This is a genomic window from Methylobacterium sp. D54C, assembly GCF_053345595.1.
In genome coordinates, this window is record NZ_JBKFAK010000015.1 from 54,482 (window position 1) to 109,085 (window position 54,604).

At 71.8% G+C, this 54,604-nt stretch carries 53 protein-coding genes (1 of these 53 only partly in view); 24 read left to right on the top strand and 29 right to left on the bottom strand.

Annotated elements, in window-relative coordinates; translation table 11 throughout:
- Positions 1-1,483: the 5' portion of a protein meaA gene (locus ACLBYB_RS23045; RefSeq protein WP_020092440.1), read on the bottom strand. 560 nt of this gene lie to the left of the window's left edge; 1,483 of the gene's 2,043 nt are visible here — the first part of the coding sequence; the start codon lies at positions 1,481-1,483; its stop codon lies off the left edge, out of view.
- Between the two features lie 612 nt (positions 1,484-2,095).
- Here ACLBYB_RS23045 and ccrA point away from each other — a divergent pair.
- Together ccrA and ACLBYB_RS23055 are read left to right on the top strand one after the other, a co-directional pair.
- Positions 2,096-3,382, top strand: a complete 1,287-nt coding sequence (gene ccrA, locus ACLBYB_RS23050) for a crotonyl-CoA carboxylase/reductase (protein ID WP_042672037.1) — start codon at positions 2,096-2,098, stop codon at positions 3,380-3,382.
- Positions 3,383-3,548: 166 nt separating this feature from the next.
- On the top strand, positions 3,549-3,848 hold the full coding sequence (locus ACLBYB_RS23055; RefSeq protein WP_100252845.1) for an alkylphosphonate utilization protein: 300 nt from the start codon (positions 3,549-3,551) through the stop codon (positions 3,846-3,848).
- Positions 3,849-3,881: 33 nt separating this feature from the next.
- Here the strand turns inward: ACLBYB_RS23055 and ACLBYB_RS23060 are convergent, their stop codons facing one another.
- Positions 3,882-4,058, bottom strand: coding sequence for a hypothetical protein (locus tag ACLBYB_RS23060; RefSeq protein ID WP_012318104.1), 177 nt, complete (start codon positions 4,056-4,058; stop codon positions 3,882-3,884).
- A 224-nt stretch (positions 4,059-4,282) separates the two neighbouring features.
- Between ACLBYB_RS23060 and ACLBYB_RS23065 the strand changes: the two genes are divergently transcribed.
- Positions 4,283-5,758 (top strand): serine protease, encoded by a 1,476-nt coding sequence (locus ACLBYB_RS23065; RefSeq protein WP_447700168.1) that lies wholly within the window; start codon positions 4,283-4,285, stop codon positions 5,756-5,758.
- 100 nt (positions 5,759-5,858) lie between these two features.
- Here the strand turns inward: ACLBYB_RS23065 and ACLBYB_RS23070 are convergent, their stop codons facing one another.
- The 7 genes from ACLBYB_RS23070 to ACLBYB_RS23100 form a co-directional block, all read right to left on the bottom strand.
- Positions 5,859-6,014 carry a hypothetical protein gene (locus tag ACLBYB_RS23070; protein ID WP_007563230.1) on the bottom strand — a complete coding sequence of 52 codons (156 nt, stop codon included), beginning with the start codon at positions 6,012-6,014 and terminating at the stop codon, positions 5,859-5,861.
- 121 nt (positions 6,015-6,135) lie between these two features.
- Positions 6,136-7,185 (bottom strand): cysteine synthase A, encoded by a 1,050-nt coding sequence (locus ACLBYB_RS23075; RefSeq protein WP_447700169.1) that lies wholly within the window; start codon positions 7,183-7,185, stop codon positions 6,136-6,138.
- Between the two features lie 39 nt (positions 7,186-7,224).
- Positions 7,225-8,295 carry a sulfate/molybdate ABC transporter ATP-binding protein gene (locus tag ACLBYB_RS23080; RefSeq protein WP_244491830.1) on the bottom strand — a complete coding sequence of 357 codons (1,071 nt, stop codon included), beginning with the start codon at positions 8,293-8,295 and terminating at the stop codon, positions 7,225-7,227.
- A complete protein-coding gene (cysW, locus tag ACLBYB_RS23085; protein WP_447695391.1) occupies positions 8,267-9,148 on the bottom strand; it encodes a sulfate ABC transporter permease subunit CysW in 882 nt (293 codons plus the stop codon). The genes ACLBYB_RS23080 and cysW overlap by 29 nt, the downstream gene beginning before the upstream one ends.
- The gene (gene cysT / locus ACLBYB_RS23090; RefSeq protein ID WP_012318099.1) at positions 9,141-9,995 is read right to left on the bottom strand and encodes a sulfate ABC transporter permease subunit CysT; all 855 of its coding nucleotides are present in this window, start codon (positions 9,993-9,995) and stop codon (positions 9,141-9,143) included. The genes cysW and cysT overlap by 8 nt, the downstream gene beginning before the upstream one ends.
- Positions 9,996-10,006: 11 nt before the next feature.
- A complete protein-coding gene (locus ACLBYB_RS23095; protein WP_020092431.1) occupies positions 10,007-11,017 on the bottom strand; it encodes a sulfate ABC transporter substrate-binding protein in 1,011 nt (336 codons plus the stop codon).
- A 412-nt stretch (positions 11,018-11,429) separates the two neighbouring features.
- Positions 11,430-11,615 carry a hypothetical protein gene (locus ACLBYB_RS23100; protein WP_042672044.1) on the bottom strand — a complete coding sequence of 62 codons (186 nt, stop codon included), beginning with the start codon at positions 11,613-11,615 and terminating at the stop codon, positions 11,430-11,432.
- Between the two features lie 223 nt (positions 11,616-11,838).
- On the opposite strand from ACLBYB_RS23100, the gene ACLBYB_RS23105 reads away from it, so the two are divergent.
- From ACLBYB_RS23105 to fdhE, 5 genes are all read left to right on the top strand, one after another.
- On the top strand, positions 11,839-12,180 hold the full coding sequence (locus ACLBYB_RS23105; RefSeq protein ID WP_091682271.1) for a hypothetical protein: 342 nt from the start codon (positions 11,839-11,841) through the stop codon (positions 12,178-12,180).
- Between the two features lie 153 nt (positions 12,181-12,333).
- Entirely contained in the window at positions 12,334-15,414 is a 3,081-nt protein-coding gene (gene fdnG, locus ACLBYB_RS23110; RefSeq protein WP_447700170.1) for a formate dehydrogenase-N subunit alpha, read from the top strand.
- A 15-nt stretch (positions 15,415-15,429) separates the two neighbouring features.
- A complete protein-coding gene (gene fdxH / locus ACLBYB_RS23115; protein ID WP_020092426.1) occupies positions 15,430-16,362 on the top strand; it encodes a formate dehydrogenase subunit beta in 933 nt (310 codons plus the stop codon).
- A 149-nt stretch (positions 16,363-16,511) separates the two neighbouring features.
- The gene (locus tag ACLBYB_RS23120; RefSeq protein ID WP_447700171.1) at positions 16,512-17,234 is read left to right on the top strand and encodes a formate dehydrogenase subunit gamma; all 723 of its coding nucleotides are present in this window, start codon (positions 16,512-16,514) and stop codon (positions 17,232-17,234) included.
- A gap of 4 nt (positions 17,235-17,238) precedes the next feature.
- Entirely contained in the window at positions 17,239-18,234 is a 996-nt protein-coding gene (fdhE, locus tag ACLBYB_RS23125; RefSeq protein ID WP_447700172.1) for a formate dehydrogenase accessory protein FdhE, read from the top strand.
- 211 nt (positions 18,235-18,445) lie between these two features.
- Here the strand turns inward: fdhE and ACLBYB_RS23130 are convergent, their stop codons facing one another.
- The 4 genes from ACLBYB_RS23130 to ACLBYB_RS23145 all read right to left on the bottom strand — a co-directional run bounded on the left by ACLBYB_RS23130 (position 18,446) and on the right by ACLBYB_RS23145 (position 21,455).
- Entirely contained in the window at positions 18,446-18,790 is a 345-nt protein-coding gene (locus ACLBYB_RS23130) for a hypothetical protein (RefSeq protein ID WP_020092423.1), read from the bottom strand.
- A gap of 199 nt (positions 18,791-18,989) precedes the next feature.
- The gene (locus ACLBYB_RS23135) at positions 18,990-19,475 is read right to left on the bottom strand and encodes an SRPBCC family protein (RefSeq protein ID WP_447700173.1); all 486 of its coding nucleotides are present in this window, start codon (positions 19,473-19,475) and stop codon (positions 18,990-18,992) included.
- A 211-nt stretch (positions 19,476-19,686) separates the two neighbouring features.
- Positions 19,687-20,337, bottom strand: a complete 651-nt coding sequence (locus ACLBYB_RS23140) for a L,D-transpeptidase (protein ID WP_447700174.1) — start codon at positions 20,335-20,337, stop codon at positions 19,687-19,689.
- A 134-nt stretch (positions 20,338-20,471) separates the two neighbouring features.
- Positions 20,472-21,455 (bottom strand): NAD(P)H-dependent flavin oxidoreductase, encoded by a 984-nt coding sequence (locus tag ACLBYB_RS23145; protein ID WP_447700175.1) that lies wholly within the window; start codon positions 21,453-21,455, stop codon positions 20,472-20,474.
- Positions 21,456-21,571: 116 nt separating this feature from the next.
- Between ACLBYB_RS23145 and ACLBYB_RS23150 the strand changes: the two genes are divergently transcribed.
- Both ACLBYB_RS23150 and ACLBYB_RS23155 read left to right on the top strand, forming a co-directional pair.
- Positions 21,572-22,462: a LysR family transcriptional regulator gene (locus ACLBYB_RS23150; RefSeq protein ID WP_447700176.1), complete on the top strand. Its 891-nt coding sequence runs from the start codon at positions 21,572-21,574 to the stop codon at positions 22,460-22,462.
- A gap of 99 nt (positions 22,463-22,561) precedes the next feature.
- A complete protein-coding gene (locus ACLBYB_RS23155; protein ID WP_447700177.1) occupies positions 22,562-23,854 on the top strand; it encodes an ArgE/DapE family deacylase in 1,293 nt (430 codons plus the stop codon).
- A 90-nt stretch (positions 23,855-23,944) separates the two neighbouring features.
- Here the strand turns inward: ACLBYB_RS23155 and ACLBYB_RS23160 are convergent, their stop codons facing one another.
- Positions 23,945-25,006: an SDR family oxidoreductase gene (locus tag ACLBYB_RS23160; RefSeq protein WP_447700178.1), complete on the bottom strand. Its 1,062-nt coding sequence runs from the start codon at positions 25,004-25,006 to the stop codon at positions 23,945-23,947.
- Positions 25,007-25,230: 224 nt separating this feature from the next.
- A complete protein-coding gene (locus tag ACLBYB_RS23165) occupies positions 25,231-26,565 on the bottom strand; it encodes an aminotransferase class III-fold pyridoxal phosphate-dependent enzyme (protein WP_447700179.1) in 1,335 nt (444 codons plus the stop codon).
- 166 nt (positions 26,566-26,731) lie between these two features.
- Between ACLBYB_RS23165 and ACLBYB_RS23170 the strand changes: the two genes are divergently transcribed.
- From ACLBYB_RS23170 to ACLBYB_RS23180, 3 genes are all read left to right on the top strand, one after another.
- Positions 26,732-27,292: a cupin domain-containing protein gene (locus tag ACLBYB_RS23170; protein ID WP_020092415.1), complete on the top strand. Its 561-nt coding sequence runs from the start codon at positions 26,732-26,734 to the stop codon at positions 27,290-27,292.
- A 118-nt stretch (positions 27,293-27,410) separates the two neighbouring features.
- Entirely contained in the window at positions 27,411-28,730 is a 1,320-nt protein-coding gene (locus ACLBYB_RS23175) for an MFS transporter (protein ID WP_091682248.1), read from the top strand.
- Between the two features lie 68 nt (positions 28,731-28,798).
- Entirely contained in the window at positions 28,799-28,996 is a 198-nt protein-coding gene (locus ACLBYB_RS23180) for a hypothetical protein (protein WP_091682246.1), read from the top strand.
- Between the two features lie 100 nt (positions 28,997-29,096).
- On the opposite strand, the gene ACLBYB_RS23185 is transcribed toward ACLBYB_RS23180, so the two are convergent.
- From ACLBYB_RS23185 to ACLBYB_RS23195, 3 genes are all read right to left on the bottom strand, one after another.
- Positions 29,097-29,966, bottom strand: coding sequence for an amidohydrolase family protein (locus tag ACLBYB_RS23185; RefSeq protein ID WP_447700180.1), 870 nt, complete (start codon positions 29,964-29,966; stop codon positions 29,097-29,099).
- A 2-nt stretch (positions 29,967-29,968) separates the two neighbouring features.
- Positions 29,969-31,273 carry an MFS transporter gene (locus tag ACLBYB_RS23190; protein WP_447700181.1) on the bottom strand — a complete coding sequence of 435 codons (1,305 nt, stop codon included), beginning with the start codon at positions 31,271-31,273 and terminating at the stop codon, positions 29,969-29,971.
- Positions 31,274-31,412: 139 nt separating this feature from the next.
- Positions 31,413-31,937: a hypothetical protein gene (locus ACLBYB_RS23195; protein WP_020092410.1), complete on the bottom strand. Its 525-nt coding sequence runs from the start codon at positions 31,935-31,937 to the stop codon at positions 31,413-31,415.
- 223 nt (positions 31,938-32,160) lie between these two features.
- Here ACLBYB_RS23195 and ACLBYB_RS23200 point away from each other — a divergent pair, with 223 nt between their 5' ends.
- Positions 32,161-32,910: a phosphodiester glycosidase family protein gene (locus ACLBYB_RS23200; RefSeq protein WP_091927307.1), complete on the top strand. Its 750-nt coding sequence runs from the start codon at positions 32,161-32,163 to the stop codon at positions 32,908-32,910.
- 9 nt (positions 32,911-32,919) lie between these two features.
- Here ACLBYB_RS23200 and ACLBYB_RS23205 read toward each other — a convergent pair whose 3' ends face one another.
- Positions 32,920-34,038, bottom strand: a complete 1,119-nt coding sequence (locus tag ACLBYB_RS23205) for an NADH:flavin oxidoreductase/NADH oxidase (protein ID WP_447700182.1) — start codon at positions 34,036-34,038, stop codon at positions 32,920-32,922.
- A 187-nt stretch (positions 34,039-34,225) separates the two neighbouring features.
- Here ACLBYB_RS23205 and ACLBYB_RS23210 point away from each other — a divergent pair, with 187 nt between their 5' ends.
- Positions 34,226-34,699: a hypothetical protein gene (locus ACLBYB_RS23210; RefSeq protein ID WP_447700183.1), complete on the top strand. Its 474-nt coding sequence runs from the start codon at positions 34,226-34,228 to the stop codon at positions 34,697-34,699.
- A gap of 48 nt (positions 34,700-34,747) precedes the next feature.
- On the opposite strand, the gene ACLBYB_RS23215 is transcribed toward ACLBYB_RS23210, so the two are convergent.
- Together ACLBYB_RS23215 and ACLBYB_RS23220 are read right to left on the bottom strand one after the other, a co-directional pair.
- Complete coding sequence (locus ACLBYB_RS23215; protein WP_447700184.1) at positions 34,748-36,676, bottom strand: propionyl-CoA synthetase; 1,929 nt, start codon at positions 36,674-36,676, stop codon at positions 34,748-34,750.
- 225 nt (positions 36,677-36,901) lie between these two features.
- On the bottom strand, positions 36,902-37,084 hold the full coding sequence (locus ACLBYB_RS23220; RefSeq protein WP_012318068.1) for a YdcH family protein: 183 nt from the start codon (positions 37,082-37,084) through the stop codon (positions 36,902-36,904).
- A 131-nt stretch (positions 37,085-37,215) separates the two neighbouring features.
- Here ACLBYB_RS23220 and ACLBYB_RS23225 point away from each other — a divergent pair, with 131 nt between their 5' ends.
- From ACLBYB_RS23225 to ACLBYB_RS23240, 4 genes are all read left to right on the top strand, one after another.
- A complete protein-coding gene (locus ACLBYB_RS23225) occupies positions 37,216-37,476 on the top strand; it encodes a YdcH family protein (RefSeq protein ID WP_081636461.1) in 261 nt (86 codons plus the stop codon).
- Between the two features lie 78 nt (positions 37,477-37,554).
- Positions 37,555-38,055, top strand: a complete 501-nt coding sequence (purE, locus tag ACLBYB_RS23230; protein WP_447700185.1) for a 5-(carboxyamino)imidazole ribonucleotide mutase — start codon at positions 37,555-37,557, stop codon at positions 38,053-38,055.
- Positions 38,052-39,164, top strand: a complete 1,113-nt coding sequence (locus ACLBYB_RS23235; RefSeq protein ID WP_447700186.1) for a 5-(carboxyamino)imidazole ribonucleotide synthase — start codon at positions 38,052-38,054, stop codon at positions 39,162-39,164. Before purE ends, ACLBYB_RS23235 begins: the two co-directional genes overlap by 4 nt.
- A 332-nt stretch (positions 39,165-39,496) precedes the next feature.
- Entirely contained in the window at positions 39,497-40,369 is an 873-nt protein-coding gene (locus ACLBYB_RS23240; protein WP_020092402.1) for a tetratricopeptide repeat protein, read from the top strand.
- 115 nt (positions 40,370-40,484) lie between these two features.
- Here ACLBYB_RS23240 and ACLBYB_RS23245 read toward each other — a convergent pair whose 3' ends face one another.
- The 4 genes from ACLBYB_RS23245 to ACLBYB_RS23260 all read right to left on the bottom strand — a co-directional run bounded on the left by ACLBYB_RS23245 (position 40,485) and on the right by ACLBYB_RS23260 (position 46,241).
- Positions 40,485-41,639 carry an acyl-CoA dehydrogenase family protein gene (locus ACLBYB_RS23245; protein WP_447700187.1) on the bottom strand — a complete coding sequence of 385 codons (1,155 nt, stop codon included), beginning with the start codon at positions 41,637-41,639 and terminating at the stop codon, positions 40,485-40,487.
- Positions 41,640-41,773: 134 nt separating this feature from the next.
- Positions 41,774-42,970, bottom strand: coding sequence for an acyl-CoA dehydrogenase family protein (locus ACLBYB_RS23250; protein ID WP_447700188.1), 1,197 nt, complete (start codon positions 42,968-42,970; stop codon positions 41,774-41,776).
- Positions 42,971-42,972: 2 nt separating this feature from the next.
- Complete coding sequence (locus ACLBYB_RS23255) at positions 42,973-44,157, bottom strand: acetyl-CoA C-acyltransferase (RefSeq protein ID WP_447700189.1); 1,185 nt, start codon at positions 44,155-44,157, stop codon at positions 42,973-42,975.
- Positions 44,158-44,171: 14 nt separating this feature from the next.
- Positions 44,172-46,241 carry a 3-hydroxyacyl-CoA dehydrogenase NAD-binding domain-containing protein gene (locus tag ACLBYB_RS23260; protein ID WP_447700190.1) on the bottom strand — a complete coding sequence of 690 codons (2,070 nt, stop codon included), beginning with the start codon at positions 46,239-46,241 and terminating at the stop codon, positions 44,172-44,174.
- A 336-nt stretch (positions 46,242-46,577) separates the two neighbouring features.
- Here ACLBYB_RS23260 and ACLBYB_RS23265 point away from each other — a divergent pair, with 336 nt between their 5' ends.
- The 4 genes from ACLBYB_RS23265 to ACLBYB_RS23280 are packed head-to-tail and all read left to right on the top strand — an operon-like array spanning position 46,578 to position 50,438.
- A complete protein-coding gene (locus ACLBYB_RS23265; protein WP_447700191.1) occupies positions 46,578-47,618 on the top strand; it encodes an NAD(P)H-dependent flavin oxidoreductase in 1,041 nt (346 codons plus the stop codon).
- Entirely contained in the window at positions 47,615-48,352 is a 738-nt protein-coding gene (locus ACLBYB_RS23270) for an enoyl-CoA hydratase-related protein (RefSeq protein WP_447700192.1), read from the top strand. The genes ACLBYB_RS23265 and ACLBYB_RS23270 overlap by 4 nt, the downstream gene beginning before the upstream one ends.
- Positions 48,349-49,218, top strand: a complete 870-nt coding sequence (locus ACLBYB_RS23275; RefSeq protein WP_244491829.1) for an IclR family transcriptional regulator — start codon at positions 48,349-48,351, stop codon at positions 49,216-49,218. Before ACLBYB_RS23270 ends, ACLBYB_RS23275 begins: the two co-directional genes overlap by 4 nt.
- 11 nt (positions 49,219-49,229) lie before the next feature.
- A complete protein-coding gene (locus ACLBYB_RS23280) occupies positions 49,230-50,438 on the top strand; it encodes a CaiB/BaiF CoA transferase family protein (protein ID WP_056523439.1) in 1,209 nt (402 codons plus the stop codon).
- Positions 50,439-50,469: 31 nt separating this feature from the next.
- On the opposite strand, the gene ACLBYB_RS23285 is transcribed toward ACLBYB_RS23280, so the two are convergent.
- Positions 50,470-50,847 carry a PH domain-containing protein gene (locus ACLBYB_RS23285; RefSeq protein WP_447700193.1) on the bottom strand — a complete coding sequence of 126 codons (378 nt, stop codon included), beginning with the start codon at positions 50,845-50,847 and terminating at the stop codon, positions 50,470-50,472.
- 74 nt (positions 50,848-50,921) lie between these two features.
- Entirely contained in the window at positions 50,922-51,377 is a 456-nt protein-coding gene (locus ACLBYB_RS23290; protein ID WP_447700194.1) for an Rrf2 family transcriptional regulator, read from the bottom strand.
- Between the two features lie 88 nt (positions 51,378-51,465).
- Between ACLBYB_RS23290 and ACLBYB_RS23295 the strand changes: the two genes are divergently transcribed.
- A complete protein-coding gene (locus ACLBYB_RS23295) occupies positions 51,466-52,245 on the top strand; it encodes a class I SAM-dependent methyltransferase (RefSeq protein ID WP_447700195.1) in 780 nt (259 codons plus the stop codon).
- Between the two features lie 27 nt (positions 52,246-52,272).
- Here the strand turns inward: ACLBYB_RS23295 and ACLBYB_RS23300 are convergent, their stop codons facing one another.
- Together ACLBYB_RS23300 and ACLBYB_RS23305 are read right to left on the bottom strand one after the other, a co-directional pair.
- Positions 52,273-53,301: an NAD-dependent epimerase/dehydratase family protein gene (locus ACLBYB_RS23300; RefSeq protein ID WP_447700196.1), complete on the bottom strand. Its 1,029-nt coding sequence runs from the start codon at positions 53,299-53,301 to the stop codon at positions 52,273-52,275.
- A gap of 26 nt (positions 53,302-53,327) precedes the next feature.
- The gene (locus ACLBYB_RS23305) at positions 53,328-54,566 is read right to left on the bottom strand and encodes a complex I NDUFA9 subunit family protein (protein ID WP_020092389.1); all 1,239 of its coding nucleotides are present in this window, start codon (positions 54,564-54,566) and stop codon (positions 53,328-53,330) included.
- Positions 54,567-54,604: the final 38 nt, after the last annotated feature.

Below are 54,604 nucleotides of genomic sequence, written 5' to 3' on the forward strand. Positions count from 1 at the left end.
CGCGCAGGCGCGCGCCCCACTCGCCGGTCGTGACGCCGGCCCTGGCCGCCTCGATCGAGGGCGGCATGATGTTGGCGCCGGAGCGCGCCGCCTGCTCCAGGGCGTCGAGGGCCTGGCCCACGGCGTTCTCGTCGCGGCGGCCGCGCCACTCGCGGATCCGGCTCTGCGCCTCCATCTCGACGGTCTCGGAGACGGAGAAGATCGCCCCCTCCCCGGCCGTGAGCGGCGACGGCTCGCCCTGCTGCCACTTGTTGACGCCGACCACGATCTGATCGCCGGCCTCGATGGCCGAGATCCGGCGCGCGTTCGATTCCACCAGCGCGCGCTTGAGCGCCCCGGTTTCCACCGCCGCCACCGCGCCGCCGATGCCGCCGATCCGCTCCAGCTCGGCCCGGGTCTGCGCCTTCAGCTCCTCGACCTTGGCCTCGATCACGTGGCTGCCGTCGAAGATGTCGTCGTACTCGAGGAGGTCGGTCTCGAAGGCCAGGATCTGCTGCATGCGCATGGACCATTGCTGGTCCCAGGGCCGCGGCAGGCCGAGCGCCTCGTTCCAGGCCGGGAGCTGCACCGCGCGGGCGCGGGCGCGCTTGGACAGCGTCACCGCCAGCATCTCGATCAGGATGCGGTGGACGTTGTTCTCGGGCTGCTGCTCGGTGAGCCCCAGGGAGTTCACCTGCACGCCGTACCGGAAGATGCGCTTCTTCGGATCGTCGATGCCGTAGCGCTCGCGGGCGATCTCGTCCCAGAGCTCCGAGAACGCCCGCATCTTGCAGATCTCGGTGACGAACCGCAGGCCCGCGTTCACGAAGAACGAGATCCGGCCGAACACCTCGGGGAAGCTCGCGGCGTCGAACTCGGGGTCCTCGCGCACGGTGTCGAGCACCGCGATGGCGATGGCGAGCGCGTAGGACAGCTCCTGGACCGGCGTCGCCCCCGCCTCCTGCAGGTGGTAGGAGCAGACGTTCATCGGGTTCCACTTCGGCACGTTCTTGGTCGTGAACAGGATCACGTCCTTGGTGAGCCGGAGGGACGGCGCGGGCGGGAACACGTAGGTGCCGCGCGACAGGTACTCCTTGATGATGTCGTTCTGGGTCGTGCCCTGGAGGGCGGCGATCGGCGCGCCCTGCTCCTCGGCCACCGCCAGGTAGAGCGCCAGCAGCCACGGGGCCGTGGCGTTGATCGTCATCGAGGTGTTCATCTGGGCGAGCGGGATGTCCTGGAACAGGGTCCGCATGTCGCCAAGATGCGCGATCGAGACGCCGACCTTGCCGACCTCGCCGCGGGACAACTCGTGGTCGGGGTCGTAGCCCGTCTGGGTCGGCAGGTCGAAGGCAACCGACAGGCCGGTCTGGCCCTTGGCGAGGTTGCCCCGATAGAGCTTGTTGGACTCCGCCGCGGTCGAGTGCCCCGCGTAGGTGCGGATGATCCAGGGCTTGTCGCGGCTCGACTTGTCGCTCCTGGTCTCGGCGACGCTCGCGCCCATTCCTCGCCTCCGTGTGATCTTTGTATCCGCGCGGGGCGCGGCCTTGCGGTCACCGTAGCGAAGGCTTGAGCACGCGTCATCCGGGACGGAAGTGCAAGACGCCCGCGCGGGCATCCGCGGCTCATGAAAAAACTTGCCCGCCGGAACAGCGGGATTTGAAGGCGCCGCGGCGCGCCGCCGCCCGCGCGCCGCCCGCACCCGCGGTCCGGATGGTGCCGCGCGACGGTCCCGATCCGCTTTATCAGTGCTGGTATAATGTCCACCTGAACTGTTCTTCGCGGGACTTGCCGCTGTTCAGGCGCGAGAGAGCAAGTCGAACCAATGACTTAGAGGTGCATGTGCTCGCCGGACGGCCTGGAGCAGCTCGGGCGCGCGGCGGTGGAGTCGGGCAAGGTCTCGGGGCCGGGGCGACCGAGGCCGGCGCCGAATAATACTTGGTCTGCCGGAAAGCCGATTTTGAATACGTGGTCGCGCGCCCTGTGCTCGCGCTTTTTTCATGTCGGAAACCGTCGGCTTTCGACTTTCGGCCCACTTGGACGCCTCCGGCATCGCCGGTATAGCGCGATGGAGAACCGCGGCCGTGAGAAACACGCGGGACGAGAGGAGAGCGAGATGGCGGCGAGCGCTGCGATCAGTCCGACGGGCGGGGAGGTCAAGGACCTCTACGAGATGGGTGAGATCCCGCCGCTGGGTCATGTGCCGGCCAAGATGTATGCCTGGGCGATCCGGCGCGAGCGGCACGGACCCCCGGAACAGTCCCACCAGCTCGAGGTGCTGCCGGTCTGGGAGATCGGCGACGACGAGGTGCTGGTCTACGTCATGGCGGCGGGCGTCAACTACAACGGCGTCTGGGCCGGCCTCGGCGAGCCGATCTCGCCCTTCGACGTCCACAAGGGCGAGTACCACATCGCCGGCTCCGACGCCTCCGGCATCGTCTGGAAGGTCGGCTCCAAGGTGAAGCGCTGGAAGGTCGGCGACGAGGTCATCGTCCACTGCAACCGCGATGACGGCGACGACGAGGAGTGCAACGGCGGCGACCCGATGTTCTCGCCCTCGCAGCGGATCTGGGGCTACGAGACCGGCGACGGTTCGTTCGCGCAGTTCTGCCGGGTGCAGTCCCGCCAGCTCATGGTCCGGCCGAAGCACCTCACCTGGGAGGAGGCCGCCTGCTACACGCTGACGCTCGCCACCGCCTACCGCATGCTGTTCGGCCACGCCCCGCACACGGTGAAGCCGGGCCAGAACGTGCTGATCTGGGGCGCCTCCGGCGGCCTCGGCGTGTTCGGCGTGCAGCTCTGCGCGGCCTCGGGCGCCAACGCCATCGCGGTGATCTCGGACGAGTCGAAGCGCGACTACGTGATGAGCCTCGGCGCCAAGGGCGTCATCAACCGCAAGGACTTCGACTGCTGGGGCCAGCTGCCCAAGGTCAACAGCCCCGAGTTCCACGCCTGGACCAAGGAAGCGCGGAAGTTCGGCAAGGCGATCTGGGACATCACCGGCAAGCAGGACGTCGACATCGTGTTCGAGCATCCGGGCGAGGCGACCTTCCCGGTCTCGGCGCTGGTGGTGAAGCGCGGCGGCATGGTGGTGTTCTGCGCCGGCACGACCGGCTTCAACATCACCTTCGACGCCCGCTACGTCTGGATGCGGCAGAAGCGCATCCAGGGCTCGCACTTCGCCCACCTCAAGCAGGCCTCGTCGGCGAACCAGTTCGTGCTCGACCGGCGGATCGACCCGTGCATGAGCGAGGTCTTCCCCTGGGACAAGATCCCCCAGGCCCACACCAAGATGTGGAAGAACCAGCACCCGCCGGGCAACATGGCCTGCCTCGTCAACTCCCCGCGCGCCGGCCTGCGCACGGTCGAGGACGTGATCGAGGCCGGTCCGCTGAAGCGGTAAGGCGCTCCGTCGGGCCGGTTCCCGCTCTCGCGCGGGGCCGGCCCGATCGGCTAGGCTCGCGGCGTCCCGCGCCGACTCGGCGACCGATTCGGTGTGCCGGGGCGCTGATGACGGGCCCACGCGATCCTCACAGGACCCGGCCCCGATCCGGACAGGGGGCACGGTTTTGAGCGGCGACGACGAGGCTTATGTCTACGACGAGGCGACGGGCGAGTGGCTCCCGCCCGGGTCCGCGGCCGCGCCCGCCGAGGCGCATGCCGTCCGCGACGCGGCCGGCAACGTCCTGGCCGACGGCGATTCGGTCACGCTGATCAAGGACCTCAAGGTCAAGGGTGCGAACCAGACCCTGAAGCAGGGCACGGTCATCCGGTCGATCCGGCTCACGGACGATCCGGAGGAGATCGACTGCCGCCACGACACCATCAAGGGCCTCGTGCTGCGCACCGAGTTCGTGCGCAAGCGCTGAGGCCGATGCGGGGCGGCGCTTCTCCCAACCGCGCTACCGCCGCCGCGTCTCGTCCTGCGGCAGGTGGCGGCCGTAGGCCTCCTGCTTCTCGGCGCGCTCCTGGATCAGGTCGGCGTAGGCCTGCCGCATCTCCGGCGAGACGCTGATGCTCTTGCCCTTGGCGGCCTTGCGCTTGGGCGCCTTCTTGAAGGTGTTGTTCGTGTCGCTCATGCCGGGCTCCGCGTCGAACCGTGGCGGCATCGCGTGGCCGGACGACCGATCCGGGATCCGGCCGCCGCCCAGGGCCGGACATCCGCCCTGTAGCGCATCGCGGCGCCGGACGCACGGCTGCCGGGACCGGGCCGACACCGGCCCGGCACCGGATTGATCTGGCCTGTCGCGGCGGCCTCTGCCAGGATCGGGACGACGCGGTGCAGAGAGGGTCGGGGGCGGGCATGGATTCGGGTGACGCGTCGCGGTGTCGGAACCCGGATACCCTGCGCGTCCGCGCCCGGCGCGCGACGGCCCTCGCGCTTCTGATCGCCCTCGGCACCGGGCCTGTCGGGGCCCTGGACCGGCCGGCGCCCGCCCGGGCCGCCCCCAGACCCGCGCCGGCGGCCGGCGCGCCGGCCGACCCCGTCTTCGAGGCGATGCGGGCGGGCTTCGAGGCCCTACCGGAGGCCGACCGCAAGGCCGTCCAGGACGCCCTGGTCTGGACCGGCGATTTCAACGCCGTCGTGTCGGGGGCCTTCGGGCGCCGGACCTTCGAGGCGCTCACCGCCTACGGCGCCCGGACCGTCCGGGCCGACCCCCTCGATCCGCGCGGCCGTGCGGCGCTCCTGGCCGCCGGCGCGGCGGCGCGGAACGCAGCGCGCTTCCGCGTCGCGGTCGATCCCGGGACCGGCGCCGTGATGGGCGTGCCCGAGAGACTCCTGGCGAGACGGACCGCCCTCCCCTCCGGAACCCGCTGGCAGAGCCAGGACGGTCGCGTCACCCTGGAATCCCGCGCCTTCCCGCCGGGGGCCGAGAGCCTCGACGCGCTGTTCGATAAGGCGACCGCGCCGCTCCCCGGCCGCAAGGTGACCTACAAGCTGCGGCGGCCGGACACCGTGGTGGTCACCGCCGAGACCGGGCCGGGACTGTCCTACATCCGCTACGCGTCCGGACCGGAAGGCGTGCGGGGGTTCCTGCTCGGCTACGATCGCGCCCTGGCGCCGGAGGTCGACCGGCTCGTCATCGCGGTGGCGAACGCCTTCGTGCCGTTTCCCGATCCCGCCGCGGCGCCGGCCGCGCAGCTACCCCCGAGCGCGGGTCCGGCGCCGGCGGCCCGCGCCGCCGCCCAACCGGCGTCCCAGCCGCAGGCCGCGCCGCTGAGGCCGGCGAGCCTCTCCCCCGTGCCGGCCTCGGGCGCGGGTCTCGCGGTGGCGCCGGGACGCGTGCTGACCGCCGCCGCCGTGCTGGAGGGCTGCGCCCAGCCCAGGATCGGCGCGGCATCGGCGCGGGTGCTCGCCACCGATCCCGCCGGCCTCGCCCTCCTCGATGTGCCCGGCGCCCCCGCCCCGCTCCGGCCCGCGCTCCGGACCGAGCCCGTCGGTGCCGAGGAGAGCGTGATCGCCCTGGCGCCGGGTGCGGACGGGGTCCAGGCCGCTCCCGGTGAGGCGCGGGACGGCGACGTGATCGCGGCGCTCCAGCCGGGTTCCGGCGGCGCGCCGGTGCTGGACCGGTCGGGGGCCCTCGTCGGTCTCGTCGCCCGCTATCCCGCGGCGCCGCGCCGGGTCGCCGGGGTGGTGCCGCCGGCGCGACTGCCGGTCGTGCCGGCGCGGGCGATCTCCGCCTTCCTCGCCGCCCAGGGCATCGCCGCGGCGGCGCCGCATTCGGGTGGCGGGCCCGGCGCGGTCGCGCCTGCCGTGGTGGGGATCACCTGCCGCTGAGATGCGGGTCGCGCGGCGGATCCCCTGTCGCTCGCGCGGGATCCGCCGGCGTTCACGAGCCTGGGCGGACGAGCCGTCCGCCCAGGCGACGGGCCGCCGCTCAGAGCCGCCCGGTGACCAGGAGCACGATCAGCACGATGAGCAGGATGCCGCCCAGGCCGAAGCCGGGGCCGCGATACGCGCCGCCGCCGAGGAAGCCGCCGCCGCCGAAGGCCAGGATGATCAAGATGATGAGCAGGATGGTGACGAGGGACATCGGTCGCGTTCTCCGGACGGTCGCGCTGGTGCGAGCGTGACCGTTCAAACGCTGCGACATTCCGTTCCGTTCAACACCAAGCCACGCTTTTGTGAGGAAAATTCCGGATGAGACCCCGGCCTCAGGCGTGCCAGTCCGGCAGAGCCCCCGCCGGCGCGTCGAGCCAGCCCGGAACCGGCAGGTCGCGCTCGGTGAGGAAGGCCGGATTGAACAGCTTCGAGGCGTAGCGGGCCGCCCCGTCGCAGAGGATCGTCACGATCGTGTGACCGGGCCCGAGGTCCCGGGCCAGCCGGATCGCCCCGGCGACGTTGATGCCCGACGAGCCGCCCAGCGACAGCCCCTCCTCCCGCATCAGCCCGAAGACGATGTCGAGAGCCTCGCGGTCCGGGATCCGGAAGGCGCGGTCGGGGGTGAAGCCCTCGAGGTTCCGGGTGATCCGCCCCTGGCCAATCCCCTCGGTGATCGAGGAGCCCTCGGCCTTCAGGGTGCCGGTCGTGTAGTGGGCGTAGAGGGCCGAGCCCTCCGGGTCCGAGAGCGCGATCCGCACCTGCGGATTGCGGGTGCGCAGGGCCTCGGCGGTGCCGGCCAGCGTGCCGCCGGTGCCGGCCGCGCAGACGAAGCCGTCGACCCGGCCGCCGGTCTGCGCCCAGATCTCCGGGCCGGTGCCGTCGACATGGGCCTGCCGATTGGCGACGTTGTCGAACTGGTCGGCGAAGAAGGCGCCCGCCGGCTCGGTGGCGGCGAGCTTCTCCGCGAGCCGCCGAGCCACGTGGACGTAGTTGTTCGGGTTGGCGAAGGGCACCGCCGGCACTTCCACCAGCCGGGCGCCCGCGAGCCGCAGGGTCTGCTTCTTCTCCTCGGACTGGGTGACCGGGATGACGATCAGCGTCCGGTAGCCGCGCACCGAGGCCACCAGGGCGAGGCCGATGCCGGTGTTGCCGGCAGTGCCCTCGACGATCGTGCCGCCCGGGCGGATCAGGCCCCGCGCCTCCGCGTCCCGCACGATCGAGAGCGCCGCCCGGTCCTTCACCGACAGGCCGGGATTCAGGAACTCCGCCTTGCCGTAGATGGTGCAGCCGGTCTCCTCGGAGGCGCGGCGCAGGCGGATCAGCGGCGTCTGGCCGATGGCGGCCAGGACGTCGGAGGCGGGTTCGCGACTCGGTACGGTCATGGTCGGGAGCCTAGGGTGCCGCGCGGCCGCTGGCGAGCCTCACCCGAACACGTGCCCGCCGTTGATCCGCAGGCCGACCGGGTGGCCGGCCGGGTAGCGCACGCCGTCGAAATCCTCCACGGCGAGGACGCGCCCCTCGGCGTCGGCCACCTCGATCCGCTGGCGCCCCTGCGTCCGGTACGAGCTGCGCACGGTGCCCGACAGGTGCGCGGCCTCGGGCTCGGCGAGCTGCAGCTGCCAGGGCCGGACGTAGAGCTTGACCGGGCCGAACAGGCTGGTGGGCGCGGCGACCGGCGTCTCCCGGCCCCGGACCAGCACCCGGCCGCCCTCGGCGATCGCCTCCACCTCGACGGAATCGCCCAGGAACTTCATCACGGTGGCGGAGGCCGGGTTCTCCTGCACCTCGTCGGGCGTGCCGACCTGCTCCAGGCGGCCGCGATCGAGCACGGCCACGCGGTCGGACAGCTCCAGCGCCTCGTCCTGGTCGTGGGTGACGAAGATCGTGGTCTGGCCAGTGCGGTCGTGGATCTCGCGCAGCCAGCGGCGCAGGTCCTTGCGGACCTGGGCGTCGAGCGCGCCGAAGGGCTCGTCCAGCAGGAGAACCCGCGGCTCGACCGCGAGGGCCCGGGCGAGCGCCACCCGCTGCCGCTGGCCGCCGGAGAGCTGCGACGGGTAGCGGTCGCCGAACCCGGAGAGGCGGATCAGGTCGAGCAGGTCGCCGACCCGGCGCTTGATCTCGGCCTTGGCCGGCCGGTCGGCGCGGCGCCGCGCGTTCAGCCCGTAGGCGATGTTGTCGGCCACGCTCATGTGCTTGAACAGGGCGTAGTGCTGGAACACGAAGCCCACGGCCCGCTCCTGCACGGGCAGGCCGGTGGCGTCGTCGCCGCCGAACAGGATCCGGCCCCGGTCCGGCGCGTCGAGCCCGGCGATGATCCGCAGCAGCGTCGTCTTGCCCGAGCCCGACGGGCCGAGGAGCCCGATCAGCTCGCCCGCCCGCACGTCCAGCGACAGGTCGTGCAGCACCGCCGCCGTGTCGAACGTCTTCGAGACGTTCTCGACCCGGATCGCCGTGGAGGGGCGATCAGTGTGCCCGGCCGTGCGCGAGCTCACCCGCGAAGCGCCATTCGAGGACGGATTTGAGGACGAGGGTGATGAGGGCAAGGACGGCGAGGAGCGAAGCGACGGCGAATGCGGCGACGAAGTTGTACTCATTGTAGAGGATCTCCACGTGGAGTGGGATGGTGTTGGTCAGGCCGCGGATGTGGCCCGACACCACCGACACCGCTCCGAATTCGCCCATCGCCCGGGCATTGCAGAGGAGCACGCTGTAGAGCAGGCCCCAGCGGATATTGGGCAGCGTCACCGTCCGGAACGCGTGCAGGCCCGAGGCGCCGAGCGTCAGTGCCGCCTCCTCCTCGGCGGTGCCCTGCTCCTGCATCAGCGGGATCAGCTCGCGGGCGACGAACGGGAAGGTCACGAACACCGTCGCCAGGACGATCCCCGGCAGGGCGAACAGGATCTGGACGCCGTGGTTGAGGAGCCAGGAGCCGAACAGGCCCTGGGACCCGAACAGCAGCACGTAGATCAGGCCGGAGACCACCGGAGAGACCGAGAACGGCAGGTCGATCAGGGTGATCAGCAGCGACTTGCCGGGAAACTCGAACTTGGCGATCGCCCAGGAGGCGGCCAGCCCGAACACGACGTTGAACGGCACCGCGATCGCCGCCACGGTCAGCGTCAGGCGGATCGCGCTCCAGGCGTCGGGCTCCCGGAACGCGTCCAGGAAGGCACCAAGCCCCTTGGAGAAGGCCTGGAGGAAGACCGCGAACAGCGGCAGCACCAGGAACAGCGCCAGGAACGCCACGGCGATCCCGATCAGGACCGCGCGGACGCCGACCCCTTCCGAGGCGACCGGGGCCGGCTTGGCGGCCGGCACGAAGGCGGGAGAGAAGATCTCAGACATAGCCGAACCGCCGCCGTGACCAGGCCTGGATGAGGTTGATGGCGAGCAGCGTCAGGAACGAGATCCCGAGCATGATCGTCGCGATGGCCGCCGCGCCGCCGTAGTCGAACTCGGAGAGCTTGATGACGATGAGCAGCGGCGCGATCTCCGACACGTAGGGCAGGTTGCCGGCGATGAAGATGATCGAGCCGTACTCGCCGACACCCCGGGCGAAGGCGAGCGCGAAGCCGGTGAGCACCGCCGGGATCAGGGGCGGCAGCACCACCCGGGTAAGGGTGACGAGGCGCGTCGCCCCGAGGGTGGCCGAGGCCTCCTCGATCTCCTTGTCGATCTCGGCGATCAGCGGCTGCACGGTCCGCACCGCGAAGGGCAGGCCGATGAACACCATGGCGATGAAGATGCCGACCGGCGTGTAGGCCGCCTGGATTCCGAGGCGCGCGAGCGGCGCGCCGAGCAGACCGTCCGGCGCGTAGAGCGAGGCGAGCGCGATGCCGGCGACCGCGGTGGGCAGGGCGAAGGGCAGGTCGACGGCGGCGTCGACCAGCTTGCGGCCCGGGAAGCGGTAGCGGGTCAGCACCCAGGCCACCAGGAAGCCGAAGGCCGAGGCGACGAGCGCCGCGATGGCCGAGACGCCGAAGCTGATCCGCAGGGCGCTGGCGACCCGCGGATCGGTGGCGACCTCCCAGATGCCCGACAGGCCGAGCCCCGAGGCCTTCACCACCAGTCCGGCCAGCGGCAGCAGGACGATCAGGCCGAGGCAGGTCAGCGTGTAGCCGAAGCTGATCCCGAAGCCCGGGATCACGCTCGGCCGTCGGAACGTCCGACGGGGACGGGGCGTCTGGACCATGATCTGAAGCCTCAGCGGCCGGCCCGGCTCAGACGGTCGAACAGGCCGCCGGCGTCGAAGTTCCGCTTCTGGATCTCGTCCCAGGATCCCTGGAGGTCCTCGATCTTGAACAGCTTGATCTCGGGCAGCTGGGCGAGGTCCGCCGGGGCGGCCGCCTCCCGCCGGATCGGCCGGTAATGGTGCTTGGCGAAGATCGCCTGGGCGCGGTCGCCGTAGAGGAAGTCGAGATAGGCCTGGGCCGCCTTGGTGGTGCCCTTCCGCTCGGCATTGACCGCCACCAGGGCCACAGGCGGCTCGGCGTAGATCGAGGTCGGCGGCGAGACGATGTCGAACTTGTCGGCGCCGAATTCCTGGAGCACGAGGTAGGCCTCGTTCTCCCAGGTCGGCAGGACGTCGCCGAGGCCGCGCTGCGCGAAGGTCACCGTCGAGCCGCGGGCGCCGGTATCGAGCACCGGCACGTTCTTGTAGACCTGCCCGACGAAGGCGTCGGCCTTCGCGGCGTCCTTGTCCTTCCCGTAGGCGTAGCCCCAGGCGGCGAGGAAGTTCCAGCGCCCGCCGGCCGAGGTCTTCGGATTCGGGGTGATCACCTTCACGTCGGGCTTGACCAGGTCGTCCCAGTCCTTGACGCCCTTCGGGTTGCCCTTCCGGACCAGGAACACCACCGTCGAGGTGTAGGGCGTCCCCTGGTTCGGCAGCTTGCTGCGCCAATCCTCCGGGATCTTGCGGGTGAGCTTGGCGATCGCGTCGATGTCGGACGGGATGCCGAGGGTGACCACGTCGGCGTCCACCCCGTCGATCACCGTGCGCGCCTGCGCGCCCGAGCCGCCGTGCGAGGCCCGCACCGTGATGGCCTCGCCGGTCTTCGCCTTCCACTCCTCCGCGAAGGCGGCGTTGATCTCGCGGTAGAGCTCGCGGGTCGGGTCGTACGAGACGTTGAGGAGCGCGGTCTCGGCCGCGGCCGGCAGCGCGCAGGTCAGCAGGCCGGCTCCGGCCAGAAGGGTCAGCCCGATCGCCCGAGCCATCCGGCCCAGACCTGAAGCGTTCGTCATCACGTCCGATCCCCCAGCCATCCGCGGTTGCGACGCAGGGGACAGGCGTCCCCGGGAGGCGCGAAATCGTTCTTTTTACCGAACGAAGTCAAGCCTCGGGTGTGGACCCGCGTGATGCCGTAACGTGATCAGGATCGACGATCGTGCCGGAAATGCAAGATAACTCAGGGTGGTAGACGATCAGAACGCATGGATCTTCTCTGCGACGCCGCCGATGGAGAAGATTTCGTGCGCGGAATCGGGTTTCTCAGAACGAACGATCTTAAGTGCTCTAGCGCACATCGGGCGGCATTCTGCGGGCCGGCGATAGCCGTCGGCGGTTCGCGCCGCACGCGGTTGCCCGCAAGACGGCGATCCTCCGCTCCCCTGTCGGCGGCGGTCCGGGTCAGCGCTTCGGCTTGTCGAGCCGGGCGATCAGGGCCTCCAGCCGCTTGTCGACCGGGGCCGCCAGCGTGTCGGTGAAGAGCGCGCGCAGGTTCTGGCCGAGATGGCGCCGGATGTCGGAGCTCAGCGGCGGCGCGTCGACCGACCGCTCGGTCTCGCAGGGGCGTTCGGGATGCGGCTTCGACATGACCGGGAAATCCTCGCACCTGTGGACACGTACGGTTGCAAGGTTTGGTTAAGGAGCCGTCACCGCCGCGGCCGCGCTGCCGCCACGCGACCCCGGTGCCCCGTGCCGGGTCGGTGTCGCAGGCCGGAACTGCCGCCGCGAAGGCTACGTTGCCCGGGCATTCCCCGCTGTTCATCCCCTGCTGCCATTCTCCCGCATTCCCCCTGCTGCCAGGAGGCGCCCCGTGTCCCGCTCGATTCCCCTGATGATGTCGCTGCTCCTCGGTCTCGCGACGGTGGCGTCGCCCTGTCTCGCGCAGACGAAACCGGGCGAGATCAAGGGCGTCGACGCGATGGGCGACAAGTCCCGCAGCGCGCAGGACGGCTGGAGCCAGGCCCCGGTGCCGCGGGAGCAGTCGGCCGCCAAGGACGCGCCGGACCCGGGCGGCAACTCGATCAAGGAGAATGCCGACCGTCCCGTGCCGCCGGCCCAGCCCGGCGGCACCTCCGCCACCGAGCCGCAGGCGCCCCTGGAGCACCGCACGGCCGGCCCGTCAGGCGCCAATCCGGCCAATCCCAGCAAGTAAAAAAACCGTTCTCATGCAGGATGATGCCGGTGCGACAAACGTGTTGCTTCGGCTGAGACACGGCAACTTGCTGTGTCACGCAACCGCACTTGCCTCGCGCACGCTTTTTTGGGACAGCTTGGAATTATACCAGATCGCTTTTACGGAGCGGAGATGACGGTCCAGGTCTCAAGGCGTGGCCTGCTCAAGGGGGCCGGCGCCGGCCTCGCTGGCGGCTCGCTGGGCGCGCTCGGATTCGGCGGACTCGAGCCCGCCATGGCCGCCGCGGTGCGGCCGTTCAAGCTCGCGCAGATGCGCGAGACCCGCAACACCTGCCCGTACTGCTCGGTCGCGTGCGGCGTGATCCTCTACAGCCTGGGGGACCGTTCGAAGAACGCGCGCTCCTCGGTCATGCACATCGAGGGCGATCCGGATCATCCGGTCAACCGCGGCACGCTCTGCCCGAAGGGCTCGGCGCTGCTCGACTTCGTGCACGCCGAGACCCGCACCAAGTACCCGCTCCACCGCGCCCCGGGTTCCTCCGAGTTCAAGCGCGTGTCCTGGGATTTCGCCCTCGACCGCATCGCGCAACTCATGAAGGAGGACCGGGACAAGAACTTCGTGGCCAAGAACGGCGACCTCACGGTCAACCGGTGGACCACGATGGGCTTCCTCGGGGCCTCGGCCACCACCAACGAGACGGCCTGGCTGACCTACAAGACAGTCCGAAGCATGGGGGCCCTGGTCTTCGATAATCAGGCCAGAGTTTGACACGGTCCGTCGGTCGCCAGTTTGGCGCCCTCCTTCGGACGCGGTGCGATGACCAACCTCTGGATGGACATCAAGCACGCGGACGTGATCACCGTGATGGGCGGCAATGCCGCCGAGGCTCACCCCTGCGGCTTCAAGTGGGTCGTGGAGGCGAAAGCCCATAACAATGCCAAGCTGATCGTCGTCGATCCGCGCTTCACCCGCACGGCGTCGGTGGCCGATCTCTACTGCCCGATCCGGCAGGGGACCGACATCGCGTTCCTGTCGGGGGTGGCCAAGTACCTGCTCGACAACGACAAGCTGCAGCACCGCTACGTCTCCGCCTACACCAACGCCGGGTACGTGGTCCGCGAGGGCTACGACTTCAGCGAGGGGCTGTTCACGGGCTACGACGCGGACAAGCGCGACTACGACAAGACCACCTGGGACTACGAGATCGGCCCCGACGGCTACGCTGTGGTCGACGAGACGATGCAGCACCCGCGCTGCGTGATGCAGCTGCTGAAGAAGCACGTCTCGCTCTACACGCCCGAGATGGTCGAGAAGATCTGCGGCTCGCCCAAGGAGACCTTCCTGAAGGTCTGCGAGCTGATGGCGACGACGGCTTCTCCCGAGAAGTCGATGGCCTCGCTCTACGCGCTCGGCTGGACCCATCATTCCAAGGGCTCGCAGAACATCCGCTCGATGTGCATCGTGCAGACGCTGCTCGGGAACATCGGCGTTCTCGGCGGCGGCATGCAGGCGCTGCGCGGTCACTCCAACATCCAGGGGCTGACCGATATCGGGCTGATGTCGAACCTCATCCCCGGGTACCTGAACATCCCGGTGGAGAAGGAGCCCGACTACGCGAGCTACATCGCCAAGCGGCAGTTCAAGCCGCTGCGTCCCGGACAGACGAGCTACTGGCAGAACTACAACAAGTTCTTCGTCTCGTTCCAGAAGGCGATGTGGGGCGACAAGGCCACCAAGGAGAACGACTGGGCGTACGATTACCTGCCCAAGCTCGACGTGCCGACCTACGACGTGATGCGCGGGTTCGAGCTCGCCAAGCAGGGCAAGATGACCGGCTACGTCATCCAGGGCTTCAACCCCCTGCTGTCGTTCCCGAATCGCGCCAAGATGACGGAAGCCTTCTCCAAGATGAAGTTCATCGTGGTGATGGATCCGCTCAAGACGGAGACGGCCCGCTTCTGGGAGAATCACGGCGAGTACAACGACGTCGATCCGACCAAGATCCAGACCGAGGTGTTCGAGCTTCCGACCACCCTGTTCGTGGAGGAGGAAGGCTCGCTGTCGAACTCCAGCCGGTGGCTGCAGTGGCACTGGCAGGCGCAGGAGGCGCCGGGTGAGTGCCGCTCGGACATCGAGATCATGTCGGAGATCTTCCTCCGCATGAAGGCGGCCTACAAGAAGGATGGCGGGGCCTTCCCGGACCCGATCGTCAATCTGAAGTGGGACTACGCGATCGCCGAGGCGCCGACGCCGACCGAGCTCGCCCGCGAGCTCAACGGCTACACGCTGGCGCCGACGCCGGATCTCAACGGGACGATCATCCCGGCGGGCAAGCAGGTCGACGGCTTCGCCCAGCTCAAGGACGACGGGACGACCGCCTGCGGCTGCTGGATCTACTCGGGCTGCTACACCGAGAAGGGCAACATGATGGCCCGCCGGGACAATACCGATCCCGGCGACCGAGGCATCGCGCCGAACTGGGCCTTCGCGTGGCCGGCCAACCGGCGCGTGCTCTACAACCGCGCCTCGTGCGACCCCGAGGGGCGCCCGTGGTCGGAGAAGAAGAAGCTCATCGAGTGGAACGGCAAGCAGTGGATCGGCTTCGACGTGCCGGATTACGGCGTCACCGTCGCCCCCGATAAGGGCGTCGGCCCGTTCATCCTGAACCAGGAGGGCGTCGCCCGCCTGTGGACCCGCGGTCTCATGCGCGACGGGCCGTTCCCGACGCACTACGAACCCTTCGAGTCGCCGGTGGCCAACCTCGCCTTCCCGAAGATCAAGGGCGCGCCCGCGTCCCGCATTTTCAAGGACGACCTCGCCGACCTCGGCGACGCGAAGGAATTCCCCTACGCGGCGACGAGCTACCGCCTGACCGAGCACTTCCACGGCTGGACCAAGCACGCCCGGATCAACGCGATCCTCCAGCCGGAGGCCTTCGTGGAGATCTCGGAGGAGCTCGCCAAGGAGAAGGGCATCGCCAAGGGCGGCTGGGTCCGCGTCTGGTCGAAGCGCGGCTCCCTGAAGGCCAAGGCCGTGGTGACGAAGCGGATCAAGCCGCTGATCTGCGACGGCAAGCCCGTCCACGTCGTCGGCATCCCGCAGCACTGGGGCTTCATGGGCCACACCAAGAAAGGATGGCACCCGAACTCGCTCACGCCGGTCGTGGGCGACGCGAACACCGAGACGCCGGAGTTCAAGGCTTGGCTCGTGAACATCGAGCCGACCACGCCTCCGTCGGACGCGGTCGCGTAAGGGGGGAGCACGGAAATGGCCGACTACAGCTCCCTCGACATCCGCCAGCGCTCCGCCTCGACGGAGACGCCGCCGGAGATCCGCCGTCAGGTGGAGGTCGCCAAACTCATCGACGTGTCGAAGTGCATCGGCTGCAAGGCCTGCCAGTCGGCGTGCGAGGAGTGGAACGACCTGCGCGACGACATCGGTGTCAACACGGGCACCTACCAGAACCCCCACGACCTCACGCCGAAGTCGTGGACCCTGATGCGGTTCACCGAGTACGAGAACCCGGAGACCAACAACCTCGAATGGCTGATCCGCAAGGACGGCTGCATGCACTGCACCGAGCCGGGCTGCCTGAAGGCCTGCCCGTCTCCCGGCGCGATCGTGCAGTACTCCAACGGCATCGTCGACTTCATCGAGGAGAACTGCATCGGCTGCGGCTACTGCGTGAAGGGCTGCCCCTTCAACATCCCGCGCATCAGCCAGACCGACCACAAGGCGTACAAGTGCACCCTGTGCTCGGACCGGGTGGCGGTGGGTCAGGCACCGGCCTGCGCCAAGGCCTGCCCGACCGGCTCGATCATGTTCGGCACCAAGCAGGCCATGATCGATCAGGCCCACGACCGCGTCGAGGACCTGAAGTCGCGCGGCTTCGCCCATGCCGGCCTCTACGACCCGGCCGGGGTCGGCGGCACGCACGTCATGTACGTGCTGCACCACGCCGACCAGCCGAACCTCTACGCGGGCCTGCCGAACGACCCGAAGATCTCGCCGCTGGTCGCCTTCTGGAAGGGCGGTGCCAAGGTGTTCGGTCTCGCCGCGATGGGCTTCGCGGCGGTGGCGGGCTTCTTCCACTACGTCACGGCCGGCCCCAACGAGGTCGTGCCCGAGGAGGAGGAAGAGGCGGTCGAGTACGACGAGGCCAAGCGCCGGGAGAATGGCGGCGAGGCCCGGCCGCACTGAGACGCGACGGTCTCCCTCCCCCGCGGGGGGAAGGGAGCGCCGCGCCGAACGGTTTCGGCAGGGCGGAGACGGCTCGGGCGCCCGACCCGATTTCGAGTTTCACGGCCCGCCCGCCGCGACGGGCGGCCCCGTCAGGCGAGTGAAGGCCGATGACGATCCAGAACAATGTCCGGGACGGCGATTCCCGCCCCCTCCACCACGCCAAGTCCGAGGCGCCGGAGGTGATGTACGTCCCGCGCTACACCGGCCTGCAGCGCGTGAACCACTGGATCACCGCGATCCTGTTCACGCTGCTGACCCTCTCGGGGCTGGCGATGTTCACGCCCTACCTGTTCTCGCTGACCGGCCTGTTCGGCGGCGGGCAGGCGACCCGAGCGATCCACCCGTGGTTCGGCGTGGCGCTGGCGATCAGCTTCCTCTTCCTGTTCGTGCGCTTCTGGCGGCTCAACATCCCCAACAAGGACGATGTCGAGTGGTCGAAGAAGATCGGCGACGTGGTCACCAACCGCGAGGACCGGCTGCCGGAGCTCGGCAAGTACAATGCCGGCCAGAAGGGCGTGTTCTGGGGCCAGACCGCGCTGATCGGCGTGATGTTCGTGACCGGCCTCGTGATCTGGAACACCTATTTCGGCGGCCTCACCTCGATCGAGACCCAGCGCTGGGCGCTGCTCGCGCACTCGCTGGCCGCCGTCATCGCCATCGCGATCATCGTGGTGCACGTCTACGCCGGCATCTGGGTGCGCGGCACCGGCCGGGCGATGGTCCGCGGCACGGTCACGGGCGGCTGGGCCTACCGGCACCACCGCAAGTGGTTCCGTCAGATGGCCGGCGGCCCGGCGCGCCGCGGCTCGGTGGACAAGCGCGGATCCTGATCGCGTGGCCAACTTCTTCAGGCGGAAACCCGCAGCTCCGGCCGCGGACAACACCCCGAAACCCGCCGAGGCCCCGAAGCCCCGCCGCCGGGATTTCAGCGAGCTCAAGCCCGATCCCGACAAGATCGGGATCTCGGGCTCGGTCCCGCTCGTGCGCCTGCCCGATCCCGCGACTCTGTTCGCCGACCGGGCCGCGCGCCTGGCGGAGGCCGCGCCCGGGCACCCGCTGGAGGCCTATCTCCGGTTCGTCGGTGAGGTCGCCCGCGCCCAGGCGGCGATCCAGGCACGGTTTCCGGCCCCGCCGGCGCCGGATCCCGCCGATCAGGCGCTGCGGAGCGAGCACGGCATGCCGCCGCTGTCGCGGCACAGCCTCGAGGCCGACCAGGATTTCGACGCGTGCCTCCTGGCGCTGCTCGACGCGCTGGATCTCGCGACCGCGCCCGAGGCCTCGGCCGCGGCGCGGGATGCCCTGCGGGCCGCCGCGCCGGAGGAGCGCCGCGATCTCGCCGTGCAGGTTTTCGAGGGCGCGCTGCCGGTCGACCGGATCGCCGAATGCCTGTTCGTCTCAGCCGCGTTGCAGGTGCGCTTCGCCGAGCGGGCCGCGCGCCTCGACACGCGGACGCTGAAGCCCGTCGCGGACGGCGTCTGCCCGTGCTGCGGCGGCGCGCCGGTGGCGAGCGTCATCGTCTCCTGGACCCCGGCCGACAAGGCCCGGTATCTCAGCTGCTCGGTCTGCGGCACGTACTGGAACCACGTCCGGATCCGCTGCACCGCCTGCGGCGACGGCGAGGGTGTCAGCTATTACGGGCTCGACGAGGTCTCGAAGGACGTCCAGGTCGAGACCTGCACGACCTGCCACAGCTACATCAAGCACCTCCACCAGCACCGGGCGCCGGCCCTCGACCCGGTGGCGGACGACATCGCGTCCTACGGGCTCGACCTGAAGATCGCCGAGGACGGGTTCCGGCGCGCCGGACTGAACCTGCTCTTCGTGATCTAGCGCGGGATGCGCCCATCCCGGCCGACGGCCTCGTCCCGAGGTGGCCGTGTCGGCGGCCCTCGAGGGCGAGTTCCAGGGAGCGCGCGGCGCCTGGAGGCCGCCTTCGAGACCTCCGCCGCGCTCCGCACCGCGGGATGAGGGGCCGGGTCGGACGCGCCTGCAGGATCGACAGCGCGATCCTGCAACGCGGCGGGAAAGGAAAGCCCCGCGCTCAGCGGTAGCCGTAGCGGCTCTTGGCGGCGGCGAGCAGGTGCAGGGCCTCGCCCGACTTGCCGGCCGAGCATTCCGCGGCGGCGTGGGCGAGGTCGGCGCTGAAGCGGTCGCCCACCGGCTTGTTGAGGTTGCCGGTGGCCACGTCGCTGTCGACGATCGCCTTCGTGCGGGCGATCTCCGGGCCGCAGCCGCTGCCCGTGGGCAGGGCCAGGGGCGCCGGCACGATCGGCGATGGCTCGGTCACCGCGGGCGTGGCGCGCTGCTGGCAGGCGCCCAGCGCCGCGACGGCGAGGGCGACGAGGCTGAGGCGCATCGGGAGGCGGGACGCGGGCACGGCGATCATCCTGTTGGGGCGCGAGGGGCAGCGCCGCCGAGGTTCTGAGCCGAGCTTGGCGGTGGGTCAATCGCCCCGGCGACATGCCGAAGGGGTGCGGAGCGCGGGACGCGGAGCGCCTCAAACGCGCGATTCCGCCGCTGCCGGAGGGACTTGGTGCGCGCCGCCGGTATCCTGCACCGGCGGCGCGCTCCGAATCGTGACGGGCTTACTTCGCCTTTTCGGCGAGCGCCTTCAGGCCGGAATCGTAGATGCCCTGGATCGCGTCGGTGGCGACCGTGTCCGGCGCGCCCTTGGCGTTGAAGGTCCCGGTCCAGGTCACCTTCGAGCCGGAGCCCTCGGGAGCGACCGAGAGGGTCGACTTGTAGTCGGAGACCGGCAGCGGGCTCTCCAGGATCGTGTAGGTGTAGCTCATCACCTTGTCGTCCCGGGAGACCTGCTCCTCTTTGATGGTGCCGCCACCCTTCAGGCTCAGCGTGCGGACCTTCATGCCGTCCTTGTCGGACAGGGCGCATTTCTCGATGGCCGGGTGCCAGTCGCCGATGCCGCAGAACTCGCCGATCGTCTGCCAGACCTTGGCCGGGGGCGCGGCGATGTCGGCCGAGCGCGTCACCTCCAGGGCGTAGCCCGGCACGGTGGCCGCGGCGAGCGCCAGGGCGGCGAGGGGAAGGGACCGGCAGAAAGCGAAGGGCATCTCGGGGTGTCTCCGTCCGTCTCAAGTCGCGGCAGGGGCCGCGCAGGCTCTGATGGCCGCGCAGGAGCTAGGCCGGGAGGGGGCGCTCGGCAATGGGCGGGCGCTGCGGCGCATGACTTTCGCGCTCAGACGACGCGGCCGGTGATCGTCCGCGCGCAGGGGCACGTCGTGGCGCCGATCGGCCGACACGGGGTCCGGGCCGCGATCCGGCCTACCAGCCGTCCGTCTCGTCGGCGTCGGTCGGGTAGCCGTAGACCGTGGCGGGCGCGTAGGCGGGCGCGTAGGTGGCCCGGGCCGCCGGGCGGTAATAGGCCGGCACCGACCGGCGCCCCATCTGATCGCTGTTCGCCAGCAGGTCGTCCGGCTCGTAGGGGCTGCGGTTCCGGGCGAGCCGGGTGCCGCGCCGGCCGCGCTCCGCCATCGGGACATCCGCTCCCTCGATCACCACCCGTGTCCGGCCCATGCCCTGGCTCTTCACGAGATTGAACAGGGTCGCGGCGTTGCGCACCGACAGGCGCACGCAGCCGTGCGAGGCCGCGCGTCCCAGGCTCCGGACGTGGTTGGTGCCGTGGATGGCGTGGCCCTGCGTCGTGAAGAACATCGCGAAGGGCATCGGCGCGTCGTCCCACTCCTTCGAGAAGTGCGTGCGCTCCATCCGGAACGGGCGGTAGGCGCCGGACGGGGTGTCGTAGCTCGCGACGCCGGTCGAGACCGGCCAGGAATAGCGCGGCTGGCCGTCGACCGAGACCTCCATGCGCTGGGTGGTCTTGTCGACGTTGACGAGCACGTCCGCGCTGGCCGTCGCGGGGATCCCCGCGCACAGGAGCAGCCCGGACAGGGCGGAGATCAGACCGATACGCATGAGCGACTCCGACTCGAGACGCGCCTCGAGAAACCGCGACGGTTTGCCGTCACGCTAAAGCCCCGGCAACACCGAGGTTCCGGCCCGCCGTGCCGCTGCGTAGTCACGCTTTGCTGAGCGCCGTGCCGGCGCGCTCACGGCGCCGCGGCCATGCCGGAGATCCGGCGGATCGCGGCCTCGGCCTCTTCGGCGATGCGCAGGACGAGGTCGCCGGCGCCCGGCAGGTCGTCGATCAGCCCCACGGCCTCGCCGACCGTGACGTTGGCGACGTCGTAGTCGCCCGCCGCGTCGGCATCCTCCACGTCCCGGCGCCGCTCCGCCGAGGCCGCGCGCAGCGCGTCCTCGCGGCCGTGCCACGTCTCGATGAAGGTGTTGCGCAGGAGCCGCCCGGTATAGGGCGCCGGCCAGGCCCGCTGGCGGGCGATGTCGTAGACCTGCGTGCGGATCGTGTCGTCGCCGGTGGCGGCGAGAACCCGCTGCTTCGCGGCCGGGTGGATCAGCGCCTCCCGGCTGGCCCAGAACCGCGTCCCCATCAGGACACCGTCAGCCCCCAGCGCCAGGGCGGCGGCGAGACCGCGCCCGTCCGCGATGCCGCCCGCCGCGAGGAGCAGCGTCTCGGGGCGCTCGCGGGCGATCAGGTCGGCGACCGCCGGCACGAACGCCGCGGTGCCGCGGGCGGCGAGGCCGTGGCCGCCGGCCTCCGTCCCCTGCGCCACCACCGCGGCCGCACCGACCTCCAGGGCACGCCTCGCATGCGCCAGGGTGTGCACCTGGCAGATCAGCGGCACGCCGGCGGCGCGGATCCGGTCCGCGAAGGGCGCGGGATCCGCGAAGGAGAGCATCAGGGCCGCGGGCGACCGGGCGAGCGCCGCGTCGAGGAGCGACGGGTCCCGGGCCATCGACCACGTGATGAAGCCGCAGCCGACCCGCTGATTGCCCGCGTGGGCGAATTCCCGGTCGAGCGTCGCGTGGTCGCCGTAGCCGCCGCCGATCAGGCCGAGGCCGCCGGCGGCGCTCACCGCTGCCGCGAGGGCGCCCCCCGAGGCCGGGTCCATGGGGGCCAGCACGATCGGGTGCCGCAGCCCGAAGGCGTCGGTGAGTCTGGTCCTCAAGGCCATGGGTCCCCTCCCCGGAAAGCGTCTCGGTTGTGCGCGCCGCCCGCCAGGGATTAACGCTCGCGCGACGGCGGAAAAAATGATTCCTTCTGAAGGAAGGCATCGGAAAAGCAGATGGCATGAACAGCACCGACCTGATGTTCTTCGCGGCGGTGGCCGAGACCGGCGGCATCGGGCGGGCGGCGGCGCGGCTCAACACCGTCCAGTCCAACGTCACCGGCCGGATCCGCGCCCTGGAGCAGGCCCTGCGCGTGCCGCTGTTCCACCGCGGAAGCCGCGGGGTGACGCTGACCCGGGCGGGGGAGCGGCTCCTGCCCTACGCGCTCCAGGTCGGGCAGCTGCTCGCGGAGGCGCGCCACGCCCTGCTGGCCGAGGGCGAGCCGCGCGGCCCCCTGCGGATCGGCGCCATGGAGACGACCGCGGCCCTGCGCCTGCCCGGCCCGCTCGCGGATTTCGCCGCGCGCCACCCGGAGGTGGACATCGAGCTGGAGACCGGCCCGACCGAGCACCTGATCGCCCGGGTCCTCGACCGGAGCCTGGAGGGGGCCTTCGTGGCCGGCCCGGTCGCGCAGGCCGACCTCGTCGGGCTCCCGGTCTTCACGGAGGAGCTGGTGCTGGTGGCGCACCCGGCCGTCGGCGACCTCGCGGCGCTGCTCGACCGGCTGGCCCGGGCGCGCGACGCGAAGGTGCTCGTGTTCCGGGCCGGCTGCTCGTACCGGAGGCGCCTGGAGGACTTTCTGGGGCGCCAGGGCCTCGTGCACGTGCGGCGCATGGAGTTCGGCACCCTCGACGGCATCCTCGGCTGCGTGGCGGCCGGCCTGGGCGTGACCCTGGTGCCCCGCGCCGTGGCAGAGCCGGCGCACCGCGCGGGCCGGGTCTCGGTTCACCCGGTGCCCGACGGGGACGGGCACGTCCCGACGCTGCTGGTCCACCGCGCCGACGACCGGCCGAGCGCGGCCTTCGCGCGGTTCGCCGAGCAGGTGCGGACGGCGCTCCCGGATGTAACTTAGGCTCCCGGCTCCGGCACGGACCGTGCCCTTGGCAACCGCCGGTTGACAGCGGCCCGGGCCCCGGCGCTTCCTCCCGGCCGCAGACGGTTCGGAGTTCCCATGGCCCTCGACCCCACCCTCGCCGCCGAGATCGAAGCCTCCGTGGCGGAGGGCTTCGCCGATCAGGTCGCCCACACGCAGGCGCTGGTCCGGTTCGCCTCCCTGCGCGGGGAGGAGCATGCTTGCCAGGACTACGTCTTCGACCAGTTCCGCGCCCGGGGCTACGCAACCGAGCGCTTCGCCATGGACCGGGCCGCGATCGCGGCCCATCCGGGCGGCTCGAAGATCGACGCGGCGCACCATTCTGACGCGCCGATCGTGGTCTGCCACCACCGGCCGGGCACCGAGACCGGCCGCTCCCTGATCCTGCAGGCCCATGTCGACGTGGTGCCGCCGGGGCCCGGCGACCTCTGGACCCACCGGCCCTTCGATCCGGTGATCCAGGGCGATTGGATGTATGGCCGCGGCGCCGGCGACATGAAGGCCGGGCACGCCGCCAACCTGTTCGCCCTCGATGCGCTCGCCCGCCTCGGCCTCCAGCCGGCGGCCTCCGTGACGGTGCAGTCGGTGGTCGAGGAGGAATCCACCGGCAACGGCGCCCTGATGACCCATCTGCGCGGCTACCGGGCCGACGCGGTGCTGATCCCCGAGCCGGAGGACGAGAAGCTCGTCCGCGCCAATACCGGCGTACTCTGGTTCACCGTCGAGGTGCGGGGCGTGCCGGTCCATGTCCGCGAGATGGGCGCGGGCGCCAACGCCATCGACGCCACCTACCGGGTGATTGGCGCGCTGCGCGACGTGGAGGCCCGCTGGAACGCCGAGAAGGCGGCGCACCCGCATTTCGAGACCGAGGACCACCCGATCAACCTGAACATCGGCAAGATCGAGGGCGGCGACTGGGCCTCCTCGGTCCCGGCCTGGTGCCGGATCCACTGCCGGGTGGCGCTCTACCCGGGCGTGACCGCCGCCCAGGCCGCCGCCGAGATCGAGGCCGCGGTGGCGTCCTTCGCCCGCACCGACCCGTTCCTGGCCAACAGCCCGCCGCGGGTGGTCTTCAACGGCTTCTTCGCCGAGGGCTACGTGCTGGAGGAGGGCTCGGAGGCCGAGGCCGTGCTCGGCCGTGCCCACGAGCGGGCGATCGGCTCACCGCTCCAGAGCTTCATGACGGCGGGCTACCTCGATACTCGGGTGCATGCCCTCTACGACCGGGTGCCGGCCCTCTGCTACGGCCCGACCTCTCAGAACATCCACGGCTTCGACGAGCGCGTGAGCCTCGCCTCGGTGAAGCGGATCACGACCGCCATGGCGCTGTTCGTGGCCGAGTGGTGCGGGACCGAGCGCAAGGCGGGGTGAGCCGCCGTCCTTGCGAGCGCAGCGAAGCAATCCAGGGTCGCGCCGCCCTGGGTCGCGTCGCTTCGCTCGCGATGACGGCGGTGCTCGCCGTCAGGGGATCAGCCGGTCCGCGCGGAGCTGGGCGAACAGGTCGTCGAACGCGTCGTCGGACGGCTGGTAGGTCGTGAAGCCGAGGCGGCGGCTCTTGCTCATGTCGGTGACGACCTCGATCGGCCGGCCGAGATCGGCATCCGTGTGCCAGGGAGAGGCCAGCTTGGTGAGATCCGGCTCGGCGAGGCCGTAACGGGCCGCGATCTCGGCCCAGGCCGGGCCGTCCTGCGCCATCCGGGGCTCGAGCGGCCGGTGCGTGCCGTCGAACGGCACCGCCTCGATCCCGAACCAGGCGGCGATCCGGCCCCACATCCAGCTCCAGCGGAAGACGTCGCCGTTCACGACGTTGAACGCCTCGTTGGCGGCCCTCTGTTCCGTCGACGCCCAGAGCAGCTGGCGGGCGAGCAGCCGCGCGTCGGTCATGTCGGTGAGGCCGTTCCACTGCGCGGCCGAGCCCGGGAAGATGAAGGGCCGGCCCAGCTCCCGGCACAGGGTGGCGTAGCAGGCGAGCGTCGTGCCCATGTTCATGGCGTTGCCCACCGCCTTGCCGATGATCGTGTGCGGGCGGTGGACGCTCCAGGTGAAGCCGTCGCGGGCGGCGGCCGCGAACACGGCATCCTCCTGCGCGTAGTAGAAGTTCTCGATGTCGAGGCGGCCCTGGTCCTCGCGGAACGGCGTCTGCGGCAGGGTGCCTTTGCCGTAGGCCTCGAACGGGCCGAGATAGTGCTTCAGCCCGGTCACCAGGGCGACGTGGCGGACGCTCTTCTTCGGGCGCAGGGCATTGAGCAGGTTCTCCACCATCGCCCGGTTGACCCGGATCATCTCCGCCTCGGTCGGCCGCCGCTGCCAGGTCGCCAGGAACACGTGGCTCGGGGCGAGGTCGGAGAGCGCCTCCTCCAGGGAGGCCGGATCCTGCAGGTCGCCGGTCACCGGCGCGACGCCGTCCTGCCGCACCGGGTGACGGGCGAGGCCCGCGACCGTCCAGCCTTCCTGGGTCAGCAGCGCCGCGGTGGCGCTGCCGACGATCCCGCTGGCGCCGACGATCAGGGCGGTGTTCGACATGGAAACCCTCGTGCCCGGCCCAAATCCGGGTCCGGGGCAGATGGGCGCGGGTGGTGTCGTGACAACCCCGACGCGCGGCGCGGACGCCTGTGCGGCGCGCAAGGGTTGTGTGATCGCGAGCCCCACGTCATCGCGAGCGGAGCGAAGCGACCCAGGGCAGCGCGCGGTTTCGAAGCATGGCGCGACCCTGGATTGCTTCGCTCCGCTCGTGAAGACGGAGGCTCTCAGGCGACCCGGTCGATCGCCGCGCCCAGGATGTCGACGATCTCGCCGATCTGGCCGCGCTCGATGATCAGCGGCGGCGACAGGGCGATGATGTCGCCGGTCACCCGGGTGAGCAGGCCGCGCTCGAAGCAGTCCACGAACACCTCGTAGGCGCGCTTGCCCGGCGCGTCCGGCCGCGGCGCCAGCTCGACGCCGGCGACGAGCCCGATGGTGCGGATGTCGACGACGCCCTTGCGCCCGCGCAGATCGTGGATCGCCGCCGCCCAGTCGTCGGCGATGTCGGCGACGCGGGTCAGCAGCCCCTCCTCCCGGTAGATGTCGAGCGTCGCGAGGCCGGCCGCGCAGGCGATCGGGTGCCCGGAATAGGTGTAGCCGTGGAACAGCTCGATCCCGTCCGGGCCCTGCATCAGGCCGTCGTGGACCGCGCGGCTCGCGAAAACCGCGCCCATCGGCACCGTGCCGTTGGTCAGGCCCTTGGCGCTGGTCACGAGGTCAGGGACGACACCGAAGAAGTCAGTCGCGAAGGGCGCGCCGAGGCGGCCGAAGCCGGAGATGACCTCGTCGAAGATCAGCAGGATGCCGTGCTTCGTGCAGATCTCGCGCAGGCGCTCGAGGTAGCCCTTCGGCGGGATCAGCACGCCCGTGGAGCCCGCCACCGGCTCGACGATGCAGGCCGCGATGGTCTCGGCGCCGTGGAGCGCCACCAGCCGCTCCAGATCCTCGGCGAGCTCCGCCCCGTGCTCGGGCTGGCCCTTCACGAAGGCGTTGCGGGCCGGATCGTGGGTGTGGCGCAGGTGGTCGGTGCCGTTGAGAGTCGGAAAGACCCGCCGGTTCGACACGATGCCGCCGACCGACAGGCCGCCGAAGCCGACGCCGTGATAGCCGCGCTCGCGGCCGACGAGCCGGGTCCGCGTGCCCTGCCCGATCGCCCGCTGGTAGGCGAGCGCGATCTTGAGGGCGGTGTCGACCGATTCCGAGCCGGAATTGGTGAAGAACACCCGGTCGAGGCGCTTGTCCGGACCGCCCGGGGCGATCTCGGCCAGCCGCTCGGCGAACTCGAAGGCGACGGGGTGACCCATCTGGAAAGTCGGGGCGAAGTCGAGGGTCGCGAGCTGACGCTCCACCGCGGCGGCGATGCCCCGCCGCCCGTGGCCGGCATTGACGCACCAGAGGCCCGCGGAGCCGTCGAGGACCTTGCGGCCGTCGTCGGCGGTGTAGTGCATGCCCTCGGCCGACACGAGCAGGCGCGGCGCCGCCTTGAACTGGCGGTTGGCCGTGAACGGCATCCAGAAGGCGTCCATCGCGGGCGTGTTGCGGAGCGGATGGTCGGTCATGGGCGGTTCTCCGGGGCGGGCAGCGCGGCTCGGGCGGCGGGACCAGGGGACACCTTCGCCGATCGGGCAACAAGTCCTTTTCTGGTCGCCGCCAACCCCTTGCAGGATCGGGGCCGCGGGTGGCACCGTTGCGGGATCCGCAACACCTGAAACGGGCCCTGGCCGGATGAGCATCGATGTCGGCGCGCGCCTGCGCTTCGTTCGGGCCCGCCACGGCCTGTCGCAGCGGACGCTGGCCAAGCGGGCCGGCGTGACCAACTCGGCGATCTCGCTGATCGAGGCCAACCGGGTGAACCCGTCGGTGGGCGCCCTGAAGCGGATCCTCGACGGGGTGCCGATCGGCATGGCCGAGTTCTTCGCCCTGGAGCCGGAGCCGGAGCGCAAGGCGTTCTTCGCCGCCGAGGACCTCACCGAGATCGGCCGCCGAGCCGCCAAGGGGGCGATCTCGTACCGTCAGGTCGGCGACAGCCTGTTCGGGCGCAAGCTCCAGATCCTCAAGGAGCGCTACGAGCCGGGCGCCGATACCGGCCGGGTGCCGCTCTCCCACGAGGGCGAGGAGGGTGGCATCGTGCTCTCCGGGCGCCTGGAGGTCACGGTGGATGCCGAGCGCCGGATCCTCGGCCCCGGCGACGCCTACAGCTTCGACAGCCGCCGCCCGCACCGGTTCCGCTGCGTCGGGCCCAACCCCTGCGAGGTGGTGAGCGCCTGCACGCCGCCGAGCTTCTGAGACGGAGCCCGGCTGCGGCGGATGAAACGCCCGCCCTGTCGCGTGCAGGCGTTGCGGTCGGCCGGCAGAGTGGCGCATGCAGGGCGGCGTTTGAATTCATAATGCCGCGCGAGGATCGATGGCCGTCACGACCGCAAGCCCGGCCGCCGGGCCCGGACAGAACCAGTCGGCGCGCGCGGCGCTCGCGGCCTTCGTGGGCACCACGATCGAGTGGTACGATTTCTTCATCTACGGCACGGCGGCGGCCCTGGTGTTCGGGCCGCTCTTCTTCACGGCGGAATCGCCCTACATCGCGACGCTCTCGGCCTTCGGCACCTTCGCGGTCGGCTTCCTCGCACGGCCGCTCGGCGGCCTGATCTTCGGGCATCTCGGCGACCGGTTCGGGCGCAAGCGCGCCCTGGTGGCGACGCTCGTGATGATGGGCATCGCGACCTCGTGCATCGGGCTCCTGCCGACCTACGCCTCGGTCGGCCTGTGGGCGCCGGTGATGCTGGTGGTCCTGCGGCTGATCCAGGGTCTCGCGGTCGGCGGCGAGTGGGGTGGGGCGGTGCTGATGGCCGCCGAGCACGCGCCGGCCGGGCGCAACACTTTCTTCGCCTCCTTCGCGCAGCTCGGCAGCCCGGCCGGGCAGATCCTGTCGCTGCTGGCCTTCCGGCTCGCGGGCCTGCTCGACAAGGAGAGCTTCCTGACCTGGGGCTGGCGGGTGCCGTTCCTCGTCAGCATCCTGCTGCTCGGCGTCGGGCTCGCGATCCGCCTCGGCGTCGCGGAATCCCCGGCCTTCGAGAAGGCCCGGGCCGCCGGCGGGCCGCCGCCGGCGCCGGTGCGCGAGGTGCTGACGACCTGCCTGAAGCCGGTGCTGCTGGCGGCGGGGGCCAACACCTTCGCGATCGCCTCGGTCTACCTGTTCAACACCTTCATGATCGCGTTCACCACGCAGTATCTCGGCATCGCGCGGGCGACGATCCTCGACGCCCTGCTGATCGCCGCCGTGGTCCAGCTGGTGATGACCCCGGTGGGCGCCCGGATCGCCGAGCTGATCCGCAACGAGCGGCTGTTCCTCCAGGGGACGCTGGTCTGGGCGATGCTGGCCCCCTACCCGCTGTTCTGGCTGGTCGAGACCAAGTCTGTGCCGCTGATCGTGCTGGGTCTCGCCCTCAACGTGGTCGGCAGCGCGACCTTCTACGCGGTGATCGCCGGCTACCTCGCGGGCGCGTTCCCGACGCGGGTGCGCTACACGGCGATCTCCATCGCCTATCAGTTCTGCGGCGCGCTCGCCGGCGGTCTGACGCCGATCGTCGGCACCGTGCTGGCCGAGCGCTTCCAGGGCCACTGGTGGCCGATCGCGGTGTTCGGCACGGCGCTGGCCGGTGTGTCGTTCCTGTGCGTCACGGCGATCGGCGGCTACCGGGCCCGCCAGCGGGGCTTCCTGGACGGGTGAGCGCGACCGGTCAAAGGCGCCGGATCCGGGTAACGCGGGATTCAGACCGGTGGTCCAGGATCGGCGGCATGGATTCGATCGCCGCAGCCGCCGTCCAGATGCTGGGTTCGTCCCAGAACCAGCAGATCGGCATCGCCGTCGCCAAGCAGCAGCTCTCCGCCGACAAGGCGGTCGCCGGGCTGGTGGCGGACAGCGCCGCCCAGGCGGCGAGCGCCGGCCCGCCGGCCCCTCCCGGACAGGGCCAGAGCGTCGACCTGCGGGTCTGACGGAAGCCCCGCGCTCCGCTTTCCGGGCCTCGCGCGATCCCGGGTCGCTGCGCTGCGCGCGATGACGGCGGGCTCCTCGGCGGCCTGTGAGCGGCCGCCCCTACCCGAAGCCGTAGAGCCGCCGCGGGTTGTCGACGAAGACCATCCGGCGCCTGTCCGCGTCCGGCACCCAGTCGGCCATCAGGTCGAGGAGTTCGCGCGTCCGCGGCGGCCCGTCCCAGGCGGCCACGTGCGGCCAGTCCGAGCCCCAGAGGCAGCGTTCCGGCGCGGCGTCGTTGAGCGCCCGGGCGAAGGGGATCGTGTCGGCGTAGGGGGGCCCGGTCACGGAGTCCCGGAAGGCGCCCGAGAGCTTCACCCAGTTGCCGTCGGCGACGAGGCCGAGCAGCGCCCGGAACCCCAAATGGTCCACGCCCGCCGAGGTCGGCATGTGGCCCATATGGTCGAAGACCAGCGGCACGGGCAGCCGCGCCAGGCGGCCGGCGATCGGCGGCAGCTCGCGGGCATCGAGCAGGAACTGGAGGTGCCAGCCCATCTCGCGGGCGAGCGCCCCGTAGGACTCGACCGCGTCGAGCCCGACCCCGCCGCCGAACAGGACGTTGAGGCGCAGGCCGACCACGCCGGCCTCCTTCAGCGCGGCGAGTTCCGCGTCGGGCAGGCCGAGCGGGATCACCGCGACGCCGCGCAGGCGCCGCCGGTGGGCGCGCAGCGTCTCGACCATCAGCCGGTTGTCGGTGCCGTGCACGCTGACCTGGATCAGCACGCCGTTGGCCATGCCGGTCCCGTCGAGCATCGCCAGATACCGCTCGGCCGGCGCCGCCGGGGGCGTGTAGCTGCGGCCCGCCACCAGCGGGTAGTCCGGCGGAAGGCCGATCACGTGGGCGTGCGTGTCGACCGCACCCTCCGGCACGGCGTAGCGGGTCGGGCCTTCCGGATGCGGGTCTGGGGCGGGGCAGTCTCGGATCTCGGGCATGATCAGGAATCCGCGTGCAGGACCTTGCCGCGCGTCTCGGGCAGCGCGAAGGCCGCCAGGAAGAAGATCCCGTAGGCGACGGCCGCGAAGATCGCGATGGCCGAGGCGAGACCGGCGCGCTCCGCGAGGTAGCCGACCAGCGCCGGGAACAGGGCGCCGATGCCGCGGCCGAAATTGTAGCAGAACCCCTGCCCCGAGCCGCGCAGGCGGGTCGGGTACAGTTCGGTCAGGAAGGCGCCCATGCCGGAGAAGTAGCCGGAGGCGAAGAAGCCCAGCGGGAAGCCCAGCACCCAGAGCACGCCGTTCGAGAGCGGGATCTGCGTGTAGGCCACGATCACCGCGATGGCGCCCAGCGAGAAGATCAGGAACAGCGGCCGCCGGCCGAGCCGGTCGGCGAGCCACGCGCCCACGAGGTAGCCGGTGAACGAGCCGATGATCAGGGCCGCGAGGTAACCGGTGGAGGACACGATCGACAGGTGGCGCTCGGTGGTCAGGAAGCGCGGCACCCAGGTGGTGATCGCGTAGTAGCCGCCCTGGCAGCCCGCCGCCGCCAGGGAGGCGAGCAGGGTGGTCTTGAGGATCGGACCTGAGAAGATCTCCCAGATCTGCGGCCGGTCGCCCGTGGCGGCGGCCCGGGCACGGGATTCGGCGGCGACCTCCGGCTCCTTCACGTAGCGGCGCAGGTAGAAGACCAGCAGCGCCGGCAGCGCGCCCACCGCGAACATCCAGCGCCACGCGGTCTCGGGCGGCAGAAGCGAGAACAGTACCGCCTGCGACAGCACCGCGAGGCCCCAGCCGATCGCCCAGCCGGACTGGACCGAGCCCACCGCCCGGCCGCGATACTCGGCCCGGATCGTCTCGCCGATCAGCACGGCGCCGGCCGCCCACTCGCCGCCGAAGCCGAGGCCGAGCAGCGCCCGCGCGATGAGCAGCTGCTCGAAGTTCTGCACGAAGGCGCAGAGCAGGGAGAACAGCGAGAACCAGAGGATCGTGATCTGCAGCGTCAGCACCCGGCCGATGCGGTCGGCGACGAAGCCCGCGAGCCAGCCGCCGAGCGCCGAGGCCAGCAGCGTCACCGTGGCGGCGAGCCCGGCCGTGCCGGCATCGACGTGCCACAGCGCCATGATCGTGCCGATCACCAGCGGGTAGATCATGAAGTCCATGCCGTCGAGGCACCAGCCGGCGGCGCATGCCCAGAAGGTGTGCCGCTCCGGCGGCGTCATCGATCGGTAGAAGGCGGTGAGGCTGGCGTCGCGGATCTCGACCGCGTCCACGCCCGAGGGCCCCTGCCCGGTTGCTGAACTCATCACCGCCTCCCGCCGCCCGATACCAGTATCAGCGTCCCGGGCAGAGCTGTCCAACGATGCGGCGGATCACGCAAGCAACCGGAAAGGAAAAGGCCGCCCGGAGGCGGCCTGTCCCGTTCTTTTCACACTCGATCGACGCTCAGTAGCAGCGCTCGACCAGAACCCGGCGGTAGCCGTAGGGCGTCCAGCGCACCCGCGGGACCGTGTAGCAGCCGCCGCCGTAGCCGTAATCGTATGCCGCCGGGGCGTAGTAGCCGCCGTAGCCGTAACCCGGATAGCCGTAGCCACCGTAGCCGCCGTAGAGACCACCGGCCGCGAGGCCGAGCCCGACACCGAGGCCCAGGCCGCCGAGCCCGTAGCCGTACCCGCCGCGGTAGCCGTAACCGCCGCGCCAGCCATAGCCCCGGCCGTAGAAGCCGCGGCCGTAGCCGAAGCCGCCCGGACGGAAGCCGACGCCCCGGAAGCCGCCGCCGAAGCCGCCGTTGCGGAACCCGCCGAAGCCGCCGCCGCGGAAGCCGCCGCCGAACCCGCCACCGTGGAAGCCGCCGCCGAAACCGCCGCCATGGAAGCCGCCGCCGCCGAAGCCGCGCGCGTCCGCGCTGGCCGGCGCCAAGGCCAGAGCACCCGCCGCCAGCAGGGCCGAGCCGAGCACTGCACCCTTCATCACGTCATCTCCGTGGAAACACGCCCTCTGCGGCTAAGAACGCTCGAACCGGTAAAACGGTCCAGCCCCGGCCGCGGCGCGCGGTCGCGAGACGCACCCGGCCGCGTCCGGACCCATGCGGGCGCGGCTCGGACACGAAATTCGCCGCTTTCCAGGGCGAAGGGCGGCCCGAACGAGCTTCGCCGTCCCCGACTCGCCGTCCCCGAGCTGCCTGGAACGAATGATGATGCTGCGCCCGGCTCACGCCCTCTTGATCACGCTGCTCGCCCTCGCGGCCCCGGCCCGGGCGGCCGCCCCGGCCGCGACGGAGCCCTGCCGGGCGGTCGAGGCGCAGGGTGAGACGTTCACGGTCTGCACCATCGACCTCCGGAAGCAGCGGCTGCGGCTGTTCTGGCTCCAGGACGACGGCAAGCCCTACGGCGCCCTCGGCACCCTCGCCGAGAAGCAGGGCGGTCGCCTCGCCTTCGCGATGAACGCCGGCATGTACGACAAGGATCAGGCGCCGGTCGGCCTCTACGTCGAGAACGGGCACGAACTGAAGCGCGTCTCCACGGCGGACGGGCCGGGTAATTTCCACCTGAAGCCCAACGGGATCTTCTGGCTGAAGGGTGAGCGCGCCGGGGTGGTCGACACGTCCCGCTACCTGCGGGCGAAGATCCGGCCGGATTTCGCCACGCAGTCCGGGCCGATGCTGGTGATCGACGGCCAGATCCACCCGAAGATCGCCGCCGACGGGCCGAGCCAGAAGATCCGCAACGGCGTCGGCGTGCCCGGCGACGGGCACGTGGCGATCTTCGCGATCTCCGAGCGCCCGGTGACCTTCGGCGCCTTCGCGCGGCTGTTCCGCGACGATCTCGGCTGCCGGAACGCCCTGTTCCTCGACGGCTCGGTCTCCAGCCTCTACGCACCGAACCTCGGCCGCACCGACATCAGCCGCCCTCTCGGGCCGCTGGTCGGCGCGCTGCCGCGGTGAGGGCCGCCCTCAGCGCTGGCCGAAGGCCGTGTCTTTGAACAGGTCCTTGTACTCCCGCGGCTGCGAGCGCCAGTACTGCTTGGGGGCGCGCACCCGGGCGCCGAGCTCGGCGGCGGCGTGCCAGGGCCAGCGCGGATCGTACAGCATCGCCCGGGCGAGCGAGATCGCGTCCGCCCGGCCCTCCTGCAGGATCGTCTCCGCCTGCCGGGCCTCGGTAATCAGCCCGACCGCGATAGTGGTGAGCCCGGTCTCCGCCTTGATCCGCTCGGCGTAGGGCACCTGATAGCCCGGCCCGAGCCTGATCGCCTGCTTGGGCGAGACGCCGCCCGTGGAGACGTGGATCGCCGGCGATCCCGCCCGCTTGAGCGCCTGGGCCAGCTCCACCGTCTCGTCGAGATCCCAGCCGTCCTCGACCCAGTCGGTGGCCGAGACCCGCAGCCAGACCGGGCTGCCGGCGGGCACGACATCCCGCACCGCGTCGTAGACCTCCAGGGGGAAGCGCATGCGGTTGGCGAGGCTGCCGCCGTATTCATCTGTCCGCTTGTTGGCGATCGGCGACAGGAACTGGTGCAGCAGGTAGCCGTGGGCGCCGTGCAGCTCGACGGCCTCGATACCGAGGCGCACGGCCCGCTTGGCGGTGGCCACGAACTGGTCGCGGACGCGCTTCAGGTCGGCGGCGTCGAGGGCGTGGGGCGGGACCTCGCCCTCGCCGTGCGCGACCGCCGAGGGCGCCTCGGTGCGCCAGCCGTAGGCGTGCTCCGGCGGGATCTGCTGGCCACCGGCCCAGGGGGCCTCGCTGGAGGCCTTGCGCCCGGCGTGGGCGATCTGGATGCAGACCGGGATCGGCGCGTACTCGCGCACGGCGTCGAGCACGCGTGCCAGCGCCCGCTCGCAGCCGTCGTTGTAGAGGCCGAGATCCCAGGCGGTGATCCGCGCCTCCGGGGAGACCGCGGTGGCCTCAAGGGTCAGCAGGCCGGCCCCCGACATGGCGAGCTGGCCGAGATGCATCATGTGCCAGTCGGTCGCCTCGCCGTCCCGCGCCGAGTACTGGCACATCGGCGCGACGAGGATGCGGTTCTCGAGCGTGAGCGCGTCGAGTGTCAGCGGTTCGAACAGGCGAGCGGTCATCGGCAACTCCTGGTGGAGGGTTCACTCTGGCCCAGGACGGGCGCGGCGGCCAGTGCGGTGCGGCAGAGCACCTCTGCGGGCGGGCGGTGCGGGAACTTGCGGATGTGGCCGCCCGTTTCCTGGCCTGTCGCCGCATCGCGGCAATCGACGCGAACCGCCTGAGGGGGCGAGATCGCCCGAGGTCCAGATGATGCTCACCAGACTCGCCGTCCCGCTCGCCCTGGCCGCCGGCTGCGCCGCCCTAGCGGGCACCGCCCAGGCCCAGCCCGCCGCCTTCGGCGGACCCAAGATGCTGATCCACGGGAATTACTGCGGACCGGGCAACAACGCGCCGCTCCCGCCGATCGACGCCCTCGATGCCGCCTGCGCCCGCCACGACGCCTGCACGCCGAACGGCGGCCTGCCTTCGGAGGCCTGCAATCTCCGCCTGCAACAGGAGGCGACGCTGATCTCGCGCGATCCGCGGCAGCCGCAGGATGTCCGGTCCCTCGCCGGCCTCGTGGCCGCCACCGCGACGCTGATCCCGTCCGAGCCGAACGCCCGGCGCGTCCCGGTCTCGGTCACCACGGGTCCGGCCGCGGGGACCTACGCGCCCGCCCTGACGCAGCCGGCGCCGACGGTCGATATCGACACCGACGACGACGGCGCTGACGCGGATTGAGGCGGGCCGCGATCGCCCGTCAACGCGCAAGCGGCGCGGTCCGGCACCCTACCGGTCCGCGCCGATCCCCCGGTCCTTCAGGCTGTCGCCGATCTCGTCGAGGGCCGCCGCGTCGTCGATCGTCGCCGGCATCGTCCAGGGCTCGTGATCGGCGATGCGCTTCATGGTGGCCCGCAGGATCTTGCCCGATCGGGTCTTGGGCAGCCGCGGCACGGTCAGCGCCAGCTTGAAGGCCGCCACCGGGCCGATCTCGTCCCGCACCTTGGCGACGAGTTCCCGCTCGATCGTCTCGGTCGGCCGGGCGACGCCGGCCTTCAGCACCACGAACCCGCAGGGCACCTCCCCCTTCAGCGCGTCGCGGATGCCGATGACCGCGCATTCCGCCACGTCCGGGTGGCTCGCCAGCACCGCCTCCATGCCGCCGGTGGACAGCCGGTGGCCCGCGACGTTGATGATGTCGTCGGTCCGTCCCAGGACCGTGATGTAGCCGTCGGCGTCGATCACCCCGGCATCCGACGTGTCGTAGTAGCCCGGGAAGGTGGCGAGGTAGCTCGACCGCATCCGGTCGTCCGAGCCCCAGAGGGTCGGCAGGCAGCCGGGCGGCAGGGGTAGGCGGATCGCGATCGTGCCCATGGTCCCCGCCGGAACCGGCTTCCCGCCCTCGTCCAGGACTTCGACCCGGTAGCCCGGCATCGGCACGCAGGTGCTGCCGTGCTTCACCGGCAGGAGGCCGAGGCCCATCGGGTTGCCGGCGATCGGCCAGCCGGTCTCGGTCTGCCACCAGTGGTCGACGACCGGTCGGCCCAGCACGCGCTCGGCCCAGGCGACCGAGTCGGGATCGGCGCGCTCGCCCGCCAGGAACAGGCTGCGGAAGGCCGAGAGGTCGTGATCGGCGATCCGGGCGCCCTTCGAATCCTCCTTCTTGATCGCCCGCAGGGCCGTGGGCGCGGTGAACAGGCAGACCACCCCGTACTCGGCGACCACCCGCCAGAAGGCGCCGGCATCGGGCGTCCCGACGGGTTTCCCCTCGTAGAGGACCGTGGTGCAGCCGTGCAGGAGCGGCGCGTAGACGATGTAGGAGTGGCCGACGACCCAGCCGATGTCGGAGGCGCAGAAGTAGGTCTCGCCGGGCTGAACGCCGTAGAGGTTCGGCATCGACCAGGCCAGGGCGACGAGGTAGCCGCCGGTATCGCGGACCACGCCCTTCGGCTTCCCGGTCGTGCCGGAAGTGTAGAGGACGTAGAGCGGGTCGGTGGCGGCGACCGGCACGCACGCCGCGCTCCGCCCCGCCGCCCGGGCGGCCGCGACGGTCTCACCCCAGTCGCGATCCCGGTCCGCGACGAGGGTCGCAGGCCCTTGCGGGCGCTGGAGGATCAGGCAGGCCTCCGGCTTGTGCCGCGAGGCCGCGATCGCCGCGTCCAGGAGCGGCTTGTAGGCGACCACGCGGTTCGGCTCGATCCCGCAGGAGGCGGCGAGCACCACCTTCGGCGCCGCGTCCTCGATCCGCACCGCCAGCTCGTTGGCCGCGAAGCCGCCGAACACCACCGAGTGGACCGCGCCGAGCCGGGCGCAGGCCAGCATGCCGAACAGCGCCTCGGGCACCATCGGCATGTACAGGATCACCCGGTCGCCCTTGCCGACGCCGAGGTCGGCCAGCACGGCGGCCAGCACCGCCACCTCGTCGCGCAGCGCCCGGTAGGTGATGCTGCGCTTGGTCCCGGTCACGGGCGAGTCGTAGCGGATCGCCACCTGATCCGCCCGGCCCCCGTCCGCGTGGCGGTCGACCGCGTTGTGGCAGGCGTTCAGGGTGCCGTCCGGGAACCAGCGTCCGTAGGGGCCGGAATCCGGCGCGAAGGCCCGCTCCGGCGCCCGCGCCCAGTCGAGGGCCCGCGCCGCACCGAGCCAGAACGCCTCGGGGTCGCGGCAGGCCGATTCGTAGATCTCCGGGTAGCGGCCCGGCAGGCTGGCTCTCGTCATCGGTTGGGCGTTTCCTCGCGGACCGCTCTCCGGCGGCGGGCCGCAGAGTAGCCCATTCTCGCGCGCACGGGAGTGGCCACGGGAGGGAGTGGCCACGGGCGTGACGGCCGCGCCCGGGTCCCGGCGGCCGCGGCTCGGTGCCCCCCAAGAGAAAACCGCCGCACCGGGGCTCCCGATGCGGCGGTCGTCAGCTTGAATTCGCTATCAGATTGGACGTCTCAGGCGTCAGTGCAACGTGTCGTTGCCCGCCTGAAGCTTGTTGATCTCGTCCTTGAGGAGGAGTTTCCGTCGCTTCAGCTCGGCGATGTGGAGGTCGTTCGCCGAAGGTCTGTGGATCGCTTCCTGAATCTCGCGCTCGAGGGCTTCGTGCTTCCGGGCGAGTTGGTTCAGATGCGTCTGCAGCGACATGAGTCGAATCTCCTGTCATCGTTTCGACACAACGAGATTGGCACAGGATGCCGGACCTGTCGAAGCGTTTTCTACAGCTAAGTCTGATGATTGCTTACCGCGCCGCCTTGTCCGGCGCCGGAGCGTGACGCATGCTCTCGGGCGACGAACGGTCTTCGGGTTCTCAGGTGACGATGGCGGACGAGGCGGGTGAGGGTGCGCAGTCGGACCTCCTGGGCGAACTGGCGCGGCTGCGCGAGGAGCACCGGGATCTCGACAGCGCCATCGAGGCGCTGGAGCGCAGCGTCGCCGGAGACCAGCTCCAGATCCAGCGCCTGAAGAAGCGCAAGCTCACGCTGCGCGACCGCATCTATCACATCGAGGACGCGCTCACGCCGGACATCATCGCCTGATGCCGGTGGACGCCCTCCGGCCCCGCCTTGCCGCAGGCCCGCGCCGCCTGTAAGCGCCCTCTTTTGCCGGGATCAACGATGGCGTCGCCTCCTTCGGTCGCGATCATCATGGGTAGCCAGTCCGACTGGGCGACCATGCGTCATGCCGCCGAGACGCTCGACGCGCTCGGCGTACCGTACGACGCGCACATCGTGTCGGCCCACCGCACGCCGGACCGGCTCGTCGCCTTCGCCAAGGGCGCGGTCGCGGCCGGCCTCAAGGTTGTGATCGCCGGTGCGGGCGGCGCCGCGCACCTGCCCGGCATGGCGGCCGCGATGACCCGCCTGCCGGTCTTCGGCGTGCCGGTGGAGTCGAAGGCCCTCTCCGGCCAGGACAGCCTGCTCTCCATCGTCCAGATGCCGGCCGGCATCCCGGTGGGGACCCTGGCGATCGGCCGGGCCGGGGCGGTGAACGCGGCCCTGCTCGCCGCCGCCGTCCTGGCGCTGACCGACCCGGACCTGGCGGAGCGCCTGGAGGCGTGGCGCGCGGCCCAGAGCGCCTCGGTGGCCGAACGGCCGGTGACGGAAGAGAACGCGTGACGGACAAGATCCTCGGCCCCGGCTCCATCCTCGGCATCGTCGGTGGTGGCCAGCTCGGGCGCATGATCGCGCTCGCGGCGGCCGATTACGGCCTCAAGGCGCATGTCTACGCGCCCGACGCGGACAGCCCCGCCTTCGACGTGGCCGCCCGGACCACCTGCGCGGCCTACGACGACGCCGCGGCGCTGGCGGATTTCGCCCGCAGCGTCGACGTCGTGACCTACGAGTTCGAGAACATCCCGCACGCCACCGCCGACGTCCTCGCGAGGCACGCCGCCCTGCACCCGAACGCGCGCGCGCTCTCGACCACGCAGGACCGGCTCACCGAGAAGGAGTTCATCAACGGCCTGGGCATCCCGACGGCGCCGTTCCGGGCGGTGGACACGCCCGACGACCTCGACCGGGCGATCGAGGTGATCGGCCTGCCGGCCGTGCTCAAGACCCGCCGCTTCGGCTACGACGGCAAGGGGCAGCGCATGCTCCGCGAGCGGGCCGAGGGCGACCGCAACGCCCTGTTCGCCGAGTTCGGCGGCGCGCCGCTGATCCTGGAGGGCTTCGTGCCGTTCGAGCGCGAGGTCTCGGTGGTGGGCGCGCGCGGGCGCGACGGCAGCTTCGCGGCCTACGACCTCTGCGAGAACGAGCACCGCGACCACATCCTCGCGCTGACCCGGGTGCCGGCGCCCGGCGTGTCCGCCGAGACGGGCCGCGCCGCCGTCGAGATCGCCCGGCGGATCGCCGACGCCCTCGACTATGTCGGCGTGCTCGCCGTCGAGATGTTCCTCGTCCGCGAGGACGGGGCGGAGCGGCTCGTGGTCAACGAGATCGCGCCCCGGGTGCACAATTCCGGCCACTGGACGAGCGAGGGCGCGCTGACCTCGCAGTTCGCCCAGCACGTCCGGGCCGTCTGCGGCTGGCCGCTGGGCGATGCGGGCCGGGTCGGCGGCCTGCCCGTCGAGATGCGCAACCTGATCGGCGCCCAGGCCGACGACTGGCACGCCCTGCTGGCCGAGCCCGGCGCCCACCTGCACCTGTACGGCAAGGGCGAGGCGCGCCCCGGCCGCAAGATGGGCCACGTCACGCGCCTCGGGCCGGGCCCGACCGGATCCTGAGGCTTCGAGGGCACACCCGCGTCGCCGCGTGATCGCCGGAGGGCCGTCCGCGGCCCCGCGGAACGGTCGAGCCATACCTTCGCCACATCCCGCCGCTTCCACGACAGTGTGGTCGGTTCCGAATGCTGTCGCTCGAGCCCGCCCGCACCGCTCGGTCCCGCCGGGACCGGCGGGGGCCGGATCACGACGCGGCGCTTCTTAAGCCGGCCTTCACCGTGATGCGCGACGGTGCCCCGAACTCGGGCGTGCCCGGCGCTCGGCGCGGGCTCTTGGACTGTGAGGGGCGGGGCGGGCGCGCGCGGAGCGGGCAACGCCTCGGGGAGAGTGGGGCAATGAACGTACGCAACCGGCTGGGACGGAAGACGGCACTGATCGGCGCGGCCTTGGTCTCGGCTGCCGGCCTCGCGGGCTGCGAGACCGTCGGCAGCGCGGCCGGCCCGCGGCAATACGCGGTCCTGGAGAAGGACACGACCGGCGCCACGAACGTCAACATCGCCTCCCTGACCGAGGTCGTGCAGCGCAACCCGAACGACGCGGCGGCCTACAACACCCGCGGCGCCGCCTACGCCCGCGCCGGCCAGTTCAACGACGCCATCGGCGACTTCACCAAGGCGATCCAGCTCGATCCGAACTCCGCCTCCGCCTACAACAACCGCGCCCTGGCGAACCGCCAGATCGGCCGCGACGGCCCGGCGCTGCAGGACTTCTCCAAGGCGATCGGGATCGATCCGAATTACGGGCCGGCCTATATCGGCCGGGCCAATGTCGAGCGCGCGCAGGGCAACCTCGACCAGGCGCTGAACGACCTCAACGTCGCGATCCGCCTGAGCCCCGAATCCGCGCAGGCGTACCATGCCCGCGGCCTCGTGAAGCAGAAGCAGGGCCAGGACACCCAGGCGATCGCCGATTTCGACGCCGCCATCGACCGCGACCCGTTCGTGGCCGCGCCCTACGCGGCCCGCGGCCAGAGCCTGATCGCGACCAACCAGTACGCGAAGGCGATCGAAGACTACAACGCCGCGCTCAACGTGAACGCCAAGGACGCCACGTCCTGGGCCTATCGGGGCCTCGCCTACGAGAAGCAGGGCCAGCGCAAGGAGGCGATGGAGAACTACCAGCGCGCCTCGACGATCGACCCCAACAACACCGTCGCGCGGGCCGGCCTCGGCCGCGTGCAGGGCGGTGTCGGCACGCTGTTCAACTGATCGCTCCGTCATCGCGCGCGAGCGGAGCGACGAAGGGCAGCGCGGCACGTTCGAGCGTGGCGCCGCCGGATCGCTCCGCTCCGCCCGCAGGGACGGTGCCGGCGCCTGAGGCGAACTACGCCGCCAGCAGGCCGTTCTCGTCCTGCGTGATCCGGCGCAGGTGGTGGGCGGTGTCGCCGAGCTGGTACTCGATCATGGCGAGCCGCTTGAAGTGGTGGGCGCCGATATACTCGAGCGTCATGCCGATGCCGCCGTGGAGCTGCACCGCCTCCTGGCCGACGTAGCGGCAGGCCTTGTTGATCTGCACCTTCACGGCCGACAGGGCCGCCGCCCGCGCCCCCGCGTCCGGCGTGTCCACCATCATGGCGGCGTAGAGCGCCATGGAGCGGGCCTGCTCCAGCTGGATCAGCATGTCGACGGCGCGGTGCTGCAGCGCCTGGAACGAGCCGACGCTGACGCCGAACTGCTTGCGGGTCTTGAGGTACTCCACCGTGAGCCTGTGGAGCGCGTCCATGGAGCCCACCGCCTCGGCGGCGAGCGCCGCGATCCCGTGCTGCACCACCCGCTCCAGGAGCGGCAGGCCGCCCTCCGGGTCGCCGAGCGCCGCGTCGGCCGGGAGCGTCACGTCGGAGAAGGACACCTCGGCGGCCCGGCCGCCGTCCTGGGTCGGGTAGGCCTCGATGGCGATGCCGGGGGCGTCGGTCGGGACGAGGAACAGGCCGATCCCGCTCGGGTCGCGCCGCTCGCCCGAGACGCGGGCCGAGACCACCATCAGGCCGGCCGCGTCGGCGTTGGGCACGACGCTCTTCGCCCCGCTCAGCACGAAGCCGTCGCCGCTGCGACGGGCGGTCGTCGCCACGTCGGCGAGGTCGTAGCGGGACTGGCGCTCGGTGTGGGCGAGGGTCAGGCGGAGGTCGCCGGCGACGAGTCCCGGGACGAGGCGCTCCCGCTGCGCGGCGCTGCCGCCGAGCCGCAGGGCCGTCGAGCCCAGCACGAGGCTCGCGAGCAGGGGCTCGACCACGAGGTTGCGGCCCACCGCCTCCATGACCAGCATGGTCTCGACCGGGCCGCCGCCGAGGCCGCCTTCGTCCTCGGAGAAGGGCAGGCCGGCGACGCCGAGTTCCGCGAAGGCCGCCCAGCCGTCCTCGGGGAAGCCGAGGGGCGCCTTGAGCCGCGCCTGCCGGCTCTCCAGCGACGGGTAGAGGTCGGCGGCCAGCCGCTCGACGCTGTCGCGCAGGAGCGACTGGTCCTCGTTCAGGTCGAAATCCATGGTGTTCCCCTGGCCTCTCTCCTCCCCCTTGCGGGGAGGAGCCGGAGGTGGGGGTGGTGCAGAAGGCACCGTGGCGCCTCATCCGGGGCCACCCCCACCCCTGACCCCTCCCCGCAAGGGGGAGGGGAAATCGCTCACAGCCCCAGAATGCCCTTGGCGATCACGTTGTGCTGGATCTCGTTCGAGCCGCCGTAGATCGAGACCTTGCGGTTGTTGAAGTAGCTCGGCGCCGCCGCGTCGACCCAGTCGAAGCCGCCGGGCAGGTTGTTGGCCCCGGCCCCGCGCGCGGGTGCCGCCAGGGCGAAGGGCCCGGCGAGCTCCACCAGCAGCTCGGTCGCCGCCTGCTGGAGCTGCGAGCCGCGGATCTTGAGGAGCGACGAGGCCGGGTCCGGCTCCACCGAATCCGCCCTTCCCTGCTTGGCGGCCACCCGCATCTGGGTGATCTCCAGGGCCTTCAGCTCGACCTCGACCTCCGCGACGCGAGACCGGAAGGCGGGATCGTCCCACATTGTGCCGGACCCGGCCGGCATCTCCCGGGCCAGCCGCTTGATCCGCGCGATCCGCTCCTTGGTGAGGCCGATCCGGGCGATGCCGGTGCGCTCGTTGGCCAGCAGGAACTTCGCGTAGTCCCAGCCCCGGTTCTCCTCGCCGACGAGGTTCTCCACGGGCACGCGGACGGCGTCGAAGAAGACCTCGTTGACCTCGTGCCGCCCCTCCAGCGTCAGGATCGGCCGCACGGTGATGCCGGGCGTCGTCATGTCGATGAGCAGGAAGGAGATGCCGCGCTGCTTCTTGGCCTCGAAATCGGTGCGTACCAGGCAGAAGATCCAGTCGGCGTGCTGGCCGAGCGTCGTCCAGGTCTTCTGGCCGTCCACGACGTAGTGGTCGCCGTCGCGCACCGCCTTGGTCTTCAGCGAAGCGAGGTCCGAGCCGGCGCCGGGCTCGGAGAAGCCCTGGCACCACCAGTCGTCGAGATTGGCGGCGCGCGGTAGGAAGCGCGCCTTCTGGTCCTGCCGGCCGAAGGTCGCCAGCACCGGGCCGAACATGTAGCAGTTGAATTGCTGGGGCAGCGGCACCGCCGCCTGGAACAGCTCCTCGGTGTAGATGTAGCGCTGGATCGGGGTCCAGTCCCGGCCCCCCCATTCCTGCGGCCAGTGCGGCACCGCCCAGCCCTTGGCGTTGAGGATCCGCTGGCTCGTGACGTAGTCCTCCTTCGAGAGGCTGCGCCCCTCCGAGACCTTCTTCCGGATCTCCGCCGGGATTTCTTCGCGGCAGAAGCTCCGGACCTCGTCGCGGAACGCGATCTCTTCCGGCGTAAAGCGGAGATCCATCGTCAGCCTCCGATCTCGAACAGGCCGGCGCAACCCTGGCCACCGGCGACGCACATGGTCACGACGGCGTAGCGCGCGCCGCGGCGGCGGCCCTCCAGCAGGGCGTGTCCGACAAGCCGCGCCCCCGACATGCCGAACGGGTGGCCGACCGCGATGGCGCCGCCGTTGACGTTGACCTTCTCGGGGTCGATCCCGAGCGTGTCCCGGCAGTAGACAGACTGGGACGCGAAGGCCTCGTTCAGCTCCCACAGGTCGATGTCGGCGACGCGCAGGCTCTGCCGCTCGAGGAGCCGCGGCACCGCGAAGACCGGGCCGATGCCCATCTCGTCCGGCCCGCAGCCCGCGGAGGCGAAGCCCCGGAAGGTGCCGAGCGGTTCGAGGCCGCGCCGCGCCGCCTCGTCGGCCGACATCAGCACGCTGGCCGAGGCGCCGTCCGAGAGTTGGCTGGCATTGCCCGCCGTGATGTAGGCACCCTCCCCGCGCACGGGCTTGAGCTTGGCGAGACCCTCCAGAGTCGTGTCCGGCCGGTTGCCCTCGTCCTTGGCGAGCCGGGTCTCGACCTCCCGGGTCTCGCCGGTGGCCTTGTCGGTCACCGCCATGACGGCGCTCATCGGGACGATCTCGTCGTCGAACAGCCCGCGTTCCTGCGCCGCCGCGGTCCGTCGCTGGCTCTCCAGGGCGAAGTGGTCCTGCGCGTCCCGGGAGATCCGATAGCGCTCCGCCACGATGTCGGCGGTCTCGATCATCGGCATGTAGATCGCCGGCAGATGCGCTTCCAGCCACGCGTTGCGGGTCAGCTCCCGCTGGACCTTCGGCTGGACGAGGCTGATCGACTCGACGCCGCCGGCCACTGCCACCGGCACACCGTCGAGGATGATCCGGCGCGCCGCGCTGGCGATCGCCTCCAGGCCCGAGGCGCAGAAGCGCGAGACGGTGACGCCGGCCGACTCGACCGGGATCCCCGCCACCAGGGCCGCGTGGCGGGCGACGTTGCCGCCCGTGGCGTTCTCGGGATAGCCGCAGCCGAGCACCACCTCCTCGACCGCCCCGGGCTCCAGGCGCGCCCGGTCCAGGGCGCCGCGGATCGCGTGGGCCGCGAGGTCGGCGCCGCGGGTGAGGTTCAGCGCGCCGCGATGCGCCTTGCCGATGGGCGTGCGGGCGGTCGAGACGATCACCGCGTCGGTCATGATCGCTCTCCCGCTCAGGCGTTCTTCAGGCCGGCGAAGCTGCCGCCCTCGGCGGCGAGCTTCTTGAGGAGCGGCGCCGGCTCCTGGCTGTCGTCGCCGGTCTCGGCCGCGAAGCGCGACAAGGCTTCGGCGACGGTCTTCAATCCGACCGTGTCGGCCCAGTGCATCGGGCCGCCGCGCCAGGCGGGCCAATTGTAGCCGTTGATCCAGATCGTATCGATGTCGCCGGGCCGGGCCGCGATGCCCTCCTCCAGGATCCGCGCGCCCTCGTTGACCATCGGGTACATGAGTCGCGCGACGATCTCGTCGGCCGTGAAGCTGCGGCGCGCGACGCCGTGCTCGGCGGCGACGCGCGCGATCAGCGCCTCCACCTCCGGGTCGCGCGTGCCGGCGCGGGCGCCGTCCGGGTAGAGATAGAAGCCGCGGCCCGTCTTCTGGCCGAACCGGCCCTGCTCGGCGAGCGAGTCCGCCACCGGCGCCCGGCCGCCGAAATCCTTGCGCGAGCGCCAGCCGATATCGAGTCCCGCGAGGTCGCCCATGGCGAAGGGGCCCATCCGGAAGCCGAAGCCGGTCACCGCAGCGTCGACCTCGTGCGGCAGAGCTCCTTCGAGCAGCAGCCGCTCGCCGGCCCGGCTGCGGCGCTCCAGCATCCGGTTGCCCACGAAGCCGAAGCAGACGCCCACCGTCACCGGCAGCTTGTTGAGCCGCTTGCCCAGGTCCAGCGCGGTGGCCAGCACGTCCGGCGCGGTTCTCTCCGCACGGACCACCTCCACGAGGCGCATGACGTTGGCCGGGCTGAAGAAGTGCAGGCCGAGCACGTCCTGCGGCCGGCCCGTCACCGCCGCGATGGCGTTCACGTCGAGGTAGGAGGTGTTGGTGGCCAGGATCGCGCCCGGATTGGCGACCTGGTCGAGCTTGGAGAAGATCTCGCGCTTGACGCCCATGTCCTCGAAGGCCGCCTCCACGACGATGTCGGCCTCCCCGGCGTTCTCCAGACCGAGCGCGCCCCTGATCCGGCCGACCCGCTCGTCGCGCTGGGCCTCGGTGATCGAGCCGCGCTTGGCCGAGCCGGCGTAGAGCCCCCTCACCCGGTCGAGGCCGCGCGCCAGGGCGCCCTCTTCCGTCTCGATCACCGTCACGGGGATCCCGGCATTGGCGAAGCACATGGCGATGCCGCCGCCCATCGTGCCGGCGCCGATCACCGCGGCCGTGCGGACGGCGCGGCGGGGCGTGTCCTTCGGCAGGCCGGGCACCCGGCCGGCCTCGCGCTCGGCGAAGAAGGCGTAGCGCAGGGCCTTCGAGCGCGGATCCTCCACCAGGGTGCGGAACTCGGCCCGCTCCACCGCCACGGCGGCATCGAAATCCTGCTCCAGGCCCGCGCGCACCGCCCGCGCCAGGGCGTGAACGTTGGTGGCGTCGGGATCGCGCTTCACCGCCTCGGCGGCCTGCGCCTCGAATTTTTCCCGCGCCTCCGGCGTCAGCGTCTCGGACCGGTCGCGCGCGCGTGGCAGGGCGCCGGAATCGGCGAGTTCCAGGGCGCGGGTGCGCGCTTCCGCGACGAGGTCGCCGAGCACCACGGCGTCCACGATGCCCAGCGCCGCCGCCGTCTCGGCGGAGACCGGCTCGCCGGTGAGCATCATCGCGAAGGCGGCGTCGGGCCCGATCAGGCGAGGAAGGCGCTGCGTGCCCCCCGCCCCCGGGATGATCCCGAGCTTGATCTCCGGCAGGCCGATCCGCGCCGACGGGGCCGCGACGCGGCCGTGGCAGGCCATCGCCAGCTCCAGGCCGCCGCCGAGGGCCGCGCCGCCGATCGCCGCCACCACCGGCTTCGGGCTGGCGTCGAGCCGGTCCAGGATGTCCGGCAGGCTCGGCGGGCGCTGCGGCTTGCCGAACTCGCCGATATCGGCGCCGCCGACGAACACCTTGCCCTCCGCGGCCAGGACGACGGCCCGGACCGACGCGTCCGCGATGGCGTTCGTCAGGGCCTCGTCGAGGGCCGCCCGCAGCGCGGCGCCCAGCGCGTTGACCGGCGGGTTGGCGAGCGTGAGCACGGCCACGCCGCCGTCGACCTCCTGACGAACCACCCGATACTCCCCGTTGTTCTGCAATGCAGAATAAGTGTCCGCATTTCGGCGGGATGTTGGTCCGAGTGCCCGCCAGCGTCAAGGACGGGCAAGGTCTGTCATCGAAGTGCGGCCACCTGTTCTGCAATGCAGAAAACTAGTGCCTCGGCCGTTTGACCCGCGGCCCGGGGCCATGTCATCACAACGGCCCTGAACGAGACTCGGTTGCGGACGCCGCCCGGCGCGCGAAGGCCGGGCCGCCGGAGGCAGGGGGAGGATCGCGGTGCGCGGCAAGGATCGGGGCGAGCGGCCCGGGGGCGCCTGTCCGGCGCGGGTTTCGGCAGAGGGGAGCGGGCGGTGAGCGACGGTCCCGAGCGCGACCCGGGCGGGCGCCTGCCCGAGATCCTGCGCGGCCGGCTCGCCCTGCCGGTGATCTGCGCCCCGATGTTCATCGTCTCCGGCCCGGAGCTGGTCATCGCCCAGTGCCTGTCCGGGGTCGTCGGCTCCTTCCCCGCGCTGAATGCCCGGCCGGCCGAACTCCTCGACGCGTGGCTCGCGCGGATCACGCAGACGCTCGCGGAGGCCCGCGCCGCCGACCCGTCGCGGCGGGTCGCGCCGTTCGCGGTGAACCAGATCGTCCACGCCTCCAACGACCGGCTGGCGCAGGATGTCGAGGCCTGCGTGCGGCACCGTGTGCCGATCATCATCACCTCCCTACGGGCACCGGACGCGGTGATCCGCCCGGTCCACGCCTATGGCGGGGTCGTGTTCCACGACGTCACCAATGTCCGACACGCCGAGAAGGCGCTGGAGGCCGGCGTCGACGGGCTGATCCTGGTCTGCGCCGGGGCGGGCGGGCACGCGGGGACACTGAGCCCTTTCGCCCTGGTGGGCGAGATCCGGCGGTTCTACGACGGGCCGCTGATCCTGTCGGGGGCGATCACCTCGGGCTCCGCGATCCTGGCGGCCCAGGCCATGGGCGCCGACCTCGCCTACATGGGCACCCGCTTCATCGCCACCCGGGAGGCGAACGCGGCGGCGGCCTACAAGGACATGATCGCCGGCAGCGCGGCCGCCGACATCCTCTACACCCCCTACTTCACCGGCGTTCCGGGCAACTACCTGACGCCGAGCATCCGCGCCGCCGGGCTCGATCCCGAGGCCCTGCCGGTGCGCGACAAGACCGCGATGAACTTCGGCAGCGCCAGCGTGAAGGCGTGGCGCGACGTCTGGGGTGCCGGCCAGGGTGTCGGTACCATCGCGGACGCGCCGGCGACCGCCGACCTCGTCGCCCGGCTCGCCCGGGAATACGCGGCGGCGCGGGCGCGGACGGCCGGCAGCGCCGCGGACTACGCCGCGGACTACGTCGCAGACCGCGACGGCGGGACCTTTCCGTGAGCGTCCGCCTCGCCGATCCGGAGCCCGGGATCCGGCTCGTCACGATCGACCGGCCTGAGCGGCGCAACGCCCTCGACCGGGCGACCTACGCGGGCCTGACCGGCGCCCTGGAGGCCGCGGGACGGGACGCGGAGGTGCGCGCCCTGGTCCTCACCGGCGCAGGCGGCTGCTTCACCGCCGGCAACGATCTCAAGGATTTCCAGGACGTCGAGACCGGTGGCGACAGTCCCGGCCTCACCTTCCTCAAGGCCCTGCGCGCCTGCCCGCTCCCGGTCGTGGCCGCCGTGGAGGGCCACGCGGTCGGCATCGGCACGACGCTGCTGCTCCACTGCGACCTCGCCTACGCGGGGGACGGGGCGCGGTTCCGCCTGCCCTTCACGGCCCTGGGCCTCAGCCCGGAGGGCGGGTCGAGCTACCTGCTGCCCCTGGTGGCGGGATCGAAGCGCGCGGCCGAGCTGCTGATGCTCGGTGAGCCCTTCACGGTCGCGGACGCCGCCGCGGCCGGCCTGATCAACGCTGCCGTCCCGGCCGGGACGGCCCTGGAGACCGCACTCGCCAAGGCGCGCGCGCTCGCCGCCCTGCCCCGGGTCTCGATCGCCGCCACCAAGCAGGCGCTGCGGCGCGGCCACGACGACAGCGTCGCCCGCGCCCTCGACGCCGAGGCGGAGGTCTTCCACGCCCTCCGCCGCGGTCCGGCGGCGCAGGCGGCCTTCGCGGCGTTCCTGCGCCGATGAGCGGGCGGATGGAGGTGGAGGCCGGCCCGCGCGCCGGATCCGACATCGGGCTCGACACGGCCGAGCCCGACACGGCCGAGCCCGACGCGGCCGGCGCCGGCGCGAAGGAGGACCGGCACTTCGTCACGGCCCTGGCCCGGGGGCTGTCGGTGCTCGCCTGCTTCGGCCCGGGGCGCACGAGCCTCGCCAACCACGACATCGCGGAGGCCTGCGGCCTGCCGCGCTCCACCGTGTCGCGGCTGACCTACACGCTGACCAAGCTCGGCTACCTGCAGCACATGCCCGAACTCGGCCGCTACCGGCTCGGCACCGCCACCATCGCGCTGAGCTCGGCCGCCCTGGGCGGCCTCGACGTCCGCGCCATCGCCCGGCCGGTGCTGCGCGCGGTCGCGGAGGCGGCCAACGCCTCGGTCGGCCTCGGGGTGCGGGACCGGCTCAGCATGCGCTACGTCGACTGCCAGCGCGGCCCGGCGGCGATCTCGCTCAACCTCGACACCGGCTCGCGCATCTCGCTGGCCCGCAGCGCCATGGGCCGCGCCTACGTGGCGGTCTGCCCGGACCGGGAGCGCGCGGGCATCTACGAGGACCTGAAGGCGCTGGATCCCGTGGCCTGGCCGGTGCTGCGCGCCGGCCTCGACCGGGCGGTGGAGGAGCACCGGGAACTCGGCTGCTGCACCTCGTTCGGCGAGTGGCAGGAGACGGTCTGCGCCATCGCGGTGGGGTTCCATCCCGGCGGCGGCCTGCCGCCCATGTCGGTCAATTGCGGTGCCCCTACCGTCATCACCGACGCGCGCTTCCTCCTGGAGGTGGCGCGCCCGAGACTGATCGACGCCGTGCGCAGCCTCGACGGCGTCATGGGAGCCTGAGGACTTTCGCGATGGATGCCGTTGCCGACCTGCCGCTCGCCGGAATCCGCGTCCTCGACCTGTCCCGGGTCCTGGCGGGACCCTGGTGCGCGCAGGTGCTGGGCGATCTCGGCGCCGACGTGATCAAGGTCGAGCACCCGGAGCGCGGCGACGACACCCGCGACTGGGGCGTGCCGACGAGCCCCGGCAACACCTCGTATTTCGACAGCGTCAACCGCAACAAGCGCTCGATCGGCGTCGACCTCGCCACGCCGGAGGGGCTGGCGATCGTCAAGGCGCTCGCCCGCGAGAGCGACGTGCTGGTCCAGAACTTCAAGACCGGCGGGGCCGAGAAGCTCGGCCTCGGCTACGCGGACCTGTCGGCGGAGAATTCCGGCCTGATCTACTGCTCGATCGCCGGCTACAGCTCCGACGGCTCCGAGGCCGGCCGGCCCGGCTACGACCTCGTGGTCCAGGGCGAATCCGGCGTGATGGCGCTCAACGGCGAGGCCGGGGGACCGCCCCTCAAGTTCGGGGTCGCGGCGGTCGACCTGTTCACCGGCCAGTTCGCCGCCCAGGCGGTGCTGGCCGCCCTGTACCAGCGGGAGCGGACCGGGCGCGGCCGGACCGTCGACCTCGCCCTGTTCGACTGCGGCGTGGCGCTGACCTCCTATTACGGCCTGGAGGCGCTCGCCCGGGGGATCGATCCGCCCCGCTACGGCAACGCCCACCCGTCGATCGTGCCCTACGGGGTGTTCGAGGCCGGCGACGGGCCGGTGGTGATCACGGTCGGCAATAACGGGCAGTACCGCCGCTTCTGCGAGCAGGTGCTGGAGCGGCCGGACTGGGTCGCCGACCCGCGCTTCGCCACCAACCTCGACCGGTCGCGCAACCGCGCCGCCTTCATCCCGGTGCTGGAGGCCGAGCTCGCCAAGTGGGAGCGCGCGCCGCTGATCGCCCGGCTCCGGGCGGCGGGCATCCCCTGCGGCGAGGTGATGGGCCTGCGCGAGGCGCTCACCTGCGACCGCGCCCGGGAGGCCGGGCTGGTGGTCGCGGCACCGGAGGCGGCCTCCGCGAACGCCCACGTCATCGCCCCGCCCTACCGGCTCGACGGTCGCCGGCTGCCGGTGCGCCGCATGCCGCCGGGCCTCGGGGATTCGAGCGCCGAGATCCTGGCCGAGCACCTGGACTACCCCGAGGCCGCGCGCGACGCCCTGCGGGCCAAGGGCGTGGTCCGCTAGGCGGCCGCCGCCCGCCGGCGCGCGCCCCGGGCTAGCGCAGCACGCCCTCGGCGAGGGCCCGCTGGATGCCCCGGACATCCGCGCCCTTCTTCAGGGTGCGCTGGATCGGCTCCGCCGCCCCCGAGACCCAGATCTTCAACTCGGCGTCGAGGTCGAACGTGCCGGCGGTCTCGACCGAGAAGCGCACGATCGCGCGGTACGGCACCGACAGGAACTCGACCTTGCTGCCGGTCACGCCCTGGACGTCGATCAGGATGACGCGGCGCTCAGTGAACACGAACACGTCGCGGATGATCTTGAAGGCGAGCCGCGCCGTCTCGCCCTCGATCAGGATGCCGTCGAGCCGGCGCTCCAGGGAGGCCGCGTCGATGGCCGAGCCGTGTCCGAGCAATCCGTCCAGTAGGCCCATGGCCGCTCATCTCGTGCTGGTCCGCGTCGATTCCGAGGATGGCGCCTGAGCGTCGCCGCGGCAACCGCCCGCCGTCAGGCGCAGGTCGAGGCGTCCGACGGCCCGTCGGGCCGGCACCGGGCGTCGAAGCTTCGCGCGAGTTCGGCGAGGCTGACGGAACCGAGCCGCGCGACCAGGAGCGCCTCGGCCTCGCGCAGCGTGTCCTCGACCGCCGCGTTGACGACCTGCTCGACCGCGCAGGCCGGGTTCGCGCGATCGCTGCCGATCGCGAAGATGCGGGGGCCGCCGACCGCGCGGTGGACGTCGAGCAGCGAGACCGCGTTCAGGTCCGCCGCGATGGACCATCCGCCGCCGTGCCCCTTCTCCGATTTCACGTAGCCCGCGGTTCTGAGCCCCGCCATCGTCCGGCGGACGACCACGGGGTTCGTCCCGAGCATCCGCCCGATCGCTTCGGACGTCATCGGTCCGTCGTGGCGGGCCATGTGAAGCAGCACATGGAGCGTCCGGGAGAGGCGGCTGTCGGTGCGCACCCGCCGATCCATCACACCGGGCCCGGGATTGGCAACCGTGCCCGATCACGATACTTATCAAGTTACGTGATGGAGCGGAGCTGAAGCATTGCGCGAGTTCGAGGACCCCGATCGGTGGGACAAGGTCGCCGCGCACTACGAGACGACCGCCCACCCGTTCACGGCGCGCTTCGCCGAGGCGGCGCTCGCGCGGGTGCCGCTGACCGAGAGCAGCCGCGTCCTCGACGTCGCGGCCGGCACCGGCGCCCTCGCGCTGGCCGCGGCGCGGACGGGGGCGCAGGTCCTCGCGGTCGACTTCGCGCCCGGCATGGTCGCGCGCATCGCCGGGGCGGGCCTGCCCAACGTCGCCGCGCGGGTCATGGACGGCCAGGCCCTCGCCCTGCCCGACGGCGGCTTCGACGCGGTGTTCTCGATCTTCGGGGTGATCATGTTCCCCGACTGGCGGAAGGGCCTCGCCGAGATGGCGCGCGTGACGCGACCCGGGGGGCGGGGCGTCGTGGCGACGTGGCAGGATCAGGGCGCGGCGACGTTCCTGCTGCTCGGCGAGATCCGCCGCCGGCTGTTCCCCGAGCGCGAGAGTCGGGCGATGCCCGACGGGGTGCGGGCGCTCGGCGATCCGGCCGGGTTCACCCGGGAACTGGTCGCGGCCGGGTACGCGGCCCCGCGGATCGACCGGGTGACCTTCGACTACGTGCTCGACGTCGCCCTGCTCGACGACCCCGACACGGTGTTCGGCCTGTCGCCGGACTGGGTCGACCTGAGCGCGGACGACCGGGTCGCGGTGGTCGCGGAGGCGCGGCGCATGGCGGGCGGTCGACCCGTCCTGCCGATCCCCTCCACCGCGCTGATCGGCGTCGCGGAGCGCTGAGCGCCGCTTCGCGCGGGGCCCGGCGCCTCAGCGGGTCGCGCGCGCGTCCGCGAGCCGCGCCCGCGCGTCGTCCAGAACCCGGGTCAGGGCCGCGTCCCACGTGACCCGCGGCTGCCAGCCGGTGGCGGCGTGGAGGCGGCCGGCATCGCCCGCGGCCAGGGGGATCTCGGTCGGCCGCACCCGCTCCGGGGCGATGCGGATCTCGAACGGGACCCGGGCCCGCGCGCGCAGGTCCTCGAGGACGCTGGCGATCGTCCGCGGCTGGCCCGAGCTGATGTTGAATACGCTCCCGTCCGCCAGGAAGTCCGCGCGGCCGATCAGGTCGGCGTAGGCGTTCGCCACGTCGGCGACGTCGAGGAAGTCGCGGTAGGACGAGAGGTTGCCGACCTCCAGGCAGGGCGGCACGAGGCCGGCCTCGATCCGGGCGATCTGTCCCGCGAAGGAGGCCACGACGAAGCGCTCGTCCTGGCCAGGACCGATATGGTTGAACGGCCGCAGCACGACGAGCTTCACGCCGATGCGGGGCAGCAGGTCGCGGAGCAGCTGCTCGCCGACCCATTTCGACCGGGCGTAGGTGTTGCGCGGCAGGGGCTCGACCGCCTCGCTGAGGGCGTGGCCGGCGAGGAACGCGCTGCCGTAGACCTCGCCGGAGCTGACGAAGAAGAAGGTGCAGCCCGGCACCGCCTCCACCGCGGCCACGAGGTTCATCAGGCCGTTGACGTTGACCCGCCACGTCTGGCCCGGGCCGCTCGCGGAATCCGCCACCGAGGCGAGGCCCGCCAGGTGCAGGATCGCGGTCGGCCGGAACCGCGCCACGAAGCCGCCGAGCGCGGCCTCGTCGAGGAGGTCGATCGCCGCGTAGGTGACGCCCTCCGGCAGGCGCGGCGACCGCCCCCGCCCGATCCCGGCCACGCAGTCGCCCGCCCGCGCCGTCGACCCCGCCGTCGCCCCCGCCAGGAGCGGCAGGACGTGGCCGCCCACGAAACCGGCCGCCCCGGTGACGAGGATGCGCCGCGGAACCGGGCCGCCGGACCCGTGGGAAGAGGGCGCGCTCACGGCGCGATCCGGGCGGGGAGCGTCACCTAGCCCGGGTTCCGGGTTCCCCAGCGCACGCCCATGCTGCCCTGCCCGGCCCCCGGCGAGCTGCCGGCATCGGCGCCGATCGCCGGGCCGGAGGCGGTCTTCGGCCGGTGCTGCGAGCCGGCCGCCAGGGGCTGCGACGCCAGCGTGTCGGGCACCTCGGACAGGACTTCCTCGTCGCGATCGGTGGCGAACTGGCCCGCCTTGCGGAAGGTCCAGAGATAGCCCGGCACCACCGCCTCCGCGGCGGTCGGTGTGATCCCGATCCCCTCGAAGGTCCGGCCCTCGGCCTTGGCGGCCTCCGAGACGACGTTGTCGTTCTGGAGCAGCGTGACCTGATCGCGGGTCAGCTTCAGCGAGTCCGGCAGCAGGCCGAAGGTCAGCGTGTCGGCGATCTCCAGCATGCGGGCCTGGAGCTTGGCCGCCGGCACGGGCAGGTCCACGACGACCCGCTTCCGCCGGATCGTCTTCAGCATGTAGCGCACGAAATGCTCCAGCGTGCCCACCTCCGGGCCGCCGAGCTCGTAGACCTTGCCGGGCGCCAGGGTGCCGTCGACCGCGCGGGCGATCGCCTCGGCGACGTCGCCCACGAAGGCCGGCTGGAAGCGGGACTGGCCGCCGGCCAGTGGCAGGACCGGGAGCGCCCGGGCGAGGCCGGCGAAGCGGTTGAAGAAGCTGTCACCCGGCCCGAAGATCAGCGAGGGCCGGAACACGACCGCGTCCGGGCAGGCGGCGAAGACCCGCGCCTCGCCCTCCGCCTTGGTGCGCGCGTAGAGCGACGGCGAGGCCGGATCGGCGCCGATCGCCGAGACCTGGATCATCCGGGCGCCCTGGCGCGCCGCGGCGCGGGCGATCGCCTCGGCCCCGTCGACCTGAAGCCGCGCGAAGCTCTGGGAGCCGGTCTCCTGCAGGATGCCGACGAGGTTGATCAGCACGTCCGACCGCTCGGCGGCCCGGGCCACCGAGTCCGGGTAGCGCAGGTTCGCCTGGACGGCGACGATCTGGTTGACCTTCCCGAGCGGCTGCAGGAACAGCGCGAGGTCCGGCCGGCGCACCGCGACGCGGATCCGGTAGCCGCGCTTGGCCAGAGCCCGCACCACGTGCCGGCCCAGGAAGCCGGAGCCGCCATAGATGGTCACGAGCTGGTCCTGCGGGCGCAGGGGGCCCGGCGCGGCGGCGGAATGCGTCTGCTCGCTGGTGTGCGCCGTCGCGGACGCCGTCGTGTTGTCTTGGCCGCTCATCGCCGTGGTCTCGAGCTCCTCGCGCGCCTCGGGGCGCC

What these genes read in the sequence shown, in the direction of transcription:
- ACLBYB_RS23070 (WP_007563230.1), bottom strand. Translation starts at nt 6,014, where the DNA reads ATGTCCCTCGTCACCATCCTGCTCATCATCTTGATCATCCTGGCCTTC.
- cysW (WP_447695391.1), bottom strand. Translation starts at nt 9,148, where the DNA reads ATGTCTGAGATCTTCTCTCCCGCCTTCGTGCCGGCCGCCAAGCCGGCC.
- ACLBYB_RS23165 (WP_447700179.1), bottom strand. Translation starts at nt 26,565, where the DNA reads ATGACCGACCATCCGCTCCGCAACACGCCCGCGATGGACGCCTTCTGG.
- ACLBYB_RS23075 (WP_447700169.1), bottom strand. Translation starts at nt 7,185, where the DNA reads ATGACCGTACCGAGTCGCGAACCCGCCTCCGACGTCCTGGCCGCCATC.
- ACLBYB_RS23140 (WP_447700174.1), bottom strand. Translation starts at nt 20,337, where the DNA reads ATGCGTATCGGTCTGATCTCCGCCCTGTCCGGGCTGCTCCTGTGCGCG.
- ACLBYB_RS23275 (WP_244491829.1), top strand. Translation starts at nt 48,349, where the DNA reads ATGAGCGGGCGGATGGAGGTGGAGGCCGGCCCGCGCGCCGGATCCGAC.
- ACLBYB_RS23225 (WP_081636461.1), top strand. Translation starts at nt 37,216, where the DNA reads ATGCTCTCGGGCGACGAACGGTCTTCGGGTTCTCAGGTGACGATGGCG.
- ACLBYB_RS23155 (WP_447700177.1), top strand. Translation starts at nt 22,562, where the DNA reads ATGGCCCTCGACCCCACCCTCGCCGCCGAGATCGAAGCCTCCGTGGCG.
- ACLBYB_RS23250 (WP_447700188.1), bottom strand. Translation starts at nt 42,970, where the DNA reads ATGGATCTCCGCTTTACGCCGGAAGAGATCGCGTTCCGCGACGAGGTC.
- ACLBYB_RS23175 (WP_091682248.1), top strand. Translation starts at nt 27,411, where the DNA reads ATGGCCGTCACGACCGCAAGCCCGGCCGCCGGGCCCGGACAGAACCAG.
- ACLBYB_RS23180 (WP_091682246.1), top strand. Translation starts at nt 28,799, where the DNA reads ATGGATTCGATCGCCGCAGCCGCCGTCCAGATGCTGGGTTCGTCCCAG.
- ACLBYB_RS23065 (WP_447700168.1), top strand. Translation starts at nt 4,283, where the DNA reads ATGGATTCGGGTGACGCGTCGCGGTGTCGGAACCCGGATACCCTGCGC.
- ACLBYB_RS23210 (WP_447700183.1), top strand. Translation starts at nt 34,226, where the DNA reads ATGATGCTCACCAGACTCGCCGTCCCGCTCGCCCTGGCCGCCGGCTGC.
- ACLBYB_RS23245 (WP_447700187.1), bottom strand. Translation starts at nt 41,639, where the DNA reads ATGGATTTCGACCTGAACGAGGACCAGTCGCTCCTGCGCGACAGCGTC.
- ACLBYB_RS23285 (WP_447700193.1), bottom strand. Translation starts at nt 50,847, where the DNA reads ATGGGCCTACTGGACGGATTGCTCGGACACGGCTCGGCCATCGACGCG.
- ACLBYB_RS23135 (WP_447700173.1), bottom strand. Translation starts at nt 19,475, where the DNA reads ATGCCCTTCGCTTTCTGCCGGTCCCTTCCCCTCGCCGCCCTGGCGCTC.
- ACLBYB_RS23060 (WP_012318104.1), bottom strand. Translation starts at nt 4,058, where the DNA reads ATGAGCGACACGAACAACACCTTCAAGAAGGCGCCCAAGCGCAAGGCC.
- ACLBYB_RS23190 (WP_447700181.1), bottom strand. Translation starts at nt 31,273, where the DNA reads ATGAGTTCAGCAACCGGGCAGGGGCCCTCGGGCGTGGACGCGGTCGAG.
- ACLBYB_RS23305 (WP_020092389.1), bottom strand. Translation starts at nt 54,566, where the DNA reads ATGAGCGGCCAAGACAACACGACGGCGTCCGCGACGGCGCACACCAGC.
- ACLBYB_RS23215 (WP_447700184.1), bottom strand. Translation starts at nt 36,676, where the DNA reads ATGACGAGAGCCAGCCTGCCGGGCCGCTACCCGGAGATCTACGAATCG.
- ACLBYB_RS23130 (WP_020092423.1), bottom strand. Translation starts at nt 18,790, where the DNA reads ATGATCGCCGTGCCCGCGTCCCGCCTCCCGATGCGCCTCAGCCTCGTC.
- ACLBYB_RS23170 (WP_020092415.1), top strand. Translation starts at nt 26,732, where the DNA reads ATGAGCATCGATGTCGGCGCGCGCCTGCGCTTCGTTCGGGCCCGCCAC.
- ACLBYB_RS23145 (WP_447700175.1), bottom strand. Translation starts at nt 21,455, where the DNA reads ATGGCCTTGAGGACCAGACTCACCGACGCCTTCGGGCTGCGGCACCCG.
- ACLBYB_RS23185 (WP_447700180.1), bottom strand. Translation starts at nt 29,966, where the DNA reads ATGCCCGAGATCCGAGACTGCCCCGCCCCAGACCCGCATCCGGAAGGC.
- ACLBYB_RS23100 (WP_042672044.1), bottom strand. Translation starts at nt 11,615, where the DNA reads ATGTCGAAGCCGCATCCCGAACGCCCCTGCGAGACCGAGCGGTCGGTC.
- ACLBYB_RS23240 (WP_020092402.1), top strand. Translation starts at nt 39,497, where the DNA reads ATGAACGTACGCAACCGGCTGGGACGGAAGACGGCACTGATCGGCGCG.
- ACLBYB_RS23200 (WP_091927307.1), top strand. Translation starts at nt 32,161, where the DNA reads ATGATGCTGCGCCCGGCTCACGCCCTCTTGATCACGCTGCTCGCCCTC.
- fdxH (WP_020092426.1), top strand. Translation starts at nt 15,430, where the DNA reads ATGGCCGACTACAGCTCCCTCGACATCCGCCAGCGCTCCGCCTCGACG.
- ACLBYB_RS23205 (WP_447700182.1), bottom strand. Translation starts at nt 34,038, where the DNA reads ATGACCGCTCGCCTGTTCGAACCGCTGACACTCGACGCGCTCACGCTC.
- ccrA (WP_042672037.1), top strand. Translation starts at nt 2,096, where the DNA reads ATGGCGGCGAGCGCTGCGATCAGTCCGACGGGCGGGGAGGTCAAGGAC.
- ACLBYB_RS23095 (WP_020092431.1), bottom strand. Translation starts at nt 11,017, where the DNA reads ATGGCTCGGGCGATCGGGCTGACCCTTCTGGCCGGAGCCGGCCTGCTG.
- ACLBYB_RS23255 (WP_447700189.1), bottom strand. Translation starts at nt 44,157, where the DNA reads ATGACCGACGCGGTGATCGTCTCGACCGCCCGCACGCCCATCGGCAAG.
- ACLBYB_RS23160 (WP_447700178.1), bottom strand. Translation starts at nt 25,006, where the DNA reads ATGTCGAACACCGCCCTGATCGTCGGCGCCAGCGGGATCGTCGGCAGC.
- ACLBYB_RS23280 (WP_056523439.1), top strand. Translation starts at nt 49,230, where the DNA reads ATGGATGCCGTTGCCGACCTGCCGCTCGCCGGAATCCGCGTCCTCGAC.
- ACLBYB_RS23220 (WP_012318068.1), bottom strand. Translation starts at nt 37,084, where the DNA reads ATGTCGCTGCAGACGCATCTGAACCAACTCGCCCGGAAGCACGAAGCC.
- ACLBYB_RS23195 (WP_020092410.1), bottom strand. Translation starts at nt 31,937, where the DNA reads ATGAAGGGTGCAGTGCTCGGCTCGGCCCTGCTGGCGGCGGGTGCTCTG.
- purE (WP_447700185.1), top strand. Translation starts at nt 37,555, where the DNA reads ATGGCGTCGCCTCCTTCGGTCGCGATCATCATGGGTAGCCAGTCCGAC.
- ACLBYB_RS23120 (WP_447700171.1), top strand. Translation starts at nt 16,512, where the DNA reads ATGACGATCCAGAACAATGTCCGGGACGGCGATTCCCGCCCCCTCCAC.
- cysT (WP_012318099.1), bottom strand. Translation starts at nt 9,995, where the DNA reads ATGGTCCAGACGCCCCGTCCCCGTCGGACGTTCCGACGGCCGAGCGTG.
- ACLBYB_RS23150 (WP_447700176.1), top strand. Translation starts at nt 21,572, where the DNA reads ATGAACAGCACCGACCTGATGTTCTTCGCGGCGGTGGCCGAGACCGGC.